Raw genomic sequence first — 49192 nt, 5'->3', positions numbered from 1 at the left:
CGGAACACATCTGACCAACCAACCAGCCCACTAGGAGCTGCGGCACGCTGCGATCTTTTGACTTTTCTTAAAAAAAAATATCAAAAGATCTCTGCCTCGTTTCACTCGTGAGCTCCTACAGGTTTTGGTTCTCAGGTTGGGGTTGGCAACCATAGTCTGAATCGGGCACCGCCTAGCGGTGAGGCTTCAACTGTCAGCGTTCCACCCTGAGCTTCCAGGGCGCGGCGACTGATCGCCAAGCCCAAACCAAACCCACCAGTGGCCCGATCCCGACTGCGATCCAGTCGATAAAACGGTTCGAAAATCCGCTCGCGCTCATCATCAGGTATGCCGATGCCATCGTCATCGACCCAGATACCGCAACCGTCGGGGCAAACCTGCACGCCAATCTGAATGCGCTTTTCGCAGTAGCGCATGGCATTGCGCAGCAGGTTCTGAATAGCCCGGGCAGTCAAACGCGGATCAAGCGAAAAGCGTTCGAGTTGACCATGCAACAACACGTCGATAACGATTTCTGGCGACTCCAGTTCCTCATCGACACTGCCCAAAATGCTGTCGATGAACTCATCCAGCGACACCTCGACCTGCTCGGGCAATTGCGCCGGATTCTGCAAGCGGCTGTAGGACAACAACTCCAGAACCAACTCATCCAGCTCACGAATGTGCGCGACCAACCCTTGCAGGCGCTCTCGGCTGGCGGCCGGCAAATCATCGGACAGCGCCAATGCCAGGCCGAAATCCAGACGTGTCAGTGGCGTGCGCAGTTCGTGGGACACAGCGTTGAGCAAGTCGCGCTGCTGATTGAGCAGGTTTTCAATGTCGCCCGCCATGGTGTCGAAAACGTTGGCCAGACTACCGATGTTGGAACTCGGAGCGATTTTCGTGCGTTCGCTCAAATGGCCCTTGCCGAACCGTTCGGCTGCGCCTTTGAGCCGTTCCAGATCACGCCAGTGTGGACGCAACCACAGCAACAGGCAGGCGAGCATGGTCGCACCGATCAGCACGTTAATGCTCCAGTACAACAAATTGACGTCCATCGGGTCCGGTGGCACCACCATTTGCACAACGGAAACGTCATCCAGCGGCGTTACCGCCAGCGTGCGCCAACCCCAGTCACCAATACGTACGACGTTTTCGCCCGATTGCAGGCGCTCACGTTCAATGTCGGTGAACTCGGCATCATCGATGCGCCCGAGGACGATGTGCAGCGGCTGGAAGTCCTTGTCCATCGACTCCGCCAGCGCTGGCCATTGCTCTTTCGGCACCGCGTGAAACTGGCGGGTGATCAGCGACTGCAAGCCTCGCGAGTAATCGAGGTTGTAGGTGACAAATCGCTCCCTGAACGCCATCACCACCAGATCCGGCACCAGATAGATCGCCGCGCTGTACGAGACAATCGTTACCAGATAGAGGCGAAAGAGGATTCTGAACATCGATTCAGCATTCCCACTCGGAGCGGCTGAACAGATAACCCTTGCCCCACACAGTCTTGATCTTGCGCGCCTCACCGGCGTGGTCGTCGAACTTGCGCCGCAGCTTGGAGATCGCCACGTCAACCGAGCGGTCGGTGCCGTTGAATTCGATGCCGCGCAGACGTTGCAGAATCTGGTCACGGCTGAGCACTTCGCCGGCGTGTCGGGCCAGAACCACCAGCAAGTTATATTCGCCGCTGGACAGTTCCACCGGTTGCTCGCGCCAGGTCACGGTGCGCTCCGACAGGTCGATGCACAGATTGCCCATGACGATGCGGTCGTTGACGGTCAGCGGTTCGCCGAGGCTGCTGCGACGCAACAAAGTGCGCACCCGAGCCAGCAACACCCGTGGCTCGCACGGTTTGGTCACATAATCGTCGGCGCCCATTTCCAGGCCCAGCACCTGATCGTGACTGTCGTCGCGGGCGGTCAGCATCAGGATTGGCAGCGTTGCCGAATCGGCGCGCAGCAAACGGCAGACTTGCAAACCATCGAGCCCCGGCAGCATCAGGTCGAGAATCACCAGATCCGGCGGATTGATCCGTGCCCGCTCACGTACATGGTCACCACGGCCGATAACGTTGACGGAATATCCGTTGCGTTCCAGGTAGCTGGAAATCAGTTCGGCGAGGGCGGTGTCGTCTTCGACCAGGAGGATGTTGGGCATTGGGGGTGTTCCAGAGAGTGCGGTGGCGACCGTCAAGGCGCTATCGCGAGCAGGCTCACTCCTACAGGGGATTGCATTCCAGAGTAGGAGTGAGCCTGCTCGCGATGTCTTTATCTGTCGCAATAAATTTCAAGGCGTAAAGGATATACGCCCTCACCCGTCCCTGAGTAAAACCCTTACACAATTTCACACAGCGCCTACAAAGCTTCACCGCTAATCTGCGCACCTGCCCGTAGGATGCGGACATTAAATCTGGGGGTTGTACATGTCGAAGAATCTGCTTGCCGGGCTCAGCCTGATCGCCATGGCGCTGACACTGAGTGCCTGCGACTCATCGTCCAAAGACGAAGAACAGGCGCCGCTGGCCACCGTTCGGGTCGAGACGCTGGAAGCCAGCCCGCTGTCAATCAGCAGCGAGCTGAGCGGGCGGATTGCCGCGCCACGCATCGCCGAAGTCCGCGCACGGGTTGCCGGTGTGGTGCTGGAGCGCAAATTCCGTGAAGGCAGCGACGTGAAAAAGGGTGACGTGCTGTTCCGCATCGACCCTGCCCCGTTCAAGGCTGACCTCGACAGCGCCGATGCCGCGTTGCGCAAGGCCGAGGCCAATGCCTTTCAGGCGAAATTGCAGGAGCAGCGCTACGCCCAGTTGATCGACGACAAGGCCATCAGCGCTCAGGACTACGACAACGCCCGCGCCAACGCCTTGCAAACTGCCGCCGACGTTGCTGCCAACAAGGCTGCCGTCGAGCGAGCGAAGCTGAGCCTCGGCTATGCAACCGTCACCGCGCCGATTTCCGGGCGTATCGGTCGCGCATTGGTGACTGAAGGCGCGCTGGTCGGGCAGAACGAGACCACGCCACTGGCGCTGATCCAGCAACTGAATCCGATCCACGCTGACCTGACCCAATCGACCCGTGAGCTTAACGAACTGCGCCGGGCGTTCCGTTCCGGGCAGTTGCAGCAGGTCGGGCAGGATCAGATCAAGGCCACATTGATTCAGGACGACGGCAGCCTTTATCCGCTGCCGGGCAAGTTGCTGTTCACTGACATCACCGTCGATCCAGGCACCGGTCAGATCATCCTGCGCAGCGAATTCCCCAATCCGGATCTCGATTTGCTGCCCGGCAGTTTCATTCGCGTACGTCTGGAACAAGCGGTCATTCAGCATGGCATCACCGTGCCGCAGCGCGCCATTTCGCGCGACAGCGCCGGTATTGCCCAAGTCCTGACGGTTGACGATCAGATGCGCGTTGCCCTGCAACCGGTGCAACTGGGTGCCGTGCAGAACGACCGCTGGATTGTCACCGGTGGCCTCAAGCCCGGCGACCGCGTTGTCATCGAAGGCGTGCAACATGCCCGTCCCGGCGAGAAAGTGCAGATCGACGACACCCCTCTTCCACTTGCCCAGACCTCTGGTCAGTAAGCAGGACGCTTTTATATGCCGCAGTTCTTTATCGACCGCCCGGTGTTTGCCTGGGTAGTCGCATTGTTCATCCTGTTGGCCGGTGCGCTGGCCATTCCGCAATTGCCGGTGGCGCAGTACCCCGACGTGGCACCGCCGCAGATCGAAATCTATGCTGTATACCCCGGCGCATCGGCGCAAACCGTCGATGAAAGCGTGGTCAGCCTGATCGAGGAAGAACTCAACGGCGCCGATCACCTGCTGTACTTCGAATCCCAGAGCAGTCTGGGCAGCGCCACCATCAAGGCGACTTTCCAGCCCGGCACCAACCCGGAAATGGCTCAGGTCGATGTGCAGAACCGCTTGAAAGTGGTCGAGTCACGTCTGCCGCAAGCGGTGAACCAGCAAGGCTTGCAGGTCGAGAAAGTTTCGTCGGGTTTTCTGCTGCTGATCACCCTGACCTCCAGTGACGGCAAACTTGATGACGTAGCGCTCAGCGATTATCTGGCGCGCAACGTGATGAACGAAATCAAGCGTCTGGATGGCGTCGGCAAGGCCCAGTTGTATGGCGCCGAACGCGCGATGCGCATCTGGATTGACCCGCAAAAACTGATCGGTTTCAACCTGACGCCGGCTGACGTCAACGCCGCCATCGTCGCGCAAAACGCTCAGGTTTCCGCTGGCAGCATCGGTGATCTGCCATCGCCGTCTACCCAGGAAATCACTGCGACGATTCTGGTCAAAGGCCAACTGTCGACTCCGCAAGAGTTCGCCGACATCGTGCTCAAGGCCAATCCCGACGGTTCTACTGTTCGCATTGGCGATGTGGCGCGGGTCGAGATCGGCAGTCAGGAATACCAGTTCGGCACGCGTCTGAATGGCAAGCCGTCCACCGCGGTCGGTGTGCAGCTGTCACCAGGCGCCAACGCTCTGGCAACCGCGACCCTGATCCGGGCGAAGATGGATGAGCTTTCGCGCTACTTCCCGGCCGGTGTGGAATACAAGATCCCGTACGACACTTCGCCGTTCGTCAAAGTCTCGATCACTAAAGTCGTGTACACCCTCGGCGAAGCGATGCTGCTGGTGTTCGCGGTGATGTTTCTGTTCCTGCAGAACATCCGCTACACGCTGATTCCGACGCTGGTGGTGCCGGTGGCGCTGATGGGTACCTTCGCCACCATGCTGGCGCTGGGTTTCTCGATCAACGTGCTGACCATGTTCGGCATGGTTTTGGCCATCGGTATTCTGGTGGACGACGCCATTGTGGTGGTGGAAAACGTCGAGCGGATCATGGCCACCGAAGGCCTGTCGCCCAAGGAAGCGACGCGTAAAGCCATGGGCCAGATCACCGGAGCGATCATCGGTATTACGCTGGTGCTGGTAGCCGTGTTCATTCCCATGGCGTTCATGCAGGGTTCCGTCGGCGTGATTTATCGACAGTTCTCGCTGTCGATGGCGACTTCGATCCTGTTCTCGGCGTTCCTCGCGCTGACCCTGACCCCGGCGTTGTGCGCCACTTTGCTCAAGCCGATAGCCAAGGGGGAGCATCACGAGAAAAGCGGCTTCTTTGGCTGGTTCAACCGTCGTTTCGAGCAACTGACCGATCGCTATCAGGGCTGGGTTGGCTACGCGTTGAAACGTACCGGGCGCTATCTGCTGATCTACGTGGTGCTGCTGGTGGGGCTGGGTCTGTGCTTTGCACGTCTGCCCTCCTCGTTCCTGCCGGTTGAGGACCAGGGTTACACCATCACCGACATTCAGCTGCCTCCGGGCGCAACCAAGAATCGTACGGTGCAGGTTGCGCAACAGATCGAAACGCACAACGCCGGCGAGCCCGGTGTCAGCGACAGTGTGGTGATTCTGGGTTTCAGCTTCTCCGGCAGCGGACAGAACGCGGCGCTGGCGTTCACCACTCTGAAGGACTGGTCGCAGCGCAGCAGCGATGATTCGGCGACCTCGATTGCTGATCGCGCCAACATCGCTCTGAGTCAGATCAAGGACGCCATGGCGTTCTCCGTGTTGCCACCGCCAGTAGACGGTCTGGGTACCTCCAGCGGTTTCGAGTTTCGCTTGCAGGATCGCGGCGGACTTGGGCATGCCACGCTGATGCAGGCGCGCACTGAATTGCTCGCGGCTGCCGAGAAGAGCCCGATCCTGATGAATGTGCGCGAAAGCGCTCTTGCCGAAGCACCGCAAGTGCAGCTGGAAGTGGATCGTAAACAAGCGAACGCCTTGGGCGTGTCGTTCGCTGACATCGGCAACGTACTGTCCACCGCCGTCGGTTCGGCGTACATCAACGACTTCCCCAATCAGGGGCGGATGCAGCGCGTCGTGGTGCAAGCCGAGGGTGACCATCGCAGTCAGGTCGACGACCTGTTGAAGATGCACGTACGCAACAGCGCCGGCAACATGGTGCCGTTGTCAGCGTTCGTCCAGGCCAAATGGACACAAGGCCCGGCGCAACTGACCCGCTACAACGGTTATCCGGCGATTTCGATTTCCGGTGAACCAACGCCGGGGCACAGCTCTGGCGAGGCCATGGCCGAAATCGAACGTCTGGTTGCACAAGGACCGAAAGGCCTGGGCCAGGAATGGACCGGTCTGTCGTTACAGGAGCGTTTGTCCGGCAGTCAGGCGCCAATTCTGCTCGGTTTATCGCTGCTGATCGTGTTCCTGTGTCTGGCAGCGTTGTACGAGAGCTGGTCGATTCCGACATCGGTATTGCTCGTGGTGCCACTGGGCGTGCTCGGTGCGGTGCTGGCGGTAACTTTCCGTGGAATGCCGAATGACGTGTTCTTCAAGGTTGGCTTGATCACCATCATCGGTCTGTCGGCGAAAAACGCGATCCTGATCATTGAGTTTGCCAAGAGCCTGTACGACGAAGGTCATGATCTGATCGACGCCACGCTGCAAGCGGCACGCCTGCGCCTGCGGCCAATCGTGATGACGTCGCTGGCATTCATTCTCGGTGTGGTGCCGCTGGCTATCGCGACGGGTGCCAGCTCGGCGAGTCAGCAAGCAATCGGTACCGGGGTGATCGGCGGGATGATCACGGCGACGCTGGCGGTGATCTTCGTCCCGGTGTTCTTCGTCGTGGTGATGAAGCTCGTACAACGATTCACCAGACACGACTAGTCCCTGTGGGAGCTGGCTTGCCAGCGATAGCGGTGGATCAGTCGCCAGACAGATTGACCCTGCCGCCGTCATCGCTGGCAAGCCAGCTCCCACAATGTTCTTCGAACAATCAACTCAGTGGTCACACCGACCAGCGCTGGGCTAAGGTGTACTCACACCCTGGCCCAACGAGTCCTCATGCGCTTCCTCGCCCGCACCCACCCTCGCCTGTCAGCCGCTTTCCTGCTCGGTCTTGCAACCGGACTTCTGGCACCCGCCGACTCAATTGTCAGCAAAATCCTCATTGGCTGGAACGCCGGCGTCTGGGCCTACCTGGTCCTGATGTTCTGGCTGACCGTCCGTGCCAAAGCTCCTGACGTCAAACGCATCGCCGAGGTCGAAGACGAGAACGCCAGCCTGGTGCTGTTCGTGGTGTGTATCGCGGCGCTGGCCAGTCTCGCCACCATCACCTTCGAACTGGCCGGCAGCAAGGATCTGGACGCTACTCACAAACTGCTGCACTACGGTTTCACCGCATTGACCGTGATCGGCTCATGGCTGCTGATCGGGGTGATTTTCTGCGTGCATTACGCCCGCCTGTTTTACACATGGGACGGCAAGGAACCCGCCCTGCGCTTTGCCGAAGGCCTGACCACGCCCAACTATTGGGACTTCCTGTATTTCTCGTTCACCATCGGCGTGGCGGTGCAGACTGCCGATGTCGGCGTGGCTACCCGTGACATTCGCAAGATCGTGTTGGCTCAATCGTTGATCGGATTTGTGTTCAATACAGCGATTCTGGGGTTTTCGATCAATATTGCTGCCGGCCTGTTTGGCTAATAATCAAACCCGCAAGCAGTCACGAAGTTACGCAAATAACCGAGGCAGAAAAACCATAAAAATACTCGAATGTAAACTGACAGGTATGACAGTTTACATGCAGGGTGGGATTGCGATCAGATGCAACTTCCGTGGCTGAGTTGATACCAAGCTGCGGCCGACTCTCGCCCAATAAATGATGGAGATTCTGCTGATGACCGCTGCACAGAAACTCGATACGCTTCAAAAAGGCAGGTCCACCCGTGCCGTAGAGTTCACTGCGTCTATCGACAAAGGTGAACCGTTGAATTTCAGAGCGACCTTTAGTCAAATCAGTTACCCACAGGAGGGGGAACCACCTCGCTGGACAATCAAGGCTGAACATCGTGATCCGATAAATAATCAGATTAAAACCATCCGGGTAATACTTTTCAAAAACCCGGTCGACTACCAACCTGAATTAGCCAATGCAGATGTGATGGTTACCTACAGCGATTCGGCTGAGAGCCCACCATCAGAATATTCCACGACTGCCCCCACCACAGCTTTCACTTTCGATTCGGAAAACTCATCTATCCAAGGCAGCATCAGTGCAACGGTTTCTGATGATCTTGATCCGGTCACGACATACGAACTCACTCTCGAGTTTAATCTACAGGCTGCACAGTGGTCGCAACGCCGATAGCAAATCTTCAAAAACAAAAAAGGAGGCAGCTGCCTCCTTTTTTAATTCAAAGCCTGATCAGAATGCCACACTGATACCGGCACTCAGATTGTAATCCTGCTTGACGGTCTTGCTTTGGCTTGAACCTGCCTCGGCAAACAACTGCACACCATTTGGCAGAGCCCAGTTGACCCCACCTGCCAGCTCAACGCTGGTCGCAGAAGTATCGTTGTTGAAACGGCTTTCGTTGACCTCTACTTCATTTGCCTTGATGAACTCGTGCCCCATTGCGACCCGGACTCTCGGTTGCAGTTTCTGTCCATTACCCATATCCATTTCGCTTCCCACATAGAGACCGCCTTTGGCCACAAGTGAACGAGTCAACTGGCTATCGACCTCAAGACCATTGTCCAGGGAATAATGTTTACCCGAGACAACTGCCGCGTTGAGCTGAGCAAAGGGAGCCAAGAACCACCGATCGTTCAGAGGATACTGTTTTCCCACTTCAAGCGAACCACTCAAACCGTAGCTGTCATAGTCGCCTTTAGTGCGAACACCATCACTCATGGTGACCTTCAGGTGATTATCAAAGCGGTTGATCTTCGTGACCGCATCAATGTAGAAACCGGTTTGCGAGTCGAATTTCGTTGCATAAGCGCCCAGCGAGTAACTGTCGACAGTACCCGAGCTCCCGTATTTCAGATCCAGGCTGCTTTGGCTGTAGCCAACTATCGCGCCGACCAGCCAGTCGGTGTTCGCCAGCTTCGTATCGGCTCCGAATACAACGCCCTGCTGTGACTGGCTGTAACCATCACCGTAGCCGTCCTTGACGCTGTAGCGGTTACCATAGGTGCGTGTCCATACACCGCCATTCCCTGAGTTGAGGCGCCTGTCGCCCATCCGGGTGTTAAGCAACGTGCGCTCAGCCTCAATGATTGTCGGGGCTGAATTGGCAATTGCTAATACGGATCGAGTGCTGGTACTGACCTGAGTGTCTGGTCGCAATAACCAGCCGTTGCCTTCATCAAACAACTTGTAAGTGAACTCACCGGCATCCACGACCCCGTTGACCAGAGCAAACTTCGCATTACCGCTGCCTACTCTGACCAATTGGATAGGCTCGGCGGTCGACGGCTTGCTGCCAGTCGCAGTAACGTTGATTTGATAGTCGCCCGTAGCGTTACCCGTAACATTCAGAAAGTCTGTCTGCCGACCGCCAAAGTCCGTAGCCATCTTGAAGGTGCCATCGCCGGACAAGTTACCGACATCCAGTTGGTAAAATCCCGCACCCTTGGCAAAATCGAGTGTTCCGTTATTCATGGCCAACTGACCCACCTGGTTATTGCCAGTCAAGACCCAGGTCGAGTTGTTCAGAGCGAAACTCGATACATTTACAACGCCGCCGGTAAATGTCGAGCCATGGTCAAGCGTTACACTGGAACCCTTGATTGCTTCGCCTTGAAAATTACCGGTAAAACTACTTTGATTGTCCAGACTTAGCCTGGAAACATTCTGCAGATTCCCTTTCAACGAAGCGTTGGAGTCGAGACTGACCGTCGCTGTGCTGCCAGACGCCACCACAACATTGCCGTTGAGGTTACTGTTGACAACATTGAAGTCGACGGACGCCCCACCTGCCACTTCTAGTATCGAGCCGTTGCCGCCAATCAACGTGGAGCCATTCAATACGCTGATTTCGAGTGATCCCAGCGGATTGCTGGCGATATCTGCAAGGATCGCCGCTCCGCTTTTCCCCTCGACACTGGAGTTGTCGAGAACCAGCTTGCTCAACTGTTCATCCGTGCCATCTCGTTGATAAACAACACCATTGAGACCACCAATAATCTTTGAGCCAGTGCTCAGATTCGCAGAGCCGCCGGCCAGCGTGAGGCCAAAACTCGAAGCGCCGGTACCTTCCAGAGTACTGTTCGCCAGGTTCAAGACACTGTATGCAGTCGTAAAGGCCCCACCGGTAGTGCCGCGAACGGTGCTGTCGCGCATATCTACCCTTGAGCCGGTTTGGGTATCGACATCCCGCACGGCTTGTAAGCCGATTGCCCGACCGGAAATCGTCGATCCCGAAATAACCGCAAAGCTATTCTCCAGTGACAAGGTAACGAAGCCCCCGACACCGGTCACCGTGACGTTATCGAGGTTGACCATTCCACCATCGACGGCACCAATTGTCTGGGTCTGGCCTCCGGTGGCATTCAGCGTCCCCCCCTGAATCGTTATGTCCAGTGTGCTGGCTCCATTGCTGGTCAAGATCGATCCGTTCGCCAGCTGCCAGCTTTCCGCTGCCGACGCAGGCGAGATCGTTTCCAGTTCTCCGGGATTAAGTGCGCGAGCCTGTGCATGAGGCGCGGACAACAGGAGAAGGGCGAGATAAGGAAATCCACGAAGAATATGATGCCGTACAAGGGAATTGTCTTTCGGCCACATGAGAACCACCAATATCAACTTCAAAAGGAAGGTTCGGCGGTCTACATCGGAAACGCCTTACCAAGGCCGGGAAGCTTACTGATCCTGAGGGAAGCTCGATGTAGGAGAAGTCTGCCGATCAGTCGGACATTTCCTTTAAGTGTGAGTGAACCAGCCTATGCGGCGCCCGCCACGAAAACGCATCGCTCTATGCCGTGACGGGCCTCTGCAGGCTGAGCTTTTAAGCATCCTCGCAGTATTCCCCATGCGGATTGACCAGACTGATCCTGCTTTTAAACTCGTCTGACGGGTATTCAGTGCCGCTGATCTCTACCGTGTACCAGATGATCCACCAGCCCAGGTAATTGCCCGGCACAACCGGGTCTGGTGGCGGTACCGGAATATTTCTGATTTCGGGGTCATAAGGAATGAACATATCGAAGCCGTCAGTCCCCTCTGTACCGACAACAGAATGTGGGTCCGACTTGAAATCGGTATCCGGCGACTCCTCTGTCATCGCTGCATCCCGGTAACCCTGGGCATGCAGAAAGACATTCCTGCCAGGCTGTAGATGAGTCGGATTGCCTGGAATGCGAACTTTCAAGCCAAAGTCCGCTTCCTTGAGATCATCACAAAGAATGATGTCCTCATCCTCGTACTCTCTCTCGACCTTCGGCGAATCCAACTCGACGACGAGGGCGTTGTTGGTAACCATTGTGATGGGAGATATATTTTCGTTGACACCACCAATGTCAGACCAGAACCACTGAAGCGGTTTATTCGGACCGATGCCACCTTTATCAATCGTTGCCCAAAGCAAAGGAACATCGACGGAAGTATCTCCGACTTTCAGAAACACCGGACCAAACCGCTCACCGGCGTATTCTACGAAAATTTGCTGGCCGTCTTTTACCGGTTTATCTGGATCACTCGGGAGTGTGATGGTTACTTCTTGATCGTCATTGTAATCCACAGGTTCAAGTACATCATTTACCGCGGTGCTTGTAATATGAGGCTCATCCAGTTGAGTATTAGGCGCTGGCGGATCTACCGGATTGATCGGCCCTGGGGAATAAACATTCTCAAAGAAATCATCAAGAAATGAAGTGCTCACTGTTGACGGGCCGCGCAACAATGTAGCTTCTACCTTGACGGCAACATCCGTTTCAGTATCCGTACCGCCCTCATAATATGAAGCCTCGATTGCGGCATATGGAACAACCCGTTCATGTGGATCGTTCACGCCAAATTGTTCCGTGCCTAAATCCTCGTTGTTCCATGTAAGCCGTACTTCATCATCATCCAACACATTCGCAACTTTTTTCAGCGAAATCTTGACACCCACTCCACAATCCTTGAGGTCAATCAGCTTATCTGTTATTGCGAGTGGGACAATCGGATCGTCAAGAACCGGTAATGGTTTGAAGCTGACTTTCAATCCTTTGGCGGAGGACAATGCACTACGATTACCCGGAACGCCCGCGCCGTCATCCAGAATTAAGTAAGCATAGATTGCTTTTGAACTCAGCTGTTTTACCTTTTCAATATCGACGGTGAAAGTCCCGACGTCTGACGCATCGGTGAAAACCCCCTCATAAAGAGGTGGGTCGGGATTTATAGCTGAATACGTTTCACTGATATAAAACAGAATTCTGTCAGCCGCAATCCTGTTTAGATAAGTGATTGGAAACGTAACCACCATACCTGCTTGATTGCGCGCAATAAAATCCTCATCGATGACATCACCGGGAGACAATAGAGGCAGTACAGGCACCGGCGGACGTGATTTCGGACCGCCCGGAACAGCTTGGTAAGGGGCACGACGGTCAGCAATGAAAGTCGCTGAGTCCGACGCCCAAGCGTTGCCAAAAGGAGGTCTCACGCGATACCGGACCCACCAGGCGGTGGGTGTAGCAGGTGGATTGTCCTCGACATGAACATCGGCTGGAATTGTCACTTCATAGGTAGTTGGCCGCCCTGCGACAGGACCGGCATCGAAGCTATGCTGGACCACCCAGTTACCGGTACCGGCGCGAGTCGTGCTGACCTCCACGTGGTCATCGTCCACCTGAATTTCCCATAGGCTTAATTCCAGGCGAATCGATCCGCCAGGCACCAGCTTTGCTGCAACTATCCGGTTATCTGCATCACTCACTTTATCAAGCACTGTCGGTGGCAAACCGGCCTTAGGTCCAACTGATCGGGTTTGAAGTGCTGACCGATCAATTTCACCAAGCTTTTGTTTCGCATTCATTTGCAAACCTCCAAGTTGTTTTCGTACGACGCACGAGATCAAGGTACTGCCAAACACAAGTGCAACAACATCCATTAGCCAAGAGCACTAACGCGTGCTCACAGCCACGAACACCAAACAACGCTCACGAGAGAGACATATTGTTCATGGCGGCCCACAGGGCTCCCCACCAGAAATAGTACGGTCAACCCTGACCAGCCCAATATCAGACTGACCTATATATACACCCGCTCTATTTATCTTATACACCACCGTCCCGGAGCAGCTATTTACCAAAGGCTCTGAATGTGGGATAAATGGTATTGGGAGCAACTCAAAACCGTTGATATTTTCTTCATCCTCTTCGGTCAAAGTATAACTAAACTCTCCACGAGTGCCTGCAACATAAGACTCCTCTACTCCATTCAAACTTGAAAAGCCCCTCCAGACACTTTCACAAACATCATCTTTCTTGAAGCCCTGAAAACGTATAAAAACGAATATTCCATCCCAGATTGGACGCTCCGCAGCACAATTCAGATAACCCCAAATATTTGCATCCGGAAATTCCGGCGCCAACAAAACCGGCAAAGGAATGATGCTGTGATCGATGGTCATTTTCTTTTCAAAAGAATTAAGCTTATTACTCGGAAATGGTTTAACTGCTCTGACGGAATAATAAAGATGTGCGATGCCGTCGTTAGAAAAAAGACTGGCGTCCAGCGGTATCTCAAACTCAACCTCGGTAATAGGTCCGTCTTTGACCTGCTGGTAGATAGTTTTAGTTATTCCGCCCTGGACCCAGTAAACAGTGAGTTCATCCGCTTTCCCGAGTTGATCAGCGTAGTTAGGCCAACGGGGCACTCTTGCAGTCCCGCCGTTGATCAGGACCTTTGCTGGCACGTTCCCGTCCGGATCGCTATCCGGTACATCGTCCACCGTCGGAGGTGGGGCAAGCAGGCGGCTCGATGATTTACCCTTACTGATCGACATGGCTGATTCCTGAGGATCCAAATCGGTGGTTGATGAAATTAGATGCTCATACCGTGGTTTTGCCTACTGTCAGATCTGACAGGCATCGACACCGTCCGTCGGCTGCGCTCGTCATGCGCCCTGGTTATCCACTTGACGATTTTCCAAGGTTGAGGTCCACTGAAACCGGTTTCATCACCAAATAAGAACGAAGGTTTCATAGTGAATAACTTCTCCGCCGCCCAGCGCAGCCGCGTGACCATGCTCAATGTTGCGGAACGCGCAGGCGTATCCAAGGCCAGCGTCTCGCGTTATATCGGCGACGACCGCGCCCTGCTCTCCGACGCCATCGCCCTGCGCATCGAGCAGGCAATCAACGAACTCGGCTATCGCCCTAACCAGATGGCCCGAGGCTTGAAACGCGGGCGCACTCGCCTGATCGGCATGCTCGTGGCGGATATTCGCAACCCTTATTCGATTGCCGTGATGCATGGGGTGGAAACCGCCTGCCGTGCGCACGGCTACAGCCTGGTGGTGTGCAACACCGACCGCGATGACGAACAGGAACGCCAGCATCTGGCGCTGCTGCGGTCGTACAACATCGAAGGGCTGATCGTGAACACCCTCGGCCATCACCGCGATGAGTTGCATGAATTACAGCGAGAGATGCCGCTGGTATTGGTGGATCGCCGGGTTGAAGACCTGGATAGCGACATGGTCGGGCTGAATAATTCGCAGGCAGTGGAAATGGCGCTGGCTCACCTTGAACAACGTGGCTATCGCGATCTGCTGCTGGTGACTGAACCTCACGACGGCACCAGTTCGCGGATCGAACGCGTTAATGGTTTTCAGGCACAGACCACCCATCGCCCGCTGCTGTGCGGAGCCGTGCTCGAAACCGGTGATGCACTTGTTGCCGGTCTTCAAACTTTTTTAAACACTCCCGATATCGGGCCCAAGGCACTTTTTTGCGCCAATGGTGTGGCCGCGTTGGCCGCCACCCGTGCGCTGCGTGAAATCGGCTGCGAGTTGTTTGAGGATGTCGGGCTGATCGCCCTGGATGATCTGGATTGGTATCCGCTGGTGGGCAGCGGGATTACTGCCCTCGCCCAGCCGACTGCGGAGATTGGTGCGCGGGCGTTTGAGTGTTTGCTCAAGCGGCTACGAGGTGATGTGAGTGAAGCGCAGGTGCTGGATTTTGTGCCGGTGCTGGTTGAGCGGGGTTCTACTCAAGGAATTGGTGGTGGCTGATCTGACGCCTTCGCTGGCAAGCCAGCTCCCACAGGGTTTTGTGGTGTTAATGCTATCGATCAAACACCCCAAGACACTGTGGGAGCTGGCTTGCCAGCGATGAGGCCCGAAAGGCCAATACAGAATTACCTGATATTTTTTTGAACAAAAATGAAACCGGTTTCAGAGGTAAATAACAATGAATAAACCTGCCGTTTCCATCAGCCTTTCCAGCTACGGTGCCGAGCTTGTGCGCCAACGTGGCCAAGGTTCTTTTATCGAGGTGCTGGCTGCTGCCGGCGCTGATCGCATCGAGTGGCGCGAAGAACTGCTGACCCGCGAAGACCCGGTGCAACTCGCCGAAAGCACTCGTATCCATGGCTTGCAAAGTATCTATTCGTCACCGACCGAGCTGTGGCTCGCCGGGCACGCGCAGCCTAATCCGGAACTGATCAACGCGTTGCAGCATGCCGAGGAATTCGGCTCGAAGTGGCTGAAAGTCTCCCTCGGATACTTCACCGACAACAACGATCTTCAAGCCCTAGGCCAACGCTTGAAACAGAGCCCGGTGCAATTGCTGGTGGAAAACGACCAGACCCTGCACGGCGGTCGTATCGAACCTTTCCAGCGCTTCTTCACTGCTGTCGAGCAACACAACCTGCCGATCAAAATGACCTTCGACATCGGTAACTGGCAGTGGCAGGACCAATCCGCTGCCAGCGCTGCACGCCTGCTCGGGCGCCACGTCGGTTATGTGCATTGCAAAGCCGTAGCCCGTCGCGCCGACGGCAAACTGGTGGCGATACCGCCCGCCGCCACAGACCTGCATTTGTGGGAACAACTGCTGCGGCACATGGCCCAAGGCGTTATGCGCGCTGCCGAATACCCGTTGCAGGGTGAGGAGCTGGTGGCGTTGACCACAGAACACGTCGCCACCCTCGCCCGCCTCGGCCAATCCCGTCTGGAGCCTGCCCATGTCTGAGATCGATATTCTGTCGTTTGGCGAAACCATGGCGATGTTTGTCGCCGAACAAACCGGTGATCTGGCAGCGGTCGAGCAGTTCCACAAGCGGATTGCCGGGGCTGACAGCAACGTGGCTATCGGTCTGTCGCGTCTGGGTTTCAGCGTGAAGTGGCTGAGCCGGGTCGGGGCTGATTCGCTGGGACGGTTTGTTCTTGAAACCCTGGCTGGCGAAGGTCTGGATTGCAGCGCTGTGGAAGTTGATCCAGCGCATCCGACCGGGTTTCAGTTCAAGTCGCGCAATGACGACGGCAGCGACCCGCAGGTCGAGTATTTCCGTCGTGGTTCGGCGGCCAGTCGGCTGTCGCCACAGTCGATCACTGACACCTTGCTCAACGCTCGCCACCTGCACGCGACCGGTATTCCACCGGCGCTGTCGACCTCGGCGCGGGAAATGTCGTTCGAGTTGATGTCCCGAATGCGTGATGCCGGGCGCAGCGTGTCGTTCGATCCCAATCTGCGCCCGAGCCTGTGGGCCAGTGAGCACGAAATGATCCGCGAGATCAATCGTCTTGCCACCCTCGCCCATTGGGTGCTGCCGGGTTTGAGCGAAGGCCGCTTGCTGACCGGGTTTGAAGACCCGGCGGACATTGCCGCGTTTTATCTGGATCAGGGCGCCGAAGCGGTGGCAATCAAACTTGGGCCGGAGGGCGCTTATTACCGTACGCATCTGGATCAGGGATTTGTTGCCGGCGTGCCGGTGGCAACTGTCGTCGACACGGTTGGTGCGGGTGATGGGTTTGCCGTCGGGATGATCAGTGCGTTACTGGAGCACCAGAGTTTTGCCGAGGCGGTGCAGCGGGCGAACTGGATTGGTAGCCGTGCGGTGCAGAGCCGTGGCGATATGGAGGGTCTGCCGACCCGATCAGAACTCTCTGCTGAATTTGCAGCCGCCAATCGCCAGCAGGCTGGCTCCCACATGGTCACGGAGGCATTCACACAACGCTGTGGGAGCTAGCCTGCTAGCGATTAGGCCAGCCCAGCAACCGATTTATTGAACCTGCTGCGACAAAAACAACAAGCTCAGGAGCAACACTATGAAAACCGCAACCCTCGCCGCCCGCCGCTGGTGGTACATCATGCCGATCGTGTTCATCACCTACAGCCTGGCGTACCTCGATCGTGCCAACTATGGTTTCGCCGCTGCATCCGGCATGGCCGCCGACCTGATGATCACCCCGGGCCTGTCATCGCTGCTCGGCGCGCTGTTCTTCCTCGGCTATTTTTTCTTTCAGGTGCCCGGCGCGATGTACGCGCAGAAACACAGTGTGAAGAAACTGATTTTCGTCAGCCTGATCCTCTGGGGCGGGCTCGCGACGCTGACCGGCGTGGTCTCAAACGCTTACTGGCTGATCGTGATTCGCTTCATGCTCGGCGTGGTCGAAGCCGCAGTGATGCCGGCGATGCTGGTCTATCTGTGCCACTGGTTCACCCGTGCCGAACGCTCGCGGGCCAACACCTTTCTGATCCTCGGCAACCCGGTGACCATGCTGTGGATGTCGGTGGTCTCGGGTTATCTGGTGCAGCATTTCAGTTGGCGCTGGATGTTCATCATCGAAGGTCTGCCAGCAGTGATCTGGGCGTTTATCTGGTGGAAGCTGGCCGATGATCGTCCGGCCGAGGCCAAGTGGCTGACCGAGCAGGAAAAACAGGATCTGGAAAGCGCATTGGCTGCCGAACAGGTCGGAATCAAAGCAGTGAAGAACTACGCCGAGGCGTTCCGCTCGCCTAAGGTAATCATTCTGGCTCTGCAATTTTTCTGCTGGAGCATCGGCGTCTATGGCTTCGTTTTGTGGCTGCCGTCGATCCTCAAGTCTGGTTTGCAAATGGACATGGTTGAGGCCGGTTGGTTGTCGGCGCTGCCGTATCTGGCGGCGGTGATCGGCATGCTCGCCGTGTCGTGGGGCTCGGACAAATTGCAGAAGCGCAAACGCTTCGTCTGGCCGCCGCTGTTGATTGCCTCGATTGCTTTCTACGGTTCATATGCACTCGGCGCCGAGCATTTCTGGTGGTCCTACACCTTGCTGGTGATTGCCGGCGCTTGCATGTACGCACCGTACGGGCCGTTTTTCGCCATCGTTCCCGAGATCCTTCCGGCCAACGTTGCTGGCGGCGCGATGGCGCTGATCAACAGCATGGGCGCGCTTGGCTCGTTCGGCGGTTCGTATCTGGTCGGTTATCTGAACAGCACCACCGGCTCGCCCGGTGCTTCGTATCTGTTGATGAGCGGCGCGCTGCTGCTGTCGGTGGTGCTGACAATTTTCCTCAAGCCCGGCGCCAGTGATCGCGTCGTGGTTAAAGCTGCTGCGCCGCGCCACACGCCGGCGCACTCCTGAATTGAAAGAGACAATCACCATGAAAAAGCAGGTTGTGCTGTACAAGAAACTCTCGCCAGAACTGATGGCGCGTCTGCAACAACAGACCGAGGTGACGCTGATCGAAAGCCTCGACAATCAAGGCTTGATGAAGCTCCGCGACGCCCTGCCCCGCGCCCAGGGCTTGCTCGGTGCCAGCCTGAAACTGGATGCCGCGCTGCTCGATCTGGCGCCGCAACTGGAAGCGATCGCAAGTGTCTCGGTGGGCGTCGACAACTACGACATCGACTATTTGACCCAACGCAAGATTCTGCTGAGCAACACCCCAGATGTGCTGACTGAAACCACGGCCGACACAGGTTTCGCGCTAATCCTCGCCGCAGCACGGCGCGTGGTGGAACTGGCGAACATGGTGCGCAGCGGTCAATGGCATCGCAACATTGGCCCGGCGCATTTCGGCACTGATGTGCATGGCAAAACGCTGGGCATTATCGGTATGGGCCGGATCGGTGAAGCCTTGGCGCAGCGCGGGCATTTCGGTTTCGGCATGCCGGTGATCTATCACAGCCAGTCACGCAAGCCTGCGGTCGAAGAACGTTTTTCTGCGCAGTACCGCAGCCTCGAAGAGTTGCTGCAAAAGGCAGATTTTGTCTGCCTGACATTGCCGCTGACCGCGCAGACCGAGGGCTTGATCGGCGCCGAACAGTTTGCGCTGATGCGTCCGGAGAGCATCTTCATCAATATCTCGCGGGGCAAAGTGGTTGATGAAGCGGCGCTGATCGATGCGTTGCGTCTTCAGCGGATTCGCGCGGCGGGGCTGGATGTGTTTGAACGTGAACCGCTGAATCATGATTCGCCGTTGTTGCAGTTGAGCAACGTGGTGGCGACACCGCATATCGGCTCGGCTACGCATGAGACGCGGGAGGCGATGGCGCGGTGTGCGGTGGAGAATCTGTTGGCGGCTTTGGCTGGGCAGAAGCCAGCGAATCTGGTGAACCCATCGGTGTGGCAGGGCTGAGATTATCAGTGCCTGACTGGACCTCTTCGCTGGCAAGCCAGCTCCCACAGGGTTTTGTGTCGTTCACAAATGTTATGAACACTGAAGAACCTGTGGGAGCTTGGCTTGCCAGCGATGACGCCAGTCCTGACAACACAAAACCCTCAGGCACTACGCGCCTGTAGCAACTGCGCCGCACACAGCGCAATCCGCGCACAGGCATCCGCCAACTTCACCCTATCGACCACCAGCCCAATCCGTATATGCCCCGCCGCACTCGGCCCGAACGCCTCACCGGGCAGCACCGAAACGCCGTAACCTTCCAGCAGCCGCTCGGCAAATGCCTGCGCCCCGAGCCCGGTTTGACGCACATCGACCATCACGAACATCCCGCCATCCGGACAAACCGGCTGCAACCCCGGGCAGCCGCGCAAACGCTCGCAGACCAGATCCCGACGCAAGCGATACTCATCGCGCATCTGCGCCACTTCCGGCAGATCCTTTTCCAGCGCCACTTGCGCGGCTTTTTGCACGAAGTCCGGCAAGCCGAAAAGCATGCTCAACGACAAATTCACCAAGTGTTCGGCCAGGGCTTTGGGACCAATTGACCAACCAACTCGCCACCCGGTCATGGCGTGGGACTTCGACAGGCTATTGATGGTCGCGGTACGTTCGGCCATGCCCGGTAGACTCGCCGGGCTGATGTGCTGGCCTTCGTACAGCAAGTCGCTGTAGACCTCGTCGCTGATCAGCCACAAGTCGTTACGAATGCACAGTGCCGCCAGTTCCTGCCAGATCAGCAGTGAAAGGCTCGCGCCGCTGGGATTGTTCGGACTGTTGAGCAACATCGCGCGAGTCTTCGGCGTGATACGTGCGGCGACATCCAGCGGATCGACCCGAAAGCCGTTTTCGGGACGAACCGGCACCGGCACAACCTTCGCGCCGCAAGCGCCGAACACACCTTCGTAGGTCACATACATCGGCTCGGCGACGATCACCTCGTCGCCCGGATCGAGCAGACATTGCGCCACCGAGTACACCGCGCATTGCGCGCCGGGCAAGACGATGACGTGCTCGGCATCCACCACCTGACCACTGCGCTGCTGATGCCGTGCAGCGATCAGTTTGCGCAGCGCCAACCGGCCGCGCACTTCGGAATAATGTGTATCGCCAGCGAGCAAACTGTCGATGGCCCCGTGAACAATCGGCATCGGCGTATCGAAATCCGGATCGCCCACGGTCAACAGCAATACATCGACCCCCTCGGCAAGTAACGCCAGTGCCCGGTCGTGAATCTGCCAGGCGGCGGCGCCCTCCCCGGCAATGCGTTGGGTCAAGGCTGAATAGCGCATGCACGTCTCCTGATTGCGCGGTCTCCAGCCTTCACCCTATCTCAAATCACAAAACGCGCCACCATGGCATTCAAATCCACCGCCAGACGCGACAGTTCATGGGTCGCGGCGCTGGTCTGGTTGGCCCCTGCGGCAGATTGCGTGGCCAGATCGCGGATGTTGACCAGATTGCGGTCGACTTCACGCGACACCTGCGCCTGCTCTTCCGAAGCGCTGGCGATCACCATGTTGCGTTCGTTGATCTGATGGATCGACTGGGTGATCTGCTCCAGCGCAATGCCGGCGGCGCGGGCCATTTCCAGCGTGGAGTGTGTGCGCTGGTTGCTTTGCTGCATCGAATTCACGGCTTCGCCAGTGCCGTTCTGAATCCCGGCGACCATTTTTTCGATTTCCTGGGTCGATTGCGCGGTGCGATGGGCGAGCGCCCGCACTTCGTCCGCCACCACGGCAAACCCGCGACCGGCTTCACCGGCTCGTGCCGCTTCGATGGCAGCGTTGAGCGCCAGCAGGTTGGTCTGTTCGGCGATGGCGCGGATCACGTCGAGCACTTTGCCGATGTCACGGCCCTGCGCGGCGAGGCCTTCAATCATCTGCGAGGTGTTTTGCACGTCGTGGGTCATGGTCTGGATCGCATCGACGGTTTTCACCACCTGATCGCGGCCTTCACGGGCAGCCTGGGTCGACTGGTTCGAGGCTTCGGAAGTCGAGACCGCGTTGCGTGCCACTTCTTCGACTGCGGCGGTCATCTCGTTGACGGCGGTGGCCGCTTGTTCGATTTCATTATTCTGTTGTTGCAGGCCACGAGAGGCTTCTTCGGTGACCGCGCTGAGCTCTTCGGCAGCGGCGCCCAGTTGCGTGGCGGAACCAGCGATCTGCTCGATGGTTTTGCGCAGGTTGGTCTGCATCGCCGACAGCGCTTCAAGCAGGCGTGCCGGCTCGTCCTTGCCGTCGATTTCAATGGTTTTGGTCAGGTTGCCGGCGGCGATGGTTTGCGCGGCGGCCACTGCACGGTTCAACGGAGTGACGATGCTGCGGGTCAGCAACCAGGCCAGTAACACGGTGGCCAGCGCGGCAACAATGGCCACGCCGACGATGCCGGTGATGGCGCTGTCGTAGTGGTCGCCGGCCTGATTGGAGGCGGTTTTCGCATCGGCTGCGTTAATCGCGATCAGTTTGTTCAGTTGCTCGCCCATCTGATCGGTGCCGTCCTTGATCCGCGTGTTGATCAGGTTGCGCATGTCCTCGATCTTGTCCTGGCGCGACAGGTCCATCATCTGACTTTGTGCTTGCAGGTAGTTGTCGAGGGTCGCCGCAAAGGCGTGGTACTGCGAGAGTTCTTCGCCACCGGCAGGCAACGCTGCATAACTGGCCTGAGCGCTGCGAACCTTGTCCACCAAATCGTTGATGCGAGCCTGCGCATCCTGCAACGCCGCCGGCTCACGGTTGACCAGCACCCGGAACGATAAAATGCGCAGGCGCAGGACGTTTTCCGTCACTTTGCCGAGATAACCAACGCTGGGCAGTTGATTGGTCTCCATATCGATCGAGGCCTGGCGGATGATCGACATTCGGTCGACGGCAAACACGCCGAGCAGGATCACCAGCAAGGCGATAAAGGCAAAACCGAGGAAGGCACGCGGCGCGATATTCAGGTTACGCAAGGACATAGAGGGACTCTCGATAGTGGAGACTGCGAGCGTCCTTGCCGTAATCACTGGCCCCTTGGCGGGTTCAGCCCGGCGTCACTGTTCGAAGGGAGTCGTCGTGCGCCTGATCTCTATATCGGCCAGGCTTTAGGAAGGTTTCGTGTAAAGAGAAAATATTTTTCAAGGTGTTACAGAGATGAAACAACCATCGCCGTTGTAGGAGCTGCGGCACGCTGCGATCTTTTGATCTTGCTCTTAAAAAACAACATCAAAAGATCGCAGCGTGCCGCAGTTCCTACAGGGGTTAGTGTTTGGCCAGTTGCCAGACGCGGGCGATATCGGTTGCGCGCTCACGCAACAATCGCGGCGCCTCGGCGCACGCCTGTTCCAGGGTCATCGGGCCGCTGGTGACGGCGAACGCCGCATCGATGCCGTGCCCGTAGAGCTCCTGATATCCCTCGCCCAAGGTCCCGGCGATGACGATCACCGGCACGCCGTGCTGTTTGGCGATCCGCGCAACACCGAACGGGGTTTTGCCGCGCAAGGTCTGCGCGTCGAAACGGCCTTCACCGGTAATCACCAGATCCGCGCCTTGCACTGCTTCGGCGAGCCCTACCAATTCGGCGACCACTTCCACTCCGGCCTGAAACCTTGCGCCGAGAAACGCCTTGGCGGCGAAACCCAAGCCACCCGCCGCGCCACTGCCCGGTTCATCGCGCACGTCTTTGCCCAAGGCTGGCGCGCACAGATCAGCGAAGTGCCCGAGCGCCTGATCCAGTTGCTGCACTTGCGCCGGTGAGGCGCCTTTCTGCGGGCCGAAAATCGCCGACGCACCATGGGGACCGCACAGCGGATTATTCACGTCAGCAGCGATGTCGAAACGCACCTCGGCCAGACGCGGATCGAGCTCACTCAAATCAAGCCGCGCCAATTGCGCCAAGGCCAATCCGCCCGGCACCAGTGTCTGACCTTGTGCATCCAGCAGTTTCACCCCGAGCGCTTGCATCGCACCGGCACCGCCATCGTTGGTGGCGCTGCCTCCGATGGCCAGGATTACTCGTTCTGCGCCAGCGTCGAGCGCCGCGCGAATCAGCTCGCCAGTGCCAAAGGTGCTGCTGATGCAGGCATCGCGCTGCCCCGGTGGCACCAGTTGCAAACCGCTGGCCTCGGCCATTTCGATGATTGCAGTGTGGTTGTGCGGCAACCAGCCCCACGCCGCTTCAACCGGCGCACCCAAGGGGCCGCGCACACGGGTGCGGCGCAGCTCGCCTTCACATGCGGCGAGAATCGACTCGACCGTGCCTTCGCCGCCGTCAGCCATCGGGCATTTGACCAATGTTGCCTGCGGCCATACCTGCGCCAGGCCCAATGCAATGGCTTCGGCCACGCCTTGGGCACTCAGGCTGTCCTTGAACGAATCGGGGGCGATGACGATCTTCATGCGAATTCTCCAGTTCCAATGCTCCTCATGCTGCCAGTCGGCATGCGCATTGACGCCTGTCCGCTGCACAAGCGGCGCAGGCGTTTATTGTTCATTTCTACAAAAGCCCCGAGCCGATATGCAAAACCCGTAGGAGCTGCGGCACGCTGCGATCTTTTGATGTTGTTTTTAAGCGCAAGATCAAAAGATCGCAGCCTTCGGCAGCTCCTATGTATGGACTCGCCTCCACTGTCTACCCGCTTTTAAACACTGCTACCCGGCTGCATCTATGTATAAGGCCTATTCGAGGAAGCCGGCTTCGGCTTCTGGCCAACATTGGTTGAGCTCGCGATGTGCCAATTACAATCAGGCCTCAAGGGCCAGTAGGAGCTAAGGCATCAATCCGCGTCGGTCTTACCTGGGGTCAATGTTTGCTAGCAGAGGTAGGGCGCGGTTCGCGCCCGGTGGCAGAACTCGGTCGATCAATGGCTCATCGCAGTTTCCTGGCCGTCAGCCGGGCGGCGGCGATAAGTTTGGTCATTCTGTAGCAGTTTCCACATGATGCGCAGGTTGCGGTTGGCCACTCTAACGGCCGCCTCCTTGCGTCCCAGACGGCTCAACCACGCTAGCATACGACGGTCATCCGGCTGCTCAGAGTTGGGTTTCAACTGCCTCAACACTGAATGCGCACCTTGGATCATCAGGCTGCGCAGGTAGCCATCACCTCGCTTGCTCATCTTGCCGAGGCGCACTTTTTCTCCGCTGCTGTGCTGATCAGGCACCATGCCGAAGTAAGCCGCAAACTGGCGTGCGTCGGCGAAGCGCTCAGGCTCGGTCTGCTTGGCAAGCATCGCAGTGGCGATAATCGGGCCAACACCGCGTATCGTCATTAGCCGTTTCGCGGTCTTGTCCGCATTGGCGGCTGCCTCCAAACGGCCAGTCAACACGTTGACCCGCTCGCCCAGATACCGCCACTCGCCCAGAAGTTCGTCGATCAGCTCGCGCAACATATCGGGTAGTGGCAGCGCAGCGTCTTCAAGCACCCGCGGGATCTTCTGGTTGATAGCCGCATCGCCCTGCGCCAAGGCAACCCCGTGTTCCAACAACAGACCTCGCATCTGGTTACTCATTGCTGTACGCCGGCGTACATAACCCTGTCGAGCTCTGTGCAGTGCCTGCATGGCCAGCGCCGCCGCACTTTTGATCGGGACGGCTGCAATGTTGCTATCGCGGCCTGCACGTAATATCGCAAGCGCATCGTTGCGATCGTTTTTCGCGCCGCTGCTGTGATCCGCCACAAGCTTGGCGGGAAGGATGCGTGCCAGATTGCCCTAGTTTTGCAACTGCCGAGCCCACGCTTGCGCACCCGGTCCGGTCTCGATCAAGACAACAACATCGGGCGCCAGCTTGCTCAGGAACGCACTGAATGCTTCACGAGACTTGATCCGCTTCTCGTAACAAAGCTGGCCGAGGGCATTTTCCCCAGCGACCTGAAAAACCTGCTTGGCAAGATCAATTGCCACGGTCTTGCAGGCCGACAAATCGGCTGGAGACAGAGACTGATCTATCGTCGTATTCTTTTTCATGGACTCGCCCTCGCTGCCGTTGGCTGTTTAGACTGCCACCGTGGCGCATTGACGCCTCGGCGTGGGCGAGTCCATGCAATTACAGGGGATTTGCGTCAGTCTGAGGGAGTAGTTGCACGCCCAGGTACAGGGCGAGCATGCCGTCCAGACGCAACGGATCAACACCGCTTAGCTCGGCAATCCGCTCCATGCGATAGCGCAAGCTGTTGCGGTGAATGCCCAGCGCATCCGCACAGGCCTGGCTTTGCCCGTCGTGATCACACCAACTGCGCAAGGTCGCCAGTAATTGGCCGTTGCCGTCCTTGGCTATGACTTTACGCAACGGCTTGAGCAGTTCGTCGAGCGCATCGTCATTGCGATGTCGCCAGAGCATCACCGGCAACCGATAGCGATTGAGCGTCAGCAACCTTGAACGCGGCAGCACTTCCCGGCCATACGCGAGCAGATCACCGACTCGCCGATAACAGCGGCGCAATCCGCTCAGCCCATCAGCCTGCCCACCGACGGCGATACGCAGAATGTTCCAGCCGAGGCCATCGAGCTTTTCCAGCAAGCGATCATGCTCGACGTTCTGGCTCGCCGGACGACACCACAACAGCGACGACTTCGCCGAACTCACGCACCAACTGTCCGGATAGCGCGAAGTCAGCCACGCGCTCAAGGCCTCGACGGTTTGCCCCGGGCCATGCTCCAGACCTAGTTCGAACAGATATGGCACCCGGGTCAATTGCGGCTTGAGCCCCAATTGCTGAGCTTCATCGACCAGTCGCGGCGAGTCCCCCGCTTCGCTCAGCAGCAACGCCAGCAGATCATCGCAGCGCTGACGGCGCCATTGCTGCTCGGCCTGTTGATTGCGCTGGCCGACCAGCATTTCAGCGGTCATGCGCACCAGTTCGGCGTAAGTGCGCAGTTGCTCCGGCTCGCCGGTGATGCCGAGTACGCCAATCAAACGCTGATCGAGCAACAGCGGCAAGTTGATCCCCGGCTGCACGCCTTTGAGATGCACCGCTGTCTGCGCGTCGATTTCCACCACGCGCCCATTGGCCAGTACCAGTTGCGCGCCTTCGTGGCGGGTGTTGATGCGCTCCGGCTCACCACTGCCGAGGATCAGCCCCTGGCTGTCCATGACGTTGACGTTGTACGGCAAAATGGCCATCGCCCGGTCGACGATGTCTTGTGCCAGATCGTGATCGAGTTCGAACATAACGACTAGAATCCTTGAAAACAGGCGCGGACGGTTGTTCACCCGCACAGGGCTTGGCGACAAACCCTGTGCTCAGGCACAAAGACAATCCGGCCAAAGGTGACCGAGACTCTCAGGGCGATCAACGTTACCCTTTGCATCGCAAAAAATCATAATAAAGAGAGAGCCGCCATGTCACAGAGCGCCGCTGCCACCCAGGCCATCGCTGACGACAAAAATGCCGTCTACAAACGCATTACCCTGCGTTTGATCCCCTTCATCTTCATCTGCTACCTGTTCAACTACCTCGACCGGGTAAACGTTGGATTTGCCAAACTGCAGATGCTCGACGCGCTGAAATTCAGTGAAACCGTATACGGCCTCGGTGCCGGGATCTTCTTCATTGGCTACGTGCTGTGCGGCGTACCGAGCAACCTTGCCCTGACCAAATTTGGCCCGCGACGCTGGATCGCGGTGATGATGATCACCTGGGGCACGCTGTCGACCTGCCTGCTGTTCGTCACCACACCGACCGAGTTCTACACGCTGCGCCTGTTTACCGGTGCGGCTGAAGCCGGGTTCTTCCCGGGCGTTGTGTTGTATCTCTCGCAGTGGTTCCCGACCTTCCGCCGGGGTCGGATCATGGCGCTGTTCATGTCCGCAATCCCGGTGTCCGGTTTGCTCGGCAGCCCGTTCTCAGGCTGGATTCTCAATCACTTCGCTGCTGGCCAGGGCGGTTTGGCCGGTTGGCAGTGGATGTTCCTGCTGCAAGGCATCCCGACGGTAATTCTCGGCGCCCTCGCCTACTTCCTGCTGAGCGACAGCTTCGCCAACGCCAAGTGGCTGACGCCGCACGAGCGTGCGGTGCTCGAAGCGGATCAGGCCGAAGACCTCGCGAACAAGCCGAAAACCACCTCCGATTCGCTGCTGGCGGTGTTCAAGAACCCGGCGATCTGGGCGTTTGGCCTGATCTACTTCTGCATCCAGAGTGGCGTTTACGCGATCAACTTCTGGCTGCCGTCGATCATCAAGAACCTCGGTTTCAGCGACAACCTGGTGATTGGCTGGTTGAGCGCGATTCCGTACCTGCTGGCGGCGGTGTTCATGCTGGTGGTCGGTCGCTCGGCTGACTTGCGCAAAGAACGTCGCTGGCACTTGGTGGTGCCGATGCTGATGGGCGCTATCGGTCTGGTGATTGCGGTCAATTTCGCCGCCAACCCGGCGATTGCCATCCTTGGTCTGACCATCGCCACGATGGGTGCGCTGACGGGTCTGCCGATGTTCTGGCCGGTGCCGACGGCGATGCTCAGTGCGGGCGCTGCTGCCGGTGGTCTGGCGTTGATCAACTCGATGGGGCAAATGGCGGGTTTCCTTAGCCCGTACCTGGTGGGTTGGGTCAAGGACACCACCGGTTCGACCGATGCCGCGCTGTATCTGCTGGCGGGTGTGATTGTCGGCGGTAGCCTGTTGGCGTTGCGGATGACGCGTACGTTGCGGGCCTAATTCAGCAAGATCAAAAGATCGCAGCCTTCGGCAGTTCCCACACTGGATTGATGTACATCCTGTTGGAGCTGCCGGGGGCTGCGATCTTTTTGCTTTAATTCACTTTGCCCCATGCAGCGCTTCTGGTATTTGATGGAAGCTTTCCCATCGGCAAAAGGAGTTCGACATGAGCTATCGCACACTGGGTCATTCGGGGTTGCAGGTGTCTACCCTGACCCTCGGGACGATGATGTTCGGCGAGCATACCAGTACCGAAGATTCGCTGCGCATCATCGACAAGGCCTGGGATCAGGGCGTCAATTTCATCGACACCGCTGACGTCTACACCAACGGTCGCTCCGAAGAGATCGTCGGCGAAGCGATTGCCGGCAATCGCCATGAGTGGGTGCTGGCGACCAAAGTCGGCTTCGGCCCGGCGGATGGTGTGCCGAACCGCAGCGGCTTGAGCCGCAAGCACATCTTCAATGCCCTCGATGCCAGCCTCACTCGCCTTGGCACCGACTATCTCGACATTTATTACCTGCATCGCGAGGACCACAACACACCGTTGGAAGTGACGGTGTCGGCCATCGGCGATCTGATTCGTCAGGGCAAGATTCGCTATTGGGGTCTGTCGAACTATCGCGGCTGGCGGATTGCCGAGGTGATTCGCATCGCTGACAAACTGGGCATTGATCGCCCGGTCATCAGTCAGCCGCTGTACAACATCGTCAACCGCCAGGCCGAGACCGAGCAAATCAGCGCCGCCCAGACTTATGGCCTCGGCGTTGTTCCATACAGTCCGCTGGCCCGTGGCGTGCTCAGCGGCAAATATGCGCCGGATGTCACACCGGACGCCAACAGCCGCGCCGGGCGACAGGACAAGCGCATTCTGGAAACCGAATGGCGGGTGGAATCCCTGCGCATTGCTCAGCAGATCCAGCAATACACCCAAGGGCGCGGAGTCGGCATGGTCGAGTTTGCGATTGCCTGGGTGCTGAACAACAGCGCGGTGACGTCGGCGATTGTCGGGCCGCGTACTGAAGAACAGTGGGATGCGTATACCAAGGCGCAGGCCGTAAAAATCACCGCCGAAGATGAGGCATTCATTGATTCACTGGTGACGCCGGGACATGCGTCGACACCGGGATTTAATGATGTGAGCCATTTTGTGTCTGGCCGTAAACCTATTCAGGCCTGACACATACCCCTGTAGGAGCTGCGGCACGCTGCGATCTTTTGATTTTGTTTTTTAGAAGCAAGATCAAAAGATCGCAGCGTGCCGCAGCTCCTACAATGGAGTTGGGTCAGTGCTTTGGCAGATGTTGTAAATATTGAGCATCCGGCCAATATTCAGCACAAAAACCACGTATCCTTCGCGCCCCGTTTTACCACCACTCCGCGAGGACAGTTTGTCTAAAGGTATCGCTCTATCGGTTTCAGCCTCGGTGCTGTTTGCCGTCATGTATTACTACACCTCGCTGCTCACTCCTTTGAGCGGTGTGGAAATCTTCGGCTGGCGGATGCTCCTGACCGTGCCCTGCATGACCGTGTTCATGCTGGTGTCCGGTGAATGGCGGCGAGTGCTGGAGTTGCTGCGTCTGGTGGCGGGTTACCCCAAGCTGATCGGCGGTCTGCTCGTCTCGGCAGCGTTGCTGGGCGTGCAGCTTTGGCTGTTCATGTGGGCGCCGCTCAACGGCTACAGCCTTGATGTGTCGCTGGGGTATTTTCTGTTGCCCCTGGCGATGGTGCTGACCGGGCGTATCGCCTATGGCGACAGCTTGTCGTATCTGCAAAAGATCGCGGTGTTCTTCGCCACGCTTGGCGTGTTGAACGAGCTGTATCAGGTCGGCGGTTTTTCCTGGGCGACGATTGTAGTCGTGGTCGGTTACCCGCTGTATTTCGTGCTGCGCAAACGCTTGAAGACCGACCACCTCGGCGGATTGTGGGTCGATATGACCCTGATGCTGCCGGTCGCGTACTGGTTTGTGCAGGGTGGCGAGCAAGGTTTTGGCGTGTTCGATCAGTATCCGGGGTTGATGTGGCTGATTCCGCTGCTGGGTCTGATCAGCGCGTCGGCATTGGTGGTGTACATCATTGCCAGCCGTTTGCTGCCGTTCAGTCTGTTTGGCTTGTTGAGCTATGTTGAGCCGGTGTTGTTGCTCGGTGTCGCGCTGTTGCTCGGTGAGAGCATCAAGTCGGGGGAATGGCTGACTTACATTCCGATCTGGCTAGCGGTTGTGGTGCTGGTGTTCGAAGGCTTCAAGCACCTGATGCGCCAGCGCAGATTTTAAGCCCGATGCAAAACAACTGTGGGAGCTAGCCTGCTAGCGATTGCGATCTGTCAGTCAACATCAATGTTGAATCTGAAGACGCTATCGCTAGCAGGCTAGCTCCCACAAGTTTCATCGGAGTAGCAGATTACTCGGCAGTCAGTACGCCACGACGCACCTGGTCACGCTCGATCGATTCGAACAGTGCCTTGAAGTTACCCTCGCCGAAGCCATCATCGCCTTTACGCTGGATGAATTCGAAGAACACCGGCCCCATCAGGGTTTCCGAGAAGATCTGCAGCAGCAGACGCTTGTCGCCCGACTCGGACGAACCGTCCAGCAAGATACCGCGCGATTGCAGTTGATCGACTGGCTTGTTGAGTTATGTTGAGCCGGTGTTGCTGCTCGGTGTCGCGCTGTTGCTCGGTGAGAGCATCAAGTCGGGAGAATGGCTGACTTACATTCCAATCTGGCTGGCGGTTGTGGTGCTGGTGTTCGAAGGCTTCAAGCACCTGATGCGCCAGCGCAGATTTTAAGCCCGATGCAAAACAACTGTGGGAGCTAGCCTGCTAGCGATTGCGATCTGTCAGTCAACATCAATGTTGAATCTGAAGACGCTATCGCTAGCAGGCTAGCTCCCACAAGTTTCATCGGAGTAGCAGATTAGTCGGCAGTCAGTACACCACGACGTACCTGGTCACGCTCGATCGACTCGAACAGTGCCTTGAAGTTGCCCTCGCCGAAGCCATCATCGCCCTTGCGCTGGATGAATTCGAAGAACACCGGCCCCATCAGGGTTTCCGAGAAGATCTGCAGCAGCAGACGCTTGTCGCCCGACTCGGACGAACCGTCCAGCAAGATACCGCGCGATTGCAGTTGATCGACTGGCTCGCCGTGGTTTGGCAGGCGACCTTCAAGCATTTCGTAATAGGTTTCCGGCGGTGCAGTCATGAAGCGCATGCCGATTTTCTTCAGGCGATCCCAGGTGTCAATCAGGTTATCGCTGAGGAACGCCACGTGCTGGATGCCTTCACCGTTGAACTGCATCAGGAACTCTTCGATCTGCCCCGCACCCTTCGACGACTCTTCGTTGAGCGGGATACGGATCATGCCGTCCGGCGCAGTCATGGCTTTCGAGGTCAGGCCGGTGTATTCGCCCTTGATGTCGAAGTAGCGGATTTCACGGAAGTTGAACAGCTTCTCGTAGAAGTTCGCCCAGTAAGCCATGCGGCCGCGATATACGTTGTGGGTCAGGTGGTCGATGATCTTCAGGCCGGCACCGACTGGATTGCGATCAACACCTTCGATAAACACGAAGTCGATGTCGTAGATCGAGCTGCCTTCACCGAAACGGTCGATCAGGTACAGCGGCGCGCCGCCAATGCCTTTGATCGCCGGCAGGTTCAGTTCCATCGGGCCGGTTTCGATGTGGATCGGCTGAGCGCCGAGTTCCAGTGCGCGGCTGTAGGCCTTTTGCGAATCCTTGACGCGGAACGCCATGCCGCACACCGACGGGCCGTGTTCGGCCGCAAAGTACGAGGCAACGCTGTTCGGTTCGTTGTTGAGGATCAGATTGATCGCGCCCTGACGATACAGGTGCACGTTCTTGGAGCGGTGGGTTGCGACCTTGGTGAAGCCCATGATCTCGAAGATCGGCTCCAGCGCGCCAGGCGTCGGCGATGCGAACTCGATGAACTCAAAGCCCATCAGGCCCATTGGGTTTTCGTATAAATCTGTCATGGTGACGCCTCATCATTCTTATCAATTAACCAGGGTTATTTGTCAGTAATGCTGAGGTCGGCGGGAGGCGCGCAGGAGATGCCGCGCACACTGCGGGCGAGGAAGTCACCGTAGATCAGTTGAAACCCGAATATCTTCATTGTCGACCCAAGGCTCTTGCGGGCGAGGCTTCTGCTGCCAGAAGACGATTATTATTGTATGCGTAAACCGATTCTACACAGCGTAATAGTGGTTGTCTGCCCTCTCTATAAAATCCGCTTTTCTGGCGTACGCGCAAGGGGTTTGTTGCACAGGTAGCCGCCCTTGCATTTATTGATCCGCGCTACGAATCCACCGGAGTTGAGCGGCGCAAGCGACACCGGCCATCTATCATCCCCTTTGATTGATCTACCTTGAGTTGGCGCGCCCTCGCCCGGCCTGCATTCGAGAACCTCATTTTTCGTAACAGGATGCGCCCATGCCCCTGACTGTAAGACCCCGCCGCAATCGCAGCATCCGAATATTGGTAACGCTGATCTGCGGCCTGCTTCCCTTTTTACTGGGCACCGCGATCCTCTATATGCAAGCCGAGCGCTCTTTGCAGCAAAGCAGTCAGAACACTGCCGACGAAGCCTTGCGCCAATTCGAGTTGATGCTCGACAACACCGCCCAGGCAGCCCACGAGCTGCTGCCACTGGCAGGCCAACCCTGCAACGACGTCAAGCTGGCCTTGCGCGAGCAGGTCACGCGGCGCCCTTTCGTGCGCTCGACCAATCTGGTCTGGGACAACAACCTCTATTGCAGTTCGTTGTTCGGTGATTATCAGGAAGCGGTCAACCCGGGCGATTACGCGCAGGGCAAGTTATGGCTGATGAATGGCAACCCGGTGACACCCAACACCGCGCTGCTGGTGTTTCGGCTGAGCGAAGGCCGGGGCGGCGCGCTGACGACGCTCGACGGCTATCACCTGAGTAACATTCTGCGTCTGATCGGCCGGCAAACGCTTTTATTGCTGCAGGTCGGCGATACCTGGTTATCTGCGGATGGCAAAGTACATGAAGGCCCTCCGCCAGAGCTGCCAGTGGCGCAAAGCATGCTGAATTCTTCACGCTATGCCTTCAGTGTGTCCGCTGGCTACCCCGAGGGCGAAACCTGGCGTTACATGCTCGTTGAATATCCGCCGCTGTTCAGCCTGCTGATGTTTTTTGGTGTGGTGTCAGGCGCAATCGGCCATATGGTGCAAAAGCGCTCTACTTCGCCGAGCCATGAAATGCTGAGGGCGCTGGAGGCTGGCGAGTTTATTCCGTACTTTCAGCCGGTGGTACACGGCGACAGCAAGTTGTGGTCGGGCGCCGAAGTTCTGATGCGCTGGAACCATCCCAAGGAGGGCCTGGTACGCCCGGATCTGTTCATTCCGTTCGCCGAGCATTCCGGCCTGATCGTACCGATGACCCGAGCCTTGATGAGACAGACTGCCGCCCTGCTCGGGCCGATCTCCTCGACTCTGCCCGCGCCATTTCACGTAGGTATCAACATCACGGCAAACCATTGCCAGGATCTGGAGTTGGTTGAGGACTGCCGCGAGTTCCTTGCAGCCTTTGTCCCCGGCAGCATTGATCTGGTACTGGAGCTGACCGAGCGCGAGCTGATCGAGCCGACCGACGTTACCCGGCAACTGTTCGATCAGTTGCATGCGCTTGGCGTAAGAATCGCCATCGATGACTTTGGCACCGGTCACTCCAGCCTCGCCTATCTGCGCAAGTTCAATGTCGACTTCCTGAAGATTGATCAGAGTTTCGTCGCCATGATCGGTCTCGACGCGTTATCGCGGCATATTCTGGACAGCATCATTGAACTGTCGGCCAAGCTTGATCTGGGGATTGTCGCCGAGGGCGTGGAAACCCAGGCGCAGTCCGATTATTTGACTGCCCATCATCACGTCAACTTCCTGCAAGGCTACCTGTTCGGCAAACCAATGCCGGCAGCGGATTTCATTAACGCATTAAATCACCATTAACTAAGCGATCTCTAGACAGGTGCGCCGCCCAGGCGCACCAATTTGATACAAAAGTGTGCCTCCGTTACATGAAGAAAAACTCAGGATTTACTCTTGCGTCATTAACTACTACAATTTTTCATGCCTGACGCTAGATTCGCAGGTGAGCCATTATCACCGAGTCGCTTCAAGGCTCTTGGCTTATAGCTTTGTTTGCGGTTGGTATCAGCCAAACACACTATTGGAGTAAAGATATTGTCCAGACTCGCTGAATTTCGTGCAGCTGAAAAAGCCCTTCAGGAACAGCTCAAGCAGCTGGAATCGCTGAAGAACGATGCCGGGCTCAAGAAAGAAATCGAATTCGAAGAAAAGCTTCAAGGGTTGATGAAACACTACGGCAAAGGCCTGAAAGACATCATCGCCATTCTCGATCCGAACCCGGCCAAATCCGCCCTGCAGACATCCGCAGCGCCTAAAACCCGTCGTGCTCGTGTGGTCAAGGTTTACCACAACCCGCACACCGGCGAATTGATTGAAACCAAGGGTGGCAATCATCGCGGGCTGAAAGCCTGGAAGGAACAATACGGTGCAGCCACCGTTGATTCCTGGTTGCGCGGTTAATCTTCCGCCTGTAAGCAAAGCCCTGCCATTGCAGGGCTTTTTTATGGCTGACATTTAACAAATGTAACGAATTTCGCCGAGAAAGTTAGGATTTGTCTGTAACGTCGCTGAGCCAAAGCGCTAAACATTGTGCGCCACGATGTTGCAAGCCATGCTGAATTTAAACTTTGTGCTTAATCCGTTCGCGTATCTAACACTCGCAGCGGCACAGAACAGATGATTAAAGTTTCAGACTGTTTCTCACCGCCACTATTTCGCCTTCGCTGGCCTTATAAACCTCTGCCTGGCCCGCGTAAGAAAGTACGTATGCCTTATCGGCGTCAACGGCTGCAACCAATGTTTGCGACAACACATGCCGGCCGTTTTCAGTGATCGTGCAAGTGGTTTCCAGCGCCGACAAGGAACCCAGCGTCGCCTGATGCACTCGGTTACAGACACTCTGATAACCGCCCTGGAAAAAGTCCTTCTGGATCGACTTGCGCATTTCCAGCAAGACACCCTGCAAGTTGACTTGATGGCCACTTTCCACCTGAGTCATCGTCAACTCCATCACCATGACTTGATTGCCATCGGCGTCGTTTTTCACTGCGCGCTGCCGGGAAACCTGAGGCGTCGCAGCGGGCACTGTCTCGACTTCCCACCCGGTGGGCCAGGTAATGCTCGGCTCATCCGCCAATAGCGGACCAGCAATCAGGGACAAGCTGACAAAAACCAACAGCCATTTGAACGGTCGGATCATTACCGGAAGCACTCGCAGATTGATCCGCAAAGTCTGAGGCCCGACCGCGCTCAGGGCAAGCCGCGTATTCGGTTTGGCGATGCCGACAGGCATGCGTATCATTGCGTCCATTCACTCGCCCATTGTTACGGAGGGCCTATGAGCCTGCACGAACTGAACACTTTCCCTGGCATTACCGCCGCCCCGGACAGCGCAACCCGCAATTTCGTCTTCAACCACACCATGCTGCGTGTGAAGGACATCACCAAGTCGCTGGATTTCTACACCCGCGTTCTGGGTTTCTCGCTGGTTGAAAAGCGCGACTTCGCGGAAGCCGAGTTCAGCCTGTATTTCCTGGCTCTGGTCGACAAGGCGCAGATCCCGGCCGACGCCGCTGCGCGCACCGAATGGATGAAGTCGATTCCCGGCATTCTGGAACTGACCCACAACCACGGCACTGAAAACGACGCCGACTTCGCTTACCACAACGGCAATACCGATCCGCGTGGTTTTGGCCATATCTGCATCTCGGTACCGGATATCGTTGCCGCGTGTGCACGTTTCGAAGAACTGGGCTGCGACTTCCAGAAGCGCCTGAGCGATGGCCGCATGAAGAGCCTGGCGTTTATCAAAGACCCGGATAACTATTGGGTTGAGATTATTCAGCCAACACCGCTGTAACTGGCGGCACAAAAAAACCCATGATCACTCATGGGTTTTTTCGTTTCAGGCCTGACGTTTACGCCGGGGCCGATGTGCGGATCAGGTGATCGAATGCACTCAGCGAAGCCTTGGCGCCCTCGCCCACCGCAATTACGATCTGTTTGTACGGCACGGTGGTCACGTCACCTGCGGCGAAGATGCCAGGGATCGACGTTTCACCACGGTTATCGACAATGATCTCGCCACGCGGTGAAAGCTCGATGGTGCCTTTGAGCCAATCGGTGTTAGGCAGCAGACCGATCTGCACGAAGACCCCTTCCAGCTCGACAGTACGCAGTTCGTCAGTGTTGCGATCCTTGTAACGCAGACCGTTGACCTTCTGCCCGTCGCCAGTCACTTCAGTGGTTTGCGCACTGGTGATCACGGTGACGTTCGGCAAGCTGTGCAATTTGCGCTGCAATACCGCATCGGCACGCAGTTGAACGTCAAACTCCAGCAAGGTCACGTGAGCCACGATACCCGCCAGGTCGATGGCCGCTTCGACGCCGGAGTTACCGCCGCCAATCACCGCCACGCGCTTGCCCTTGAACAGCGGACCATCGCAGTGCGGGCAGTACGCCACGCCTTTGTTACGGTAATCCTGTTCGCCCGGCACGTTCATTTCACGCCACCGCGCACCGGTCGCCAGAATCACGCTTCTAGCCTTCAAGGTCGCGCCGCTGGCGAAACGGACTTCATGCAGTTCGCCGTTTTTGCCCGGAATCAGCTTGTCGGCACGTTGCAGGTTCATGATGTCCACGTCGTATTGCTTGACGTGCTCTTCCAGCGCAGTGGCCAGTTTCGGGCCTTCGGTTTCCTGTACGGAAATGAAGTTCTCGATGGCCATGGTGTCCAGCACTTGTCCGCCGAAACGCTCCGCCGCAACGCCAGTACGAATGCCTTTACGGGCAGCGTAAATCGCTGCGGAAGCACCGGCCGGACCGCCGCCGACGACCAATACGTCGAAAGCCGCTTTGGCGCTGATTTTCTCGGCCTGACGCTCGATGGCGCCAGTGTCGAGTTTGGCGAGGATTTCTTCCAGGCCCATACGGCCCTGACCGAAATTTTCACCGTTCAAGTAGATGCTCGGCACGGCCATGATCTTGCGATCGTTGACTTCGTCCTGGAACAGCGCACCGTCGATGGCGACGTGGCGGATGTTCGGGTTCAACACGGCCATCAGGTTCAGCGCCTGAACCACGTCCGGGCAGTTCTGGCAGGACAGCGAGAAGTACGTCTCAAATGTGAATTCGCCTTTGAGCGAGCGAATCTGCTCGATCACTTCAGCACTGGCTTTCGAAGGGTGGCCGCCGACTTGCAGCAGGGCCAGCACCAGCGAGGTGAATTCGTGGCCCATCGGGATACCGGCGAAACGCAGACTGATGTCAGCGCCCGGGCGGTTGATCGAGAACGATGGCTTGCGTGCATCGTCACCGCTGTCGATCAAGGTAATTTGGCTCGAAAGACTGGCAACGTCTTTCAGCAGTTCAAGCATTTCACGGGATTTCGCACCGTCGTCGAGAGAAGCAACGATCTCGATCGGCTGGGTGACCCGTTCCAGGTACGATTTCAACTGGGCTTTAAGATTGGCGTCCAACATACGGGCGATTTCCTTTGTTTATTTGAGGCGAAAAAAAGCCCGAGCGAATCTCGCCCGGGCTTTTCTTGAGGGCGGTGCAGCTTACTGAGTAGGTGCGGAGTTCCGCCCTGAGTAGCGTGTCACAGACTTAGATCTTGCCGACCAGGTCCAGGGACGGAGCCAGAGTGGCCTCGCCTTCTTTCCACTTGGCTGGGCAAACTTCGCCCGGGTGAGCAGCAACATACTGAGCGGCCTTGATCTTGCGCAGCAGCTCGGAAGCGTCACGGCCAACGCCGCCATCGTTCAGTTCAACGATTTTGATCTGGCCTTCAGGGTTGATCACGAAGGTGCCACGGTCAGCCAGACCAGCTTCTTCGATCAGGACGTCGAAGTTGCGGGAGATCACCTGAGTCGGGTCGCCGATCATGGTGTACTGGATTTTGCCGATGGCTGGCGAAGTGTTGTGCCAGGCAGCGTGAGCAAAGTGGGTGTCGGTGGAAACGCTGTAGATCTCTACGCCGAGCTTCTGGAAAGCAGCGTAGTTGTCAGCCAGGTCTTCCAGCTCGGTTGGGCAAACGAAGGTGAAGTCGGCTGGGTAGAAGAACACTACCGACCACTTGCCTTTCAGGTCAGCGTCCGATACTTGAACGAAGTCGCCGTTTTTGAACGCGGTAGCTTTGAACGGTTTTACTTGACTGTTGATGATAGGCATCGATGACTCTCCGTCAGGGGTTATGAAGTTGATGGGGTGAATCCTACCCACTCACTCGACGGATGGCTCATTGGCAAACCTGATGCTGCTGATTTGTTTTCGCTATTAGCTGACTGTATTAATAGAAGAAAACGATATCTAGGGCGAAGCCGGTTTATCCGTAATCCGAGCCATCCCTTGAAAGGGGCTGGCTTCAACATAGCGCATTGCCGACTTCATATCCTTCCAGCCGACGTAACTCATCAGCGACTTCAGATCCCAACCGCTTTGATGGGCCCAGGTTGCGAAGCCGCGACGCAGGGAATGACTGGTGTAGCGTCCGGCAGCGATCCCGGCGCGCTCCAGAGCCTGGCGCAATAAAGGAATCACGCTGTTGGCGTGCAGCTCCTCTTCGCTCAGATTGCCCCAGCGGTCGATACCGCGAAACACCGGACCGCGTACCAGCGCAGCTTCGGTGATCCATTCGATATAGGCCTGCACCGGGCACAAGCGCAGGAGCGCCGGGGTTTGATAAGTCTGCCCGAGGTTTTCCCGGTCGCCCTTGCTACGCGGCAAATACAGAGTGATCCCCCCGCCCGCGTGCGCCTGCACATGCTCGATCTGTAGACGGCACAACTCGTCACTGCGAAAGCCACGCCAGAAACCGAGCAGGATCAGCGCCCGGTCGCGATATGCCCGGAGCAACGACGGCCGATCCTGTTGCTGTTTGGCCGTAAGGGCTTCCTGCTCGAGCCAATCGACCACGCGCTCCAGATCCTGCAATTGCAGCGGCTCGGCCTGTTTTTCCTGTGCTGGATGCAGCGCACGAATGCCCTTGAACGCCTTGCGCACCACCGGTGCCTTGGTCGGATCGGCAAAGCCCTGGCTGTTATGCCACTGCGCCAGCGCCGACAAGCGCAGTTTCAGCGTGTTGATCGACAGCACACCCGCGTGCGCTACCAGATAGCGCGCAACGCTGTCAGCCGTCGCCGGCAGAAATCCTCCCCAGGTCACTTCGAAGTGCTCGACCGCCGCACGATAGCTGCGGCGGGTGTTGTCACGGGTGGCGGCTTGCAGATAGCGATCCAGATCGCTCATGGGCAGATTTCTCGCAGCTGTACTGATTACTGGGTTGGAAAGCGCATTTTGGCGCATGACATTGGGTAATACCAGTATATCCCGCACTATATAAATCATTAATTTAAACTTGTTTTCAGCATGGTACACTGCGTACTTTAGTGGCATGTACCACAGTACGTAATCGTAGGAGTTCACATGGCCCGTGGCGGCATTACCAAAGCACTGGTGCAGATCGCGCGCACAGCGATTCTGGCTCGCGGCGAACACCCAAGCATCGATGCAGTACGCATTGAAATGGGCAACACCGGCTCAAAAACCACGATCCATCGTTATTTGAAGGAGCTGGATGACGGCAGCACTTCGGTTGAAGCCAGCGTCGAGCCTATTGATGATGAGCTGATGGCGCTGGTTTCTCGTCTTGCGCAACGCCTGAAAGAACAGGCGCAAGAGCCGATCGAACAAGCCCGCGAGCAGTTTGAGGAACAGCGTGACGCGCTCGAAACCCAGTTGAAGCAGACCCGCCAGACACTGGAAAAGCTCGAACAGGAACACGACATTCGTGGCGCAGCGCTGGAACGCGAATCCGAAGCCTTGCAAAACATCCGTTCGATGCTACAGACCGAGCAAACCCGCAACGCCGGCCTGAATCAGGCGCTGGCAGATTTCGAATTACGCTTGCAAGACAAGGACGAGCAGATCCGCTCACTGGAAGAAAAGCACCTGCATGCCCGCGACGCGCTTGAGCATTACCGCAACGCGACCAAAGAACAGCGCGAGCAGGAACAGAGCCGCCACGAAGGGCAAGTGCAGCAATTGCAGATGGAGTTGCGTCAGGCGCAACAAAGCTCGCTGGTGCGCCAGGATGAGATTACTCAGTTGCACCGCGACAACGAACGCCTGCTGACTGAAAATCGCGGAACGCTTCGTGAGCTGAGCCTGTTGCAGGATCAACTCAAGCACAGCAATCAGCGCCAGGATCAATTGCTGGAACAAACCAGCCGCGTCGACAGCGAACGCACCCTCCTCCAGGAACGCTTGCGCGTGGCGCTGCTGGAAAGCCAGACGTTCAAACAGAACGCCGACGAGCAATCGCAGCTCAATCAGTCACTGGAAAAGGAATTGAGTAAAGCTCAGGCGAGCCTGGAAGACAGCTTGCGTCTGGCGGCCACCGTTGCGGCGGCGCCAGACAAAGCCAAATCGAAAGACGCTTAAGCGCCGACCGGCGTACGCATGGTGACAAACTCTTCGGCGGCCGTCGGGTGTACCCCGATCGTGTCGTCGAAGTCACGCTTGGTCGCGCCAGCCTTCAAGGCAATCGCCAGACCTTGCACGATTTCGCCGGCATCCGGACCCACCATGTGGCAACCGAGCACCTTGTCAGTCTTGCCGTCGACCACCAGCTTCATCAACGTGCGTTCCTGACATTCAGTCAGGGTCAGCTTCATCGGCCGGAAACGGCTTTCGAAGATCACCACCTCATGCCCATGCTCGCGAGCTTCTTCCTCGGTCAGACCGACAGTGCCAATGTTTGGCAGACTGAACACCGCCGTCGGGATCATCTTGTAATCCACCGGACGATATTGCTCCGGCTTGAACAGACGCCGCGCCACCGCCATGCCTTCAGCCAGTGCCACAGGTGTCAGTTGCACACGGCCGATGACATCGCCCAGCGCCAGAATCGACGGCTCGGTGGTCTGATATTGCTCGTCGACCTTGATAAAGCCCTTGTCGTCCAACTGCACGTCGGTATTTTCCAGCCCGAGATTGTCGAGCATCGGACGACGACCCGTGGCGTAGAACACGCAATCTGCTTCAAGTACGCGACCATCCTTGAGCGTAGCCTTGAGCGAACCGTCGGCCTGCTTGTCGATGCGTGCGATGTCTGCGTTGAATTGCAGATCCATGCCGCGCTTGGTCAGTTCTTCCTGCAAGTGCTTGCGCACTGCACCGTCGAAACCGCGCAGGAACAGATCACCGCGATACAGCAAAGTCGTGTTGGCGCCCAAGCCGTGGAAAATCCCGGCGAATTCGACCGCGATGTAACCGCCGCCAACGACCAATACGCGTTTTGGCAGCTCTTTAAGGAAGAACGCCTGATTCGAGCTGATCGCATGTTCGTGCCCCGGAATTTCCGGAATCTGCGGCCAGCCACCGGTCGCGATCAGAATATTCTTGGCGGTGAAGCGCTCGCCATTCACCTCTACCTCGTGTGGACCAGTGATCTTCGCGTGTGCTTCATGCAAGGTCACGCCGCTGTTGACCAGCAGATTGCGATAAATCCCGTTGAGGCGATTGATCTCGCGATCCTTATTGGCGATCAGGGTTGCCCAATCGAAATTGGCCTCACCCAGACTCCAGCCAAACCCGGATGCCTGCTCAAAGTCCTCGGCAAAATGCGCGCCGTACACCAGCAATTTTTTCGGGACGCAACCAACGTTGACGCAGGTACCGCCCAGATAACGACTCTCGGCCACGGCCACTTTCGCACCAAACCCGGCAGCAAAACGCGCAGCACGCACACCGCCGGAACCGGCACCAATCACATAAAGGTCAAAATCGTAGGCCATTTCTATCTCCTCGGCAGGCGATCAGCATACCTGCTGGTATCAGTCGGGCAAGCGTTGCCAGCGTTATGGGGGCAGAAAACAAAAAAGCCACCCGAAGGTGGCTTTTTGTACAGACGAATCAAGCGCTCTTAGTAAGCCTTGCCAGTCTTGTAGAAGTTCTCGAAGCAGAAGTTGGTTGCTTCGATGTAGCCTTCAGCGCCACCGCAGTCGAAACGCTTGCCTTTGAACTTGTAGGCCATTACGCAGCCGTTCTGGGCTTGTTTCATCAGGGCGTCGGTGATCTGGATTTCGCCGCCCTTGCCTGGCTCGGTCTGTTCGATCAGGTCGAAGATGTCCGGGGTCAGGATGTAACGGCCGATGATCGCCAGGTTCGACGGTGCATCTTCTGGTTTTGGTTTTTCAACCATGCTGTGAACGCGGTAGATGTCGTCGCGGATCATCTCGCCGGCAATTACGCCGTACTTGCTGGTTTCCTCAGGGTCGACTTCTTGAATGGCGATGATCGAGCAGCGGAACTGCTTGTACAGCTTGACCATCTGGGTCAGAACGCCGTCGCCTTCGAGGTTTACGCAGAGGTCGTCCGCCAGTACCACGGCGAACGGTTCGTCACCGATCAGTGGACGGCCGGTCAGGATCGCGTGGCCGAGACCTTTCATTTCGGTCTGACGGGTGTAGGAGAACGAGCATTCGTCGAGCAGTTTGCGGATACCGACCAGATATTTCTCTTTGTCGGTGCCTTTGATCTGGTTTTCCAGCTCGTAGCTGATGTCGAAGTGGTCTTCCAGAGCGCGCTTGCCACGACCGGTCACGATCGAGATTTCAGTCAGGCCAGCGTCCAGAGCTTCTTCAACGCCGTACTGGATCAGTGGCTTGTTTACCACCGGCAGCATTTCTTTGGGCATGGCTTTAGTCGCTGGCAGGAAGCGAGTACCGTAACCGGCTGCTGGGAACAAGCATTTCTTGATCATATAAGTCCTTGAAAGGGCTGTGTGTACGAGTTTCGGCGCAGTCTAATCAGGCGGCGTGCACCTTACAATGCCCCGCACTGGCTAACCGATGCCATCATAGAGAAATATTCTTGCCGATAGTTCCGTTGGCGACCTCAGGCAGCGAAATCAGCTTAGCTCAAAGACGCCGGCAAACTGGATAACCATACGCTGATCATCCCCCAATGCGAGCATTTGCCGGTATCATGGCGCCTTTGAACCAGCGAACGAGACAGATAGATGGCCGCGGTAAAAATCATCAACGGGTACGTGATCGACAAGAAAGACGGCAAGTGGACGCTGACCACTACCAATGGCGAACACATCGCCGGGCCTTTCGACAGCGAGCAAATGGCGACTGATGTTGCCTCGGTGTTCACCGACACTCCAGCATCGGCGAAGCGCCGTGGCAAAGATCAGGACGACTGATCTGCTGCGAACCGCCCCAAGCCCTGCCCGAGCGCAGGGCTTTTTTGTGTCGATACACAAATGAATGGCCAATCGCTATAACCTTTTCATGGCGGCGCTGTCAGAGCGTCTAGCCCCCTCGCTGAAGACGACATAAACATGAACAGATTATTGCCACTGATCGCAGTATTGGCCCTGAGCGGCTGCGCCACCTCACAACCCACTTACCTGCACAACGGCGAACAAGGTCTCACCATTGATTGCTCGGGCGAGGCCAATTCCTGGGCCGCCTGCTATGAAAAGGCTGATGCATCCTGCGCGGGCACCGGTTATCGCATCGTCGGCACTGACGGGACGCCTGCTCCCAAGGAAAGCGACAAGACCTTGGGCGTTGACGTAGGGAACTACAAAACCCGCAGCGTGGTGGTGGTCTGCAAATAGGCCTTACATGTGGATTTCGGCGAATTTGATCCCGAGCCCACGCACTACTTCGATCAGGTCATCGAGCCGATTGAAGGACTCGACTTCGTCGTTATCGTCCACCAGGAAGTAGCTGCGACCGGCGCTCTTCTTGAAAAACACGATCCATTCACCCGGATTCGCCGGGTTTTGAATCACATGGGTGGCAGAAATAAGGCCCTCTGCGTGCCGCTGCCGCACTTGCTCTCGCTTCATCGCGTCTCCAGAAATGAAAATGCCGTCAAAGCAGGGCTTTGACGGCATCGATGCTGACTGCTGACAGTTTATCAGCCAGAAATGCACGCGGTGGCAGCATTACGAACATCCCAAGGGCGCAATGGCACGTTGGACATCCGCTCATGCAGCTTGATACTGCTGCCGCCGGAGCGATCTTCGATATCAAACACCGCCGCCGGGCCAGACGAAAACTTGCCCGGAACGATTACCCGAACGCCGTCCTTGTGCGGCTGCATTTGCAGCGCGCCGCGGCTATCAGCCAGCTTCTCGGACAAACATTGAGCATATTCATGGGGCTTCTTGCCGGAAATCACGCTCATGGTCGGCAACGTTTCGTTGATCTCGGAAACGTTCGCGCAACCACCCATCGCCAATATCAACGGCAGACACACCACTCCCCACTTCATACAAATCCTCCAATAAAGACCCTCCGACAGCATAAATGCTGTTTTTCTCCAAGGTCCGGTCCATTTAACCCGCATCGAATCGCGAATAACTGTTTTTAATTGTCAAAGCGACGCCCGACGGCGGGATAATAACCCGTGCGGGCTGATAAACTGCGCCAATCGCCCATGCTATCGTTTTGATTTTGTAGAAAAAGCCCTTCTGGAGGCGCCCATGAAATATATTCACCAGCGCGAGCACCTCAACGAAGACGACATCGTCGTCATCCAATGCTCGCAAACCTGCAACATCCGTCTGATGAACGACGCCAACTTCCGCTCGTTCAAGAACGGCGGCCGTCACACCTATCACGGCGGTGCCTTCGACACTTTCCCGGCCCGTATTACCGCGCCGAGCACCGGTTTCTGGAACATCACGATCGACACCGTGAACCGCAAGGCCATCAGCGTCACGCGCAAGCCGACTCTGACGCACTCGATCAAGATCATTCGCCGCTCCAGCACCAAACTCAGCTGAGCCGCCCCGCCAACGCAGACAGGTAAGCATGACCGTGGCCCAAACGACCAAATACGTCATCAAATACGTCATCAAATACAAACTCAACGGTGAACGCCGTTTCGAGTTCGCACAACTGGAAAACGGCACCGCCGAAGAAGCCAAAGCCGTGCTTGATGCAATGCACGACCAGGGCGACGATGTCATCACCGAGATCAGCGTCAGCAAGGCGCTGTAAACACGGGCGAGCGCGCCATGCACCCGACGACCTTCGATCTGTTTGCCGATACCGAAGCCGGACAACAGCCCCGAGCTGATCAGATCGGCGAGCAATCGTGGGTGCTCCGAGGCTTTGCCCTGCCCTGCGTCGATCAAATTCTGACGGCGCTGGAAGCGATTCTCCTCGCAGCACCACTGCGCCACATGGTGACTCCCGGTGGTTTCAGCATGTCCGTGGGCACCAGCAGTTGTGGGGCATTAGGCTGGATCACCGATCGCAGCGGCTATCGCTACTCGACGGTAGATCCGCTCAGCGGCTTTCTCTGGCCGGAAATGCCGGAGGTGTTCAGTGAACTGGCGCGCAATGCTGCTTCGAAGGCAGGCTTTGCCGACTTCAACGCCGATTCCTGCCTGATCAATTGCTATGTCCCAGGTGCGAAGATGTCTTTGCATCAGGATAAAGACGAAAAAGCCTACGCCGCACCGATCGTTTCCCTCTCGCTCGGCCTACCCGCAATGTTTCTGTTCGGTGGTTTCGCCCGTGGTGACAAACCTCAGCGCATCCCCCTGTTGCACGGCGACATGGTGGTCTGGGGCGGAGTCGATCGTCTGCGCTATCACGGTGTTTTGCCGATCAAACAAGGACATCATCCACGCTTGGGCGAACAGCGGATCAACCTGACGTTTCGCATAGCTGGCTGACCGCAAAAAGTTTGACCGCAAGGCCCGGAGTGTTGCAGTAATTGCCGCTGGTTAACCTGAATCAAACAGGTCCACGGATTACCCGCCATGAAAACGCTTTCGCAAACCATCAAGACTGAAGATGACCCACGCTGGGCCGCTGTCGTCGCACGTGACTCGACGGCGGACGGGCAATTTGTGTATGCGGTCAAAACGACTGGCGTTTACTGCCGTCCGAGCAGTCTTTCGAGATTGCCGAAACCGCAGAACGTCGAATTCTTCTCCACTGCCGAAGACGCCGAGGCTGCGGGTTATCGCCCGAGCAAACGCGCAAGCAAGGACCAGAGTGAAGTAACCGCGCAGCATGCCGCCACTGTCGCCACAGCCTGTCGACAAATCGAATCCGCCGAAAACCTGCCCGCACTTAATGAACTCGCCGAGACCGCAGGTCTCAGCCCTTTTCACTTCCACCGCGTGTTCAAGGCTGCCACCGGCCTGACACCCAAGGGATACGCCGCGGCCCATCGCTCGCGCAAAGTACGCGAACGGCTCGCGAATGGCGGCTCGGTGACTGCGGCTCTGTACGACGCCGGTTTTAACTCCAACAGCCGCTTCTACGAAGCCGCCGATCAATTGCTCGGCATGACGCCCGGTGAATATCGTGCCGCCGGACAGAACAACGACATTCGCTTCGCTGTCGGCCAGTGCTCGCTCGGGGCGATTCTGGTGGCGCAAAGTGAACGCGGGGTTTGCGCGATTCTGTTGGGAGACGATCCGCATCAATTGGTCTGTGATCTGCAGGATCAATTTCGACGGGCAAACCTGATTGGCGCTGATAACGATTTTGAACAGCTGATCGCGAAAGTCGTGGGATTCATCGAAGCGCCGGCCATCGGCCTCGATCTGCCACTCGACGTCAGAGGCACGGCTTTTCAGGAACGGGTGTGGCAGGCGTTGCGCGAGATTCCAATCGGAAGCACCGCCAGTTACACCGACATTGCCCAGCGAATTGGTGCCCCGAAAGCCGTACGCGCAGTAGCGCAGGCCTGCGGAGCTAACCGGTTGGCAGTGGCGATTCCCTGCCATCGAGTGGTGCGCAGCGACGGCAATCTTTCCGGCTATCGCTGGGGTGTCGAGCGCAAACGCGAGTTACTGCAACGCGAAACCCAGCCTTAACGGATGCCGATTTAAACCTGTCAGCGATTGACGTCCACCACAACTCGCCCGCGCAATTGACCGGCCAGCAGTTTCGGCGCAGCTTCAATGGCTTCGCTCAGGCTGATTTCCTGACTGATCAAGTCCAGCAAAGCGAAGTCCAGATCCTTGGCCAAGCGATCCCAGGCTTGCACACGACGCGCCTTGGGCTGGGTCACGCTGTTGATCCCGGCGAGCGTCACGCCACGCAAAATGAATGGCGCGACCGACGCCGGAAAGTCCATGCCCTGGGCCAGGCCGCATGCTGCAACGGTGCCTTCCGCGCGGGTACCGGCGCAGGCGTTGGCCAGCGTGTGGCTGCCGACCGAGTCGATTACTGCCGCCCAGCGTTCCTTGGCCAGCGGTTTGCCCGGTGCCGACAGGGTCGCGCGGTCAATGATTTCGCTGGCTCCCAGACGCTGCAAGTATTCGTGCTCGGAAACCCGGCCCGTGGACGCCACCACGCGATAACCGAGCTTGCTCAGCAAGGCGATGGCAAAGCTGCCGACACCACCATTCGCGCCAGTGACCAACACTTCACCCTGCTCAGTCGTCACGCCATTGCGCTCAAGCGCCATGATGCACAGCATCGCCGTGTAGCCGGCCGTGCCGATGGCCATGGCTTGCGCAGCGGTAAAAGCTTTCGGCAATGGAATCAGCCAGTCGCCATTGAGCCGCGCCTTCTGCGCCAGACCGCCCCAATGACCCTCGCCGACACCCCAGCCGTTGAGCAGCACCTGATCGCCAACCTTATAGTCAGGATGCGAGCTGACTTCGACCGTACCCGCCAGATCGATCCCCGGCACCATCGGAAACTTGCGCACCACCGGGCTGCTGCCGGTAATCGCCAGACCGTCCTTGAAGTTCAGTGTGCTGTAAGCAACTTGCACTGTGACGTTGCCTTCCGGTAACTGCTCGTCGTTGATCTGCTGCAGGTCGGCGCGATAACCGTTGTCGTCTTTGTTGATCAGGATGGCGTTGAACATGACTGCCTCTCAATGAATGGATTCCACTGTTCGTATGCTTGAAATAACACAAAGAAACACATTGCCCCACCCGACTTTCTGCCAATGCGCAAATCCGACGGGAATTTCCGTGGCGGGCGACTATGCTTTTCCGACGGCCTCGCTAACCCTGCGATTCCTGCCAAAGTAGTCCTGTCGACGGAGCTGACAATGTCTTACCCGCGTTTGTTTTTTGTAATGCTGATGCTCTGTCTGCTGTCATTGAGCAATGCCTGGGCGGCACCCGCGCCAGCTGCTGCGCAAACAGCCCCCGCCGAACCGAGCTGGCCGCAGGTCATCACCAGCGGCAATGCCAAATTGACCGTGTATCAACCGCAGCTCGATAGCTGGGACGGCTACACGCTCAATGCCCGCGCCGCTGTTGAAGCCACGGGCGCCGATGGCAAGTCGACTTACGGCATCGTGCAGTTCAGCGCCCATACGCTGGTCGACAAGGCCACGCGCTGGGTCGCGCTCGATCAATACAAAATCATCAAGGCCGATTTCCCCGCCGACGCCAGTCAATCGGGCACCTGGCTGACGGCGCTGCAAAAAGACGCCGACAAGCGCAAGAAAACCATTTCCCTCGATCAACTGGAAGCGGCGGTCGGCGTACTTTCGGCAGAGCAAAAGGCTGACAGTGCTGCGCTGGAAAACACACCGCCGACGATCATCAGTTCCGACGTGCCCGCCATGCTGGTGTACATCGATGGTGACGCGGCCTATCGCGCGGTCGATGGCACCTCGCTGCAACGAGTGATCAACACCCGACCGTTGCTGCTCAAGGATGCGCAGGGCAAGCACTACCTGCATGTCTTCGACGGCTGGATGGTTGCCGACCAGATCAATGGCGAATACTCCCGCCTGGCGACACCTCCGCCCGCCGATCTGGAAAAAGCCAAGCAGGCCGCGATTCAGAGCCGTCAGGTGGATTTGCTCACCGGGCAAAGCGATCCGAAAGACAAGCTGCCAAGCCTCGCCAAACCACCGCAGCCGAAGATTTTTATCGCCACTACGCCTACCGAACTGATCGTTACCGACGGCGCCGCGCAATGGCTGCCGATTCAGGGCACGCAGTTGCTGTATGTCAGCAACACGACCGGGCACATCTTCAAGGAAATCGGTGATCAGGACAGCTACGTGCTGATCTCCGGGCGCTGGT

General features: G+C 57.3%; 42 protein-coding genes and 4 pseudogenes (1 of these 46 cut by a window edge). 24 read left to right on the top strand and 22 right to left on the bottom strand.

All coding sequences use genetic code 11. From position 1 onward, the window contains the following. Positions 1 to 131 precede the first annotated feature (131 nt). Both ACIOZM_RS03645 and ACIOZM_RS03640 read right to left on the bottom strand, forming a co-directional pair. Positions 132 to 1433 carry an ATP-binding protein gene (locus ACIOZM_RS03645; protein ID WP_401209686.1) on the bottom strand — a complete coding sequence of 434 codons (1302 nt, stop codon included), beginning with the start codon at positions 1431 to 1433 and terminating at the stop codon, positions 132 to 134. 4 nt (positions 1434 to 1437) lie between these two features. Continuing rightward, entirely contained in the window at positions 1438 to 2139 is a 702-nt protein-coding gene (locus ACIOZM_RS03640; protein WP_401209683.1) for a response regulator, read from the bottom strand. A 265-nt stretch (positions 2140 to 2404) separates the two neighbouring features. Here ACIOZM_RS03640 and ACIOZM_RS03635 point away from each other — a divergent pair, with 265 nt between their 5' ends. The 4 genes from ACIOZM_RS03635 (at position 2405) to ACIOZM_RS03620 (ending at position 8159) form a co-directional block, all read left to right on the top strand. Continuing rightward, entirely contained in the window at positions 2405 to 3562 is a 1158-nt protein-coding gene (locus ACIOZM_RS03635) for an efflux RND transporter periplasmic adaptor subunit (protein WP_401209680.1), read from the top strand. Between the two features lie 15 nt (positions 3563 to 3577). After that, the gene (locus ACIOZM_RS03630) at positions 3578 to 6676 is read left to right on the top strand and encodes a multidrug efflux RND transporter permease subunit (RefSeq protein ID WP_401209677.1); all 3099 of its coding nucleotides are present in this window, start codon (positions 3578 to 3580) and stop codon (positions 6674 to 6676) included. A gap of 177 nt (positions 6677 to 6853) precedes the next feature. Continuing rightward, entirely contained in the window at positions 6854 to 7495 is a 642-nt protein-coding gene (locus tag ACIOZM_RS03625; protein WP_401209675.1) for a DUF1345 domain-containing protein, read from the top strand. A gap of 193 nt (positions 7496 to 7688) precedes the next feature. Then, entirely contained in the window at positions 7689 to 8159 is a 471-nt protein-coding gene (locus ACIOZM_RS03620; RefSeq protein ID WP_401209672.1) for a hypothetical protein, read from the top strand. Between the two features lie 57 nt (positions 8160 to 8216). Here ACIOZM_RS03620 and ACIOZM_RS03615 read toward each other — a convergent pair whose 3' ends face one another. The 3 genes from ACIOZM_RS03615 to ACIOZM_RS03605 form a co-directional block, all read right to left on the bottom strand. Then, the gene (locus ACIOZM_RS03615) at positions 8217 to 10604 is read right to left on the bottom strand and encodes an autotransporter outer membrane beta-barrel domain-containing protein (protein ID WP_401209669.1); all 2388 of its coding nucleotides are present in this window, start codon (positions 10602 to 10604) and stop codon (positions 8217 to 8219) included. Positions 10605 to 10800: 196 nt separating this feature from the next. Continuing rightward, positions 10801 to 12813 carry a hypothetical protein gene (locus tag ACIOZM_RS03610; RefSeq protein ID WP_401209667.1) on the bottom strand — a complete coding sequence of 671 codons (2013 nt, stop codon included), beginning with the start codon at positions 12811 to 12813 and terminating at the stop codon, positions 10801 to 10803. A gap of 144 nt (positions 12814 to 12957) precedes the next feature. Continuing rightward, entirely contained in the window at positions 12958 to 13785 is an 828-nt protein-coding gene (locus tag ACIOZM_RS03605) for a hypothetical protein (protein WP_401209665.1), read from the bottom strand. 201 nt (positions 13786 to 13986) lie between these two features. On the opposite strand from ACIOZM_RS03605, the gene ACIOZM_RS03600 reads away from it, so the two are divergent. From ACIOZM_RS03600 to ACIOZM_RS03580, 5 genes are all read left to right on the top strand, one after another. Continuing rightward, a complete protein-coding gene (locus ACIOZM_RS03600) occupies positions 13987 to 15015 on the top strand; it encodes a LacI family DNA-binding transcriptional regulator (RefSeq protein WP_401209663.1) in 1029 nt (342 codons plus the stop codon). Between the two features lie 178 nt (positions 15016 to 15193). Further along, on the top strand, positions 15194 to 15976 hold the full coding sequence (locus ACIOZM_RS03595; RefSeq protein ID WP_401209660.1) for a sugar phosphate isomerase/epimerase family protein: 783 nt from the start codon (positions 15194 to 15196) through the stop codon (positions 15974 to 15976). After that, positions 15969 to 16973, top strand: coding sequence for a sugar kinase (locus tag ACIOZM_RS03590; RefSeq protein WP_401209658.1), 1005 nt, complete (start codon positions 15969 to 15971; stop codon positions 16971 to 16973). Before ACIOZM_RS03595 ends, ACIOZM_RS03590 begins: the two co-directional genes overlap by 8 nt. Positions 16974 to 17052: 79 nt before the next feature. After that, complete coding sequence (locus ACIOZM_RS03585) at positions 17053 to 18351, top strand: MFS transporter (protein ID WP_401209655.1); 1299 nt, start codon at positions 17053 to 17055, stop codon at positions 18349 to 18351. A 19-nt stretch (positions 18352 to 18370) separates the two neighbouring features. Continuing rightward, positions 18371 to 19348, top strand: a complete 978-nt coding sequence (locus ACIOZM_RS03580) for a 2-hydroxyacid dehydrogenase (RefSeq protein ID WP_401209652.1) — start codon at positions 18371 to 18373, stop codon at positions 19346 to 19348. Between the two features lie 143 nt (positions 19349 to 19491). Here the strand turns inward: ACIOZM_RS03580 and ACIOZM_RS03575 are convergent, their stop codons facing one another. From ACIOZM_RS03575 to ACIOZM_RS03550, 6 genes and pseudogenes are all read right to left on the bottom strand, one after another. Continuing rightward, complete coding sequence (locus ACIOZM_RS03575) at positions 19492 to 20679, bottom strand: pyridoxal phosphate-dependent aminotransferase (protein ID WP_401209650.1); 1188 nt, start codon at positions 20677 to 20679, stop codon at positions 19492 to 19494. Between the two features lie 41 nt (positions 20680 to 20720). Next, positions 20721 to 21584: a methyl-accepting chemotaxis protein gene (locus ACIOZM_RS03570; RefSeq protein ID WP_401209708.1), complete on the bottom strand. Its 864-nt coding sequence runs from the start codon at positions 21582 to 21584 to the stop codon at positions 20721 to 20723. After that, positions 21579 to 22346: pseudogene (locus ACIOZM_RS03565) on the bottom strand (MCP four helix bundle domain-containing protein); the annotation flags it as partial. The pseudogene ACIOZM_RS03565 and the gene ACIOZM_RS03570, both read right to left, overlap by 6 nt. Before the next feature lie 283 nt (positions 22347 to 22629). Further along, the gene (locus ACIOZM_RS03560) at positions 22630 to 23766 is read right to left on the bottom strand and encodes a glycerate kinase (RefSeq protein WP_401209647.1); all 1137 of its coding nucleotides are present in this window, start codon (positions 23764 to 23766) and stop codon (positions 22630 to 22632) included. 461 nt (positions 23767 to 24227) lie between these two features. Continuing rightward, positions 24228 to 25286: pseudogene (locus ACIOZM_RS03555) on the bottom strand (IS110 family transposase). A 124-nt stretch (positions 25287 to 25410) separates the two neighbouring features. Beyond that, positions 25411 to 26535: a sugar diacid recognition domain-containing protein gene (locus ACIOZM_RS03550; RefSeq protein ID WP_401209645.1), complete on the bottom strand. Its 1125-nt coding sequence runs from the start codon at positions 26533 to 26535 to the stop codon at positions 25411 to 25413. A 171-nt stretch (positions 26536 to 26706) separates the two neighbouring features. Between ACIOZM_RS03550 and ACIOZM_RS03545 the strand changes: the two genes are divergently transcribed. From ACIOZM_RS03545 to rarD, 3 genes are all read left to right on the top strand, one after another. Beyond that, entirely contained in the window at positions 26707 to 28017 is a 1311-nt protein-coding gene (locus tag ACIOZM_RS03545; protein ID WP_401209642.1) for an MFS transporter, read from the top strand. Positions 28018 to 28183: 166 nt separating this feature from the next. Next, positions 28184 to 29197 (top strand): aldo/keto reductase, encoded by a 1014-nt coding sequence (locus ACIOZM_RS03540; protein WP_401209639.1) that lies wholly within the window; start codon positions 28184 to 28186, stop codon positions 29195 to 29197. 211 nt (positions 29198 to 29408) lie between these two features. Beyond that, on the top strand, positions 29409 to 30290 hold the full coding sequence (gene rarD, locus ACIOZM_RS03535; protein WP_401209636.1) for an EamA family transporter RarD: 882 nt from the start codon (positions 29409 to 29411) through the stop codon (positions 30288 to 30290). 127 nt (positions 30291 to 30417) lie between these two features. On the opposite strand, the pseudogene ACIOZM_RS03530 reads toward rarD, so the two are convergent. Continuing rightward, positions 30418 to 30645: pseudogene (locus ACIOZM_RS03530) on the bottom strand (4-hydroxyphenylpyruvate dioxygenase); the annotation flags it as partial. Here ACIOZM_RS03530 and ACIOZM_RS03525 point away from each other — a divergent pair. Continuing rightward, positions 30641 to 30805: pseudogene (locus tag ACIOZM_RS03525) on the top strand (EamA family transporter RarD); the annotation flags it as partial. The pseudogenes ACIOZM_RS03530 and ACIOZM_RS03525 overlap by 5 nt on opposite strands. A 127-nt stretch (positions 30806 to 30932) precedes the next feature. On the opposite strand, the gene hppD reads toward ACIOZM_RS03525, so the two are convergent. Beyond that, positions 30933 to 32009: a 4-hydroxyphenylpyruvate dioxygenase gene (hppD, locus tag ACIOZM_RS03520; protein WP_401209633.1), complete on the bottom strand. Its 1077-nt coding sequence runs from the start codon at positions 32007 to 32009 to the stop codon at positions 30933 to 30935. A 457-nt stretch (positions 32010 to 32466) separates the two neighbouring features. On the opposite strand from hppD, the gene ACIOZM_RS03515 reads away from it, so the two are divergent. Continuing rightward, a complete protein-coding gene (locus tag ACIOZM_RS03515; RefSeq protein WP_401209630.1) occupies positions 32467 to 34005 on the top strand; it encodes an EAL domain-containing protein in 1539 nt (512 codons plus the stop codon). Between the two features lie 234 nt (positions 34006 to 34239). Then, entirely contained in the window at positions 34240 to 34605 is a 366-nt protein-coding gene (locus tag ACIOZM_RS03510) for a histone-like nucleoid-structuring protein, MvaT/MvaU family (RefSeq protein WP_401209627.1), read from the top strand. Between the two features lie 220 nt (positions 34606 to 34825). Here the strand turns inward: ACIOZM_RS03510 and ACIOZM_RS03505 are convergent, their stop codons facing one another. Then, positions 34826 to 35344, bottom strand: coding sequence for a DUF4946 domain-containing protein (locus tag ACIOZM_RS03505; protein ID WP_401209705.1), 519 nt, complete (start codon positions 35342 to 35344; stop codon positions 34826 to 34828). Between the two features lie 138 nt (positions 35345 to 35482). Here ACIOZM_RS03505 and gloA point away from each other — a divergent pair, with 138 nt between their 5' ends. Beyond that, entirely contained in the window at positions 35483 to 36004 is a 522-nt protein-coding gene (gloA, locus tag ACIOZM_RS03500; RefSeq protein ID WP_401209625.1) for a lactoylglutathione lyase, read from the top strand. A 58-nt stretch (positions 36005 to 36062) separates the two neighbouring features. Here gloA and ahpF read toward each other — a convergent pair whose 3' ends face one another. From ahpF to ACIOZM_RS03485, 3 genes are all read right to left on the bottom strand, one after another. Further along, entirely contained in the window at positions 36063 to 37625 is a 1563-nt protein-coding gene (gene ahpF / locus ACIOZM_RS03495; RefSeq protein WP_401209622.1) for an alkyl hydroperoxide reductase subunit F, read from the bottom strand. 127 nt (positions 37626 to 37752) lie between these two features. Continuing rightward, a complete protein-coding gene (gene ahpC / locus ACIOZM_RS03490) occupies positions 37753 to 38316 on the bottom strand; it encodes an alkyl hydroperoxide reductase subunit C (protein WP_007958941.1) in 564 nt (187 codons plus the stop codon). 138 nt (positions 38317 to 38454) lie between these two features. Beyond that, complete coding sequence (locus ACIOZM_RS03485; protein WP_401209619.1) at positions 38455 to 39393, bottom strand: site-specific integrase; 939 nt, start codon at positions 39391 to 39393, stop codon at positions 38455 to 38457. Positions 39394 to 39570: 177 nt separating this feature from the next. Here ACIOZM_RS03485 and ACIOZM_RS03480 point away from each other — a divergent pair, with 177 nt between their 5' ends. Further along, positions 39571 to 40587 carry a DNA-binding protein gene (locus ACIOZM_RS03480; RefSeq protein ID WP_401209617.1) on the top strand — a complete coding sequence of 339 codons (1017 nt, stop codon included), beginning with the start codon at positions 39571 to 39573 and terminating at the stop codon, positions 40585 to 40587. Here ACIOZM_RS03480 and gorA read toward each other — a convergent pair. Together gorA and galU are read right to left on the bottom strand one after the other, a co-directional pair. Further along, the gene (gene gorA / locus ACIOZM_RS03475; protein ID WP_401209614.1) at positions 40584 to 41942 is read right to left on the bottom strand and encodes a glutathione-disulfide reductase; all 1359 of its coding nucleotides are present in this window, start codon (positions 41940 to 41942) and stop codon (positions 40584 to 40586) included. The two genes, ACIOZM_RS03480 and gorA, sit on opposite strands and share 4 nt — an antisense overlap. Positions 41943 to 42070: 128 nt before the next feature. Continuing rightward, positions 42071 to 42910: a UTP--glucose-1-phosphate uridylyltransferase GalU gene (gene galU / locus ACIOZM_RS03470; RefSeq protein WP_401209611.1), complete on the bottom strand. Its 840-nt coding sequence runs from the start codon at positions 42908 to 42910 to the stop codon at positions 42071 to 42073. 258 nt (positions 42911 to 43168) lie between these two features. Between galU and ACIOZM_RS03465 the strand changes: the two genes are divergently transcribed. Beyond that, on the top strand, positions 43169 to 43357 hold the full coding sequence (locus ACIOZM_RS03465; RefSeq protein ID WP_401209609.1) for a hypothetical protein: 189 nt from the start codon (positions 43169 to 43171) through the stop codon (positions 43355 to 43357). A 138-nt stretch (positions 43358 to 43495) separates the two neighbouring features. Beyond that, a complete protein-coding gene (locus tag ACIOZM_RS03460; RefSeq protein ID WP_401209607.1) occupies positions 43496 to 43777 on the top strand; it encodes a hypothetical protein in 282 nt (93 codons plus the stop codon). A gap of 3 nt (positions 43778 to 43780) precedes the next feature. Here the strand turns inward: ACIOZM_RS03460 and ACIOZM_RS03455 are convergent, their stop codons facing one another. Together ACIOZM_RS03455 and ACIOZM_RS03450 are read right to left on the bottom strand one after the other, a co-directional pair. Then, a complete protein-coding gene (locus ACIOZM_RS03455; RefSeq protein ID WP_401209604.1) occupies positions 43781 to 44011 on the bottom strand; it encodes a hypothetical protein in 231 nt (76 codons plus the stop codon). Between the two features lie 71 nt (positions 44012 to 44082). After that, positions 44083 to 44439: a hypothetical protein gene (locus ACIOZM_RS03450; protein ID WP_401209602.1), complete on the bottom strand. Its 357-nt coding sequence runs from the start codon at positions 44437 to 44439 to the stop codon at positions 44083 to 44085. 211 nt (positions 44440 to 44650) lie between these two features. Between ACIOZM_RS03450 and ACIOZM_RS03445 the strand changes: the two genes are divergently transcribed. The 4 genes from ACIOZM_RS03445 to ada all read left to right on the top strand — a co-directional run bounded on the left by ACIOZM_RS03445 (position 44651) and on the right by ada (position 47008). Beyond that, entirely contained in the window at positions 44651 to 44953 is a 303-nt protein-coding gene (locus tag ACIOZM_RS03445) for a DUF1883 domain-containing protein (protein WP_401209599.1), read from the top strand. A 28-nt stretch (positions 44954 to 44981) separates the two neighbouring features. Next, positions 44982 to 45170 carry a hypothetical protein gene (locus ACIOZM_RS03440; RefSeq protein WP_401209596.1) on the top strand — a complete coding sequence of 63 codons (189 nt, stop codon included), beginning with the start codon at positions 44982 to 44984 and terminating at the stop codon, positions 45168 to 45170. Between the two features lie 17 nt (positions 45171 to 45187). Then, entirely contained in the window at positions 45188 to 45853 is a 666-nt protein-coding gene (gene alkB / locus ACIOZM_RS03435; RefSeq protein ID WP_401209594.1) for a DNA oxidative demethylase AlkB, read from the top strand. A gap of 87 nt (positions 45854 to 45940) precedes the next feature. After that, positions 45941 to 47008 carry a bifunctional DNA-binding transcriptional regulator/O6-methylguanine-DNA methyltransferase Ada gene (gene ada, locus ACIOZM_RS03430; protein WP_401209591.1) on the top strand — a complete coding sequence of 356 codons (1068 nt, stop codon included), beginning with the start codon at positions 45941 to 45943 and terminating at the stop codon, positions 47006 to 47008. 20 nt (positions 47009 to 47028) lie between these two features. Here ada and ACIOZM_RS03425 read toward each other — a convergent pair whose 3' ends face one another. Further along, complete coding sequence (locus ACIOZM_RS03425; protein WP_401209589.1) at positions 47029 to 48012, bottom strand: MDR family oxidoreductase; 984 nt, start codon at positions 48010 to 48012, stop codon at positions 47029 to 47031. A gap of 189 nt (positions 48013 to 48201) precedes the next feature. Here ACIOZM_RS03425 and ACIOZM_RS03420 point away from each other — a divergent pair, with 189 nt between their 5' ends. Beyond that, positions 48202 to 49192 carry the 5' end (the start) of an autotransporter gene (locus ACIOZM_RS03420; RefSeq protein WP_401209586.1) on the top strand. It continues 1463 nt past the right edge of the window, so the window shows 991 of its 2454 coding nt (coding positions 1-991); the start codon lies at positions 48202 to 48204; the stop codon falls past the right edge of the window.

It is taken from the genome of Pseudomonas sp. NPDC087346 (assembly GCF_044744235.1).
Taxonomy (GTDB): domain Bacteria; phylum Pseudomonadota; class Gammaproteobacteria; order Pseudomonadales; family Pseudomonadaceae; genus Aquipseudomonas.
The sequence above is the reverse complement of the archived record's forward strand: the minus strand, read 5'-3'. Positions and strand labels throughout refer to the sequence as shown.

Coding starts and splice junctions, on each gene's coding strand:
- ACIOZM_RS03645 (WP_401209686.1), bottom strand. CDS start 1,433: ATGTTCAGAATCCTCTTTCGCCTCTATCTGGTAACGATTGTCTCGTAC.
- ACIOZM_RS03640 (WP_401209683.1), bottom strand. CDS start 2,139: ATGCCCAACATCCTCCTGGTCGAAGACGACACCGCCCTCGCCGAACTG.
- ACIOZM_RS03635 (WP_401209680.1), top strand. CDS start 2,405: ATGTCGAAGAATCTGCTTGCCGGGCTCAGCCTGATCGCCATGGCGCTG.
- ACIOZM_RS03630 (WP_401209677.1), top strand. CDS start 3,578: ATGCCGCAGTTCTTTATCGACCGCCCGGTGTTTGCCTGGGTAGTCGCA.
- ACIOZM_RS03625 (WP_401209675.1), top strand. CDS start 6,854: ATGCGCTTCCTCGCCCGCACCCACCCTCGCCTGTCAGCCGCTTTCCTG.
- ACIOZM_RS03620 (WP_401209672.1), top strand. CDS start 7,689: ATGACCGCTGCACAGAAACTCGATACGCTTCAAAAAGGCAGGTCCACC.
- ACIOZM_RS03610 (WP_401209667.1), bottom strand. CDS start 12,813: ATGAATGCGAAACAAAAGCTTGGTGAAATTGATCGGTCAGCACTTCAA.
- ACIOZM_RS03605 (WP_401209665.1), bottom strand. CDS start 13,785: ATGTCGATCAGTAAGGGTAAATCATCGAGCCGCCTGCTTGCCCCACCT.
- ACIOZM_RS03595 (WP_401209660.1), top strand. CDS start 15,194: ATGAATAAACCTGCCGTTTCCATCAGCCTTTCCAGCTACGGTGCCGAG.
- ACIOZM_RS03590 (WP_401209658.1), top strand. CDS start 15,969: ATGTCTGAGATCGATATTCTGTCGTTTGGCGAAACCATGGCGATGTTT.
- ACIOZM_RS03585 (WP_401209655.1), top strand. CDS start 17,053: ATGAAAACCGCAACCCTCGCCGCCCGCCGCTGGTGGTACATCATGCCG.
- ACIOZM_RS03580 (WP_401209652.1), top strand. CDS start 18,371: ATGAAAAAGCAGGTTGTGCTGTACAAGAAACTCTCGCCAGAACTGATG.
- ACIOZM_RS03575 (WP_401209650.1), bottom strand. CDS start 20,679: ATGCGCTATTCAGCCTTGACCCAACGCATTGCCGGGGAGGGCGCCGCC.
- ACIOZM_RS03570 (WP_401209708.1), bottom strand. CDS start 21,584: ATGCAGACCAACCTGCGCAAAACCATCGAGCAGATCGCTGGTTCCGCC.
- ACIOZM_RS03560 (WP_401209647.1), bottom strand. CDS start 23,766: ATGAAGATCGTCATCGCCCCCGATTCGTTCAAGGACAGCCTGAGTGCC.
- ACIOZM_RS03550 (WP_401209645.1), bottom strand. CDS start 26,535: ATGTTCGAACTCGATCACGATCTGGCACAAGACATCGTCGACCGGGCG.
- ACIOZM_RS03545 (WP_401209642.1), top strand. CDS start 26,707: ATGTCACAGAGCGCCGCTGCCACCCAGGCCATCGCTGACGACAAAAAT.
- ACIOZM_RS03540 (WP_401209639.1), top strand. CDS start 28,184: ATGAGCTATCGCACACTGGGTCATTCGGGGTTGCAGGTGTCTACCCTG.
- hppD (WP_401209633.1), bottom strand. CDS start 32,009: ATGACAGATTTATACGAAAACCCAATGGGCCTGATGGGCTTTGAGTTC.
- ACIOZM_RS03515 (WP_401209630.1), top strand. CDS start 32,467: ATGCCCCTGACTGTAAGACCCCGCCGCAATCGCAGCATCCGAATATTG.
- ACIOZM_RS03505 (WP_401209705.1), bottom strand. CDS start 35,344: ATGATCCGACCGTTCAAATGGCTGTTGGTTTTTGTCAGCTTGTCCCTG.
- gloA (WP_401209625.1), top strand. CDS start 35,483: ATGAGCCTGCACGAACTGAACACTTTCCCTGGCATTACCGCCGCCCCG.
- ahpF (WP_401209622.1), bottom strand. CDS start 37,625: ATGTTGGACGCCAATCTTAAAGCCCAGTTGAAATCGTACCTGGAACGG.
- ahpC (WP_007958941.1), bottom strand. CDS start 38,316: ATGCCTATCATCAACAGTCAAGTAAAACCGTTCAAAGCTACCGCGTTC.
- ACIOZM_RS03485 (WP_401209619.1), bottom strand. CDS start 39,393: ATGAGCGATCTGGATCGCTATCTGCAAGCCGCCACCCGTGACAACACC.
- ACIOZM_RS03480 (WP_401209617.1), top strand. CDS start 39,571: ATGGCCCGTGGCGGCATTACCAAAGCACTGGTGCAGATCGCGCGCACA.
- gorA (WP_401209614.1), bottom strand. CDS start 41,942: ATGGCCTACGATTTTGACCTTTATGTGATTGGTGCCGGTTCCGGCGGT.
- galU (WP_401209611.1), bottom strand. CDS start 42,910: ATGATCAAGAAATGCTTGTTCCCAGCAGCCGGTTACGGTACTCGCTTC.
- ACIOZM_RS03465 (WP_401209609.1), top strand. CDS start 43,169: ATGGCCGCGGTAAAAATCATCAACGGGTACGTGATCGACAAGAAAGAC.
- ACIOZM_RS03460 (WP_401209607.1), top strand. CDS start 43,496: ATGAACAGATTATTGCCACTGATCGCAGTATTGGCCCTGAGCGGCTGC.
- ACIOZM_RS03455 (WP_401209604.1), bottom strand. CDS start 44,011: ATGAAGCGAGAGCAAGTGCGGCAGCGGCACGCAGAGGGCCTTATTTCT.
- ACIOZM_RS03450 (WP_401209602.1), bottom strand. CDS start 44,439: ATGAAGTGGGGAGTGGTGTGTCTGCCGTTGATATTGGCGATGGGTGGT.
- ACIOZM_RS03445 (WP_401209599.1), top strand. CDS start 44,651: ATGAAATATATTCACCAGCGCGAGCACCTCAACGAAGACGACATCGTC.
- ACIOZM_RS03440 (WP_401209596.1), top strand. CDS start 44,982: ATGACCGTGGCCCAAACGACCAAATACGTCATCAAATACGTCATCAAA.
- alkB (WP_401209594.1), top strand. CDS start 45,188: ATGCACCCGACGACCTTCGATCTGTTTGCCGATACCGAAGCCGGACAA.
- ada (WP_401209591.1), top strand. CDS start 45,941: ATGAAAACGCTTTCGCAAACCATCAAGACTGAAGATGACCCACGCTGG.
- ACIOZM_RS03425 (WP_401209589.1), bottom strand. CDS start 48,012: ATGTTCAACGCCATCCTGATCAACAAAGACGACAACGGTTATCGCGCC.